The sequence below is a fragment of the Streptomyces sp. NPDC030296 genome, assembly GCF_055572815.1.
In genome coordinates, this window is sequence record NZ_JBVICQ010000001.1 from 206213 (window position 1) to 260245 (window position 54033).

The following is a 54033-nucleotide window of genomic DNA, read 5'->3' on the forward strand; positions in this document are numbered from 1 at the left end:
GGATGCCGAGCCGCACCGGCCTGCTTACGGCGGGCTCGGGCCGCCCACCCTTCCCCGCAACCGCAACCGCACCCCACCGCGAGCCGTTTCGGTCCTTGCGGGGGAAGTGGGTGCTCAGCGGTTCACCGAGGTGACCTGGAGGCAGGGCAGCAAAGGCGCGATGACCTCGCGGTTCGCGGTGCTGTCCGTGCGGCCCGCAGGCAAGCAGTCCCTGGCCGCAGTGCAGGAGGCGGGCGGCGGCCGCAACCGGTGGGACGGCGTCCTGCCCGCCCGGACGCTCCTGGTCGAATGGCCGGACGGCCAGGACACTCCGACCAACTACTGGATAACGAACCTGCCCGCCACGGCACCGGCCGCTGGCCTGGTGCGATGGGCCAGGATGCGCTGGCGGATCGAGCGCGCCGCCGCCCAGGCGTTCCTCACCCTGCGGCGGCTCGACCCAAAGTCCGCACACCGGCCTGACCCTCTATCAGGTCCTCGACGTTCTTCAGGACCTGCTGAGGTGCTGGACCGGTACCTGCACCACCTGCGGACGGCGCCTGCCCAGCCCTCCGACCAGCCACAGACGGGCCAGAACCTAACGAAGCACTACTACGGCCGCGCGTCGTGGCTCGCCGCCCGCTCGGGGGAGGCCGTCGCCGCGCGGGCCTCGATGCCGCGGAAGTGCTCCGACATCGCCCGCTGGGCGCCCTCGACGTCGCGGGCGCGCAGGGCGGCGACGATGTCGCGGTGGCGGCGGACGGTCAGCTCCGGGGTGGGGTCGTCGGTCCAGCCGCGGGCCCCGGCCACCCGCAGGAAGACCGTCCAGAAGGCGCCGAGCAGCTGGGGGACGAGCGCGTTGCCGAGGGAGGCGTAGAGCAGCTCGTGGAAGTCGCGGTCGAGTTCGGCGACGGGCTCGCCCGCCCGGCCGGCCGCCTCCATCCGGTCGACGACGGCCGCGAGGGCGTCCAGCTCCGCCTCGGTGAGCGTGCCCGCGACCCGGCGGACGAGCCCCTCCTCCAGCACCTCGCGGATCTGGAGGACCTCGGCGAGCGCGGCGGTGTCGCCGTCGGGCCGGGCGAGCGCACGGAAGGTCAGGCCGTCGACGAGGGGCGTCAGGGACGCCTCGCCGACATAGGTGCCGTAGCCGTGCCGGATGTCGACTATGTCGAGGGCCTGGAGCGCCTTGAGTGCCTCGCGCACGGAGTTGCGGCTGACCCCGAGGTCCTCCATCAGCTCCGTCTCGGTGGGCAGCGGTGCCCCCGCCCGCAGTTTGCGGTCGAGGATCAGCTGCGTCACCGCCCGCTGGACCTGGCCGCTCACCCGCCGCTCGGGCCGGCGCCGGCCGCCGCTCTGCTCTGACATGCGCCGCATCGTACGCTCGCCGGACATCCGACGACCCACCTCCGGACGGGAACCACGGGAAGGGACCGGGGGAACACCGGGTGAACACCGGGTGGCCACCCCGGCGAATTCTCTCCCAACGGGGCCTCAACCCTCCTTATTTCCTACCGGTGTTGCCCCGTCATTGGTCGAACCTCTGGCGGCTACGCCATTCGTGTGCGATCCCTTGACCGCCCCCACGGGCGCTCCTAAGGTCACGCTGCCCCCTGTGGGACGTAGGACGTCGTACCTCTGTCATCGAGCCCCCCACCGCTTCGCTCCCCCGCTGCCTCTTTGGAGGAACCGTGCGCGATGTGACCCATGACGCCCCGGCACCGGCCCGACGGTCGTTCCTGAAGCACTCCGGTGCGCTGGGCGCGGCCGCGGCCCTGTCGCCCGCGCTGGCCGCCTGTTCGGCCGGGCCGGAGTCCACGAACGACACCGGCGGTGGCGGCGGTAGGAACGGCACCCTGACCGCCGTCATCGGCTACGGCAACGACGGCAGCTGGGACCCGACGCAGACCGCGTCCGCGTTCTGCATGGCCGCCAACAACCACATCTACGAGGGCCTCCTCGACACCGACCCGCTCTCCCGCGAGCCGTACGCGGCCCTCGCGACGGCCGTGCCCGGCGACCTCGGCGGCACGTCGTGGCGGTTCGAGCTGCGGCCCGGCGCCACGTTCCACGACGGGAAACCGGTCACCGCCGACGACGTGGTCTTCGTCTACGAGCGGATCCTCGATCCCGGCACCCAGACCCTCGCCAAGGGGTTCTTCGCGAGCTGGCTGAAGGAGGTCCGGAAGGTCGACGCGCGCACCGTCGAGCTGGTCCTCAAGTTCCCCTTCCCCGACGGCGTCTCACGGCTGACCCTGGCGAAGATCATGCCCAAGCACGTCTTCTCCCGGCCGGGCGCCTGGGAGGAGGCCATCAAGGGCAAGGCGATCGGATCGGGGCCGTACCGGCAGACGGCCCACCACCCGAAGTCCAACACGACGTTCGAGGCGTACGCCGACTACAACGGGCCGCGTCCGGCCGCGTTCCGGAAGATGAACTGGCTGACCATCGTGGACGCGGCACCCCGGGTCGCGAAGATCTCCGGGGCGAGCGCGGGGGCGCAGATCGCCGACAACATCCCGTACGCCAACATCGGGCAGTTGGAGAAGGGCGGGATGACCGTCCAGGGCGGCTCCGGCATGAACAACCTCTTCCTGATGTTCAACACCAAGCACAAGCCCTTCGACGACGTCCGCGTCCGGCAGGCCCTGCACTACGCCGTCGACCGCGACAAGATGATCGAGGTCGCCCTCAAGGGGCACGGGAAACCGGCGAGTTCCTTCCTCAACGAGGAGAACCCCAGCTACCGGCCGGCCAAGACGGTGTACGGGTACGACCCGGAGAAGGCGAAGGCGCTGCTGGCCGAGGCGGGCGTGCGCGGGCTCAAGGTCGACATCCTCGCGGTGAACGTGAGCTGGATCGTCGACTGTCTGCCGACCCTCAAGGCGTCCTGGGACGCGATCGGCGTCGAGACGACGCTCTCGCCCCAGGAGACGACCGCCGTGTTCACGAAGATGGACCAGAAGCAGGACTACCAGGTCGTGGCCGCCGCCTCCAACCCCAACCAGTTCGGCCTCGACGCGGACCTGATCATGCGTTACAACTACGGCCCGCAGAACCTGTGGATGCGGTACGCGCGCTGGGCCGACGCCCCGGTGGCCAGGAAACTCTTCGGGGACATGGACCGGGCCACGAAGGAGCCGGACGCCGACCGGAAGAAGGCGATGGTCCAGGACTACATCGACGTCGTCGCCGAACAGGCCGTGCTCTACCCGGTGGTGCACAACGAGCTGATGACGGCCTGGGACCCGAAGCGGCTGTCGGGGATAAGGGCGCAGCCCTATCCGGGGATCAACCTGCTCCAGGCCAAGTGGGTCTAGCGTGATCGCTGTCCTGCGCGTCCTGCTGCGGCGGATCGCCCTGCTGGTCCCCCTGCTGCTCGGGATCGTGCTGTTCGTCTTCGTCGTCATGCGGTTCTCGGACGTCGACCCGGCGTCCGCGTTCTTCCAGGGCGCCAACCCGACCCCGGAGCAACTGCACGAGTTCCGGGAGGAGAACGGACTCCTCGACCCGCTGCCCGTGCGCTACGTCGGCTTCGTCGGGGATCTGCTCCACGGCGACATGGGCACCAGCGCGCTCACCCGGGCCCCGGTGGTCGAGCAGGTCACCACCGCCCTTCCGCTCACCCTCCAGCTGACCTTCCTGGGGCTGGGGATCGCGGTGGTGCTGGCCCTGCTCGGCGGGATCACCGCGGCGATCCACCGGGACCGGCTGCCGGACCAGATCATCCGGGTGGTGTCGCTGACCGGGGTCGCGGCGCCCGGCTTCTGGCTGGCGCTGCTGATGATCCAGTACCTGGCGGTGGACCTCGGGTGGTTCCCGACCGGCGGTTACGTCAATCCGGCCGACTCCTTCACCGGGTGGCTGAAGACGATGACCCTGCCCGCGTTCGCCCTGTCGCTGCCGGTGGCCGCGCAGCTCACCCGGATCGTGCGGACGGCCGTGGTGGAGGAGCTGGACAAGGACTACGTGCGCACGGCGATCGGGAGCGGACTGCCGCCGCGGGTCGTCGTGGGCCGCAACGTCCTGCGCAACGCGCTGATCAACCCGCTCACGGTGCTCGGGCTGCGCGTCGGCTATCTGCTGGGCGGCGCCGTCGTCATCGAGACGATCTTCTCGCTGCCCGGCATGGGCAAGTTGATGATCGACGCCGTGAAGAACGGCGACCCGGCGGTCGTCCAGGGTGTCGTCCTGACCACGGCCGCGGGGTTCGTCGTCGTCAACCTCGTCATCGACGTCCTCCACCTGCTGGTGAACCCGCGACTGAGGGATGCGAGCTGATGCGCTGATGTTCGGCCTGATGGTGACCACGCGCAAACGCCTGACGGACGCCCTGTCCCGGCCGGGCCTGCGGTTGCGCGCCTGGCGGGGGCTGCCGGTGCCGTCGCGGATCGCCGTGTGCTTCCTCGCGGTCGTGGTCCTCACCGCCCTGCTCGCCCCGGTGCTCGCCCCGCACGACCCGCTCGACCAGCAGAGCCTCGTCGGCGGCACGGGGGCGCCCTCCGCCGAGCACTGGATGGGCCAGGACAGCCTCGGCCGGGACATCCTCAGCCGGCTGATGCACGGGGCGCGCTGGTCGCTCGCGATCGGGCTGGGGGCCACCACGATGGCCCTCCTCGTGGGCGCGTTCGTGGGGGCCGTGGCCGCGACCTCGCGCAAGGCGGTCGACGAGACCCTGATGCGCTGTCTGGACGTCGTCATGGCGTTCCCCGGCATCGCGCTGGCCGCAGTGCTCGTCGCGGTCTTCGGCGGCGGCATCGAGGTGCTGATCTGCGCCATCGCGTTCCTGTTCACGCCGCCGGTCGCCCGGGTCGTGCGGGCCAACGTCCTCGACCAGTACGGCGAGGACTACGTGACCGCCGAGCGGGTCATCGGGGCCCGCACCCGGCACATCGTGGTCCGGCACGTGGCCGTCAACTGTGCCGCACCCGTCCTGGTGTTCTGCACGGTGCAGGTCGCCGAGGCCATCGTGTTCGAGGCGTCCCTGTCGTTCATCGGCGCGGGCGTACGGCCGCCGGACCCGTCATGGGGCAGCGTCATCGCGGACGGCAAGAACATGGTGCTGACGGGCGGCTGGTGGGCGACCGTGTTCCCCGGTCTGCTGATGCTGGTCACCGTACTGTCCCTGAACGTCCTCTCCGAGGGCGTCTCCGACGCCTGGGCGGCACCGGCGGACCGGGACGCGGAGCACCGGGCGGAGGACGGAACGCCGACCGGCGACGGGACTCCGGCCGCGGAGGGGCGTCCGACGGCGGAGGGGCGTCCGGCGGCCGTCGTGGCCGGCCTCCGGGAACCGGCAGCGGACCACCCGGAGGCCGTCGCCGACGAGGCCGCGCTGCCGGGGCTGGCGCAGGCGGCCCGGCGGCTGCGGGCACGGGCGCGGCCCCTGCCCACCGGGCGGCCGGTGCTGGCGGTTCAGGACCTGGCGATCGGCTTCGAGAAGCGGCACGGGGGCGTGGACATCGTCGACGGGATCAGCTTCGAGGTCCGGGCCGGTGAGGTCCTGGGCCTGGTCGGCGAGTCGGGGTGCGGCAAGTCGCTGACCGCGCTGACCGTGATGGGGCTGGAGCCGAAGGGGGCGCGGGTGCGCGGCCGGGTCGTGTTCGGGGAGCGGCAGCTGGTGGGTGTGCCGATGCGGGTGCGGCGCCGGCTGCTCGGCCACGACATGGCGATGGTCTACCAGGACGCCCTGTCGTCGCTGAACCCGGCGATGACGATCCGCGCCCAGCTGAGGCAGGTAGTCCGGCGGGGCGGCGGGCGCGCTCCGGCCGCGTTGCTGGAGATGGTCGGCCTCGACCCCGGCCGTACCCTCCGCAGCTATCCGCACGAACTCTCCGGCGGTCAGCGCCAGCGCGTGCTGATCGCGATGGCCCTGTCCCGCGACCCGCGGCTGATCGTGGCCGACGAGCCGACCACGGCCCTGGACGTGACGGTCCAGGCGCAGGTCATCGAGCTGCTGCTGCGGCTGCGCGCGGACCTGGGCTTCGCGCTCGTCCTCGTGTCGCACGACCTGGCGCTGGTCGCGGACGTCACCGACCGGGTGGCCGTGATGTACGGCGGGCGGATCGTCGAGACGGGGGTGACGGCGGACCTCGTGGAGTCACCGGCCCACCCCTACACGCGCGGTCTGCTGGGCAGTGTCCTGTCGCTGGAGTCGGCGGCCGAGCGGATGACGCAGATCCAGGGGGTCGTCCCCTCCCCCGCCGACTTCCCGGCGGGCTGCCGCTTCGCCGACCGCTGCCCCCGCGCGAGCGAGGTGTGCCGTACGACCGTCCCGGCGCTGCTGGGCTCCCCCACCCACACGGCGGCCTGCCACCACCCGGCGGTGGACCTGACCACGACGGAGCACGAGGTGACCCCGTGAGCAGCCCACTCGTGCAGGTCTCCGACGCCCATGTCGTCCACCGGGCACGCGGCGGCGGCCTCTTCACCCGCGACCGGGTGTACGCCCTGACCGGCGCCGATCTGACGATCGCGCCCGGCGAGACGGTGGGCGTGGTGGGCGAGTCGGGGTGCGGGAAGTCCACGCTGGCGAAGGTGCTGGTGGGCGTGGAGCGGCCGACGGCCGGGACGGTCTCCTTCCGGGGGCGGGACCTGTGGTCGATGACGCCTGCCGAGCGGCGGGCGACCGTGGGCGGCGGCACCGGCATGATCTTCCAGGACCCGTCGACGGCCCTGAACCGCCGGCTGACCGTCCGCCGGATCCTGCGCGACCCGCTCGATGTGCACCGGCGCGGCACGCCCGCCGAACGAGAGGAACGGGTGCGGGAGCTGATGGCGCTGGTCGGCCTGCCCGCCGTCCTGGCAGACGGGCTGCCGGGCCGGCTCTCGGGCGGGCAGCGGCAGCGGGTCGCGATCGCCCGGGCGCTCGCCCTGGACCCCGGCCTCGTCGTGGCGGACGAGCCGACGAGCGCGCTGGACGTGTCGGTGCGCGCGCAGATCCTGAACCTGCTGCTCGACCTGAAGGAGCGGCTCGGGCTGGCGCTGGTCTTCGTGTCGCACGACATCCAGACGGTGCGGCGGATGAGCGACCGGGTGATCACCATGTATCTGGGGCGGATCGTGGAGGAGGCGCCGGCCGACGCCGTCACCGGACGGTCGCGGCACCCGTACACGCGGGCGCTGTTCTCGGCGACGCCGGGGCTGCTGGACCCGATCGACCCGATCCCGCTGACGGGCCCGGTGCCGTCGGCCACGCGGCCGCCGAGCGGCTGCCCGTTCCGTACCCGCTGCTGGCGGGCGGACGAGGTGTGCGCGGAGGTGATGCCGGGCTTCGCGGCCGCGTCGGCCCCCGGACACCGTTTCCGCTGCCACCATCCTGTGCAGGAGACGGAGTGGACAGGGGCCCTGGTCGCCGAGGCCGCGTCCCGGTCGGCGTCTGTGTCCCCGGCCACCGCCATGGCCGTGCAGGAGCGTGCCGTACGAGATACCTAAGGGAGCAGCCATGACCGTCCCCGCCCCGCTGACCGGTGTCATCCCGCCCGTCTGCACCCCCCTGACACCGGACCGCGAGGTGGACGTCCCCTCACTGGTCCGTCTGGTCGACCATCTGGTGGCGGGCGGTGTGGACGCGCTGTTCGTGCTGGGGTCGTCGTCGGAGGGGGCGTTCCTCACGGACGGGCAGCGGCGGACGGTGGTGGAGACGGTGGTGGGGCATGTCGGCGGTCAGCTGCCGGTGCTCGCCGGGGCGATCGACATGACCACGCCCCGCGTCCTCGACCACGTCCGGGCCGTGACGGCGGCCGGGGCTCAGGCGGTCGTGGCGACCGCGCCCTTCTACACCGCCACCCACCCGGCGGAGATCTCCCGCCACTACCGTCTGCTCGGCTCCCGCTCCCCGGTCCCCGTCCTCGCGTACGACATCCCCTCGGCCGTGCACACCAAGCTGCCCGCCGAGGTGGTGCTGGAGCTGGCGGCGGACGGGGTGATCGCCGGGCTGAAGGACTCCAGCGGGGACCTGGCCGGGTTCCGTACGGTCGTCACGGGCGCCCGCGACGACGCCCGTGTCACCGGCTTCGCCGTCCTCACCGGTTCCGAGCTGCTCGTCGACGCGGCGCTCGCCATGGGCGCGGACGGCGCGGTCCCGGGCCTCGCCAACGTCGACCCCGCGGGTTACGTCCGGCTGCACCGCCTGTGCCGGACGGGCGACCGGGACCGGGCCCGCGCCGAGCAGGAACGGCTGTGCGCCCTCTTCGGCATGGTCCGCACCGGCGACCCGCGGCGCATGGGCACCGGCTCCGCCGCTCTCGGCGCCTTCAAGGCGGCCCTGCATCTGCGGGGCGTCATCGCGTGCCCGGCGACGGCGGAGCCGCAGGTGCCGCTCTCGGACGACGAGGTCGAGCGGGTGGGCAAGTTCCTGGCGGCGGCGGGTCTGCTGTAGAGCGCGGCGGGCGGGCGTCAGGACGGGGTGCGGGCCGCCGCCAGCAGCCGGGTCACCTCGTCCGCGCAGATGGTGAGCGCCGCGCCGACGGTGGACAGGACGTCGCGTTCGGCGGGGGTGTAGGGCCCGTCGGCCAGGGCGATCCGGGCGCCTTGGAGGAGGATCGCCTCGCGGCCCGCGGGGGCGAGGTGCGGGGCGAGCGGGTCGAGGGCCTCGTGCAGCTCTATGGACAGCCCGGCCGCCCCGCAGGGTTCCCCGAAGAGACGGCCCGTGTCGGCGGCGAGGGCCTCGACGAGGGCGTCGAGCTGGTCCTCGGTGCAGTCGTCGAAGCCGGCGGAGCGCACGGCGCCCGCGGCGACGCTCAGGGACGTGCGGGTGCGGGTGCCGCCGGCCGCGAGGACGGCCAGGGCGACGGTGTGGACGGCGTCGCGGAGCATCGCCGAGAGGCGGACGGTGGTGGGGTGGTCGAGGACCTCCGTGCCGTAGTGGTGGCGGCAGGCGGCGCACTCCACGACGGGGCCGGTCTCGCCGCGCGGCAGCACGGGGACACCGAGGAGGGTGAAGCGGCGGCGTCCGGTGAGGCGCTGGTAGTTGCGGTCGCCTCCGCAGCCGGGGCAGAAGAACTCGCCGTCGCCGACGCCGGTCCACGCGATCCGGGTGCCCATGAGACGCGTGAGCCGCGCGGCGCCTCCGGTCGGTCCGGCGCTCCCGGCCTCCCCGCCGCGCGCGAGCCCGGCGGCACGGCCGATTGGTCCCCGTCCTGGCAGCACGTCGCACCTCCGTTACTCCACGGCAACATCGCCGCGCTTGCGTGATGTTAGCCACATCGGTGAGGCGGAGTCAGTACTCCGGACGATGCCTTCCCGTGACCTCCACAGGGTTTGGCCGGTAAACGACGCGCCCCGCCCGCCGGAATTCGGCGAACGGGGCTTTCAAACCGCCGGTGAGGCTGGTCAGCGCGCCGCGCGGTTGACGGCGGAGACGACGGCCTTCAGGGAGGCGCGCGTCGTGTTCGCGTCGATTCCGATGCCCCACATGACCTTGCCGTCGATGGCGACCTCGATGTACGAGGCGGCCTGCGCGGAGGCGCCCTCGCTCATCGTGTGCTCCTGGTAGTCCAGCAGCCGGGCGTCGACGCCGATGCCCTGGAGGGCGTCGAAGAACGCGGAGATCGGGCCGTTGCCGGTGCCCACCAGCGTGGTCCGCGCGCCGTCGACCTCGGCCTCCACGGTCAGCGTGTCCACGCCGTCCTTGTCGGTGGTCGACTGGTTGTTGCGGACCTGGATGCGGCCCCACGGGTTGTCCGGGTTCGGCAGGTACTCGTCCTGGAAGACCGCCCAGATGTCGGAGCCGGTGACCTCGCCGCCCTCGGCGTCGGTCTTCGCCTGGATGATCTTCGAGAACTCGATCTGCATCCGGCGCGGCAGGTCCAGCTTGTGGTCGTTCTTCAGGACGTAGGCGATGCCGCCCTTGCCGGACTGCGAGTTGACGCGGATGACGGCCTCGTAGGAGCGACCGACGTCCTTGGGGTCGATCGGCAGGTACGGGACCGCCCACTCGATGTCGTCGACGGTGACGCCCTTGGCGGCCGCGTCGGCCTCCATGGCGTCGAAGCCCTTCTTGATGGCGTCCTGGTGGGAGCCGGAGAAGGACGTGTAGACCAGGTCGCCCACGTACGGGTGGCGCGGGTGGACCTCCATCTGGTTGCAGTACTCCCACACGCGGCGGATCTCGTCGATGTCGGAGAAGTCGATCTGCGGGTCGACGCCCTGGGAGAACAGGTTCATGCCCAGGGTGACCAGGTCGACGTTGCCGGTGCGCTCGCCCTGCCCGAACAGGCAGCCCTCGACGCGGTCGGCGCCCGCCATCAGCGCCAGCTCGGCGGCGGCGACGGCCGTGCCACGGTCGTTGTGGGGGTGGATCGACAGGCAGACGTGCTCGCGGCGGGACAGGTTGCGGCCCATCCACTCGAAGCGGTCGGCGTGCGTGGACGGCGTCGAACGCTCCACGGTGGCGGGCAGGTTGAGGATGATCTCGCGGCCGGGGCCGGGCTGCCAGACGTCCATGACCGCCTCGCAGACCTCCAGCGCGAAGTCCAGCTCGGTGTCGGTGAAGATCTCGGGGCTGTACTGGTAGCCGAACTCGGTCTCGGGGCCCAGCAGCTTCTCGGCGTACTCCATGACCAGCCGCGTACCGTCGACGGCGATCTGCTTGATGTCGTCCTTGGAGCCGCGGAACACCACGCGGCGGAAGACGGGGGCGGTGGCGTTGTACAGGTGCACGGTGGCCCGCTTGGCGCCCTTCAGCGACTCCACGGTCCGCTCGATCAGGTCCTCGCGGGCCTGGGTCAGTACGGAGATCGTGACGTCGTCCGGGACGGCGCCCGGCTCCTCGATGATCGACCGCACGAAGTCGAAGTCGGTCTGCCCCGACGCCGGGAAGCCGACCTCGATCTCCTTGTAGCCCATCTTGACCAGCTGGTCGAACATCCGGCGCTTGCGCTCGGGCGACATCGGGTCGATCAGGGACTGGTTGCCGTCACGCAGGTCGGTGGAGAGCCAGCGGGGGGCGACGGTGATCCGGTTGTCCGGCCAGGTGCGGTCGGGGATGTCGACCTGCTCGTACTGCCCGTACTTGTGGATCGGCATGGACGTGGGCTGCTGGCGGTTCGCCATGATGCGTGGGCTCCTCGATGGTCCGAAAGGACGGCCGACAACGCAACGCCAGAGCACCGCGGGGAGGGGGTCGGCCTCGACTACAGGCCCTCGCCGCGGCAGCTAAGGAGAAGCAGCCCGAAACGCATGATGCGAAGCAGCGTAGCCGAGTCTCTTCTGTCGCGCGGGGTCGTATCAGTATGCGGGACCAAGGAACCAACAGGGACAAAAAGGTGCGCAATGCCACACCGGGCGCGCGGGGCGCCACCCAAGGGACGCGGGGAACCGCGCGATCAGCCCCCACCCACCCACACCCCGAAAAAAAACCACCCTCAGTAACACGGCGATGACGATTCGCAACCCATACGGCGACATTTCACCAATCAAGGTCGCCCCTAGTGACACGCCCCTAACGGAGTGCAATCGTGCGACTCATGACGACAAACGGGGGCCAAGAGCCCGTCTTCTGCACAGTCGTACCGCCCCACGTCCTCGACAAGCTCGCCCAGGCCGAGGACTCCGCGCTCTCCGGCGCCGCCCGCCGCACCCTGGAGCGCGACGCACTCGAGCGCACCCGCCGCCGGCTGACCACCGTCATCGGCGCCCCGGCGATCACCGCGCCCGTCGGCGCCGAGCCCGGCACACCCCACCGCACCGTCTACGACGCCCGGCACGGCACCACCCTGCCCGGCCACCAGGTGCGCGGCGAGGGTGAGGACCCCGGCAAGGACGCCACGGTCAACCGTGCCTACGCGGGCCTGGGCGCGACGTTCGAGCTGCTGCTCAAGGCGTACGGGCACGACTCGATCGACGGCAGCGGGCTGCCGCTGGACGCGACCGTGCACTACGACCGCGACTACAACAACGCCTTCTGGAACGGCGAGCAGATGGTGTTCGGCGACGGTGACGGCGAGATCTTCCTCGACTTCACCATCCCGGTCGACGTGATCGGCCACGAGCTCAGCCACGGTCTCACCCAGTACTCGGCGAACCTCACCTACTTCGGTCAGCCGGGCGCGCTCAACGAGTCGATGTCGGACGTCTTCGGCGCCCTCATCAAGCAGTACACGCTGGGCCAGACCGCCGCCGAGGCGGACTGGCTGATCGGGGCGGGGCTGCTCGCGCCGCGTGTCACGGGGGTCGCCCTGCGCTCGATGAAGGCCCCGGGCACCGCGTACGACGACGACGTGCTCGGCAAGGACCCGCAGCCGGCGACGATGGACGACTATGTCCGCACGGGCCGCGACAACGGCGGCGTGCACATCAACTCCGGTATCCCCAACCACGCGTTCTACCTGGTGGCCACCGCGCTCGGCGGCTACGCCTGGGAGCGGGCCGGGCAGATCTGGTACGACGTGCTGACCGGCGGCGAACTCAAGCAGCAGGCGCTGTTCGTGGACTTCGCGACGCTCACGGTGAAGGCGACGAAGGAACGGTACGGGCAGGGCGACGAGCTGACGGCCGTGCTCAAGGCCTGGGAACAGGTGGGCGTGCGCACGCTGTAGTTCCGTACTAGACATGACCCATGCGGATTGAGGTGCGGCGCACGGGCGGTTTCGCGGGCATCGAGCGGCACGCGGCGGTGGACACCAGCGGGCGCCCCGATGCCCTGGAGTGGCGTGCTCTGGCCGAGCGGGTGCTGGCCGCCGGTCGGGGCACGCCGCCGCTGGGGGTGCCGGACGGGTTCTCGTACGAGATCACGGTCGACGGCAGGACGGTGTACTGCGCGGATCCCGGGCTTACGGAGGAGCAGCGGGAGCTGATCAGAAGGGTGCTCAAGGAAGGGGCGTGAGGTGCGGGCTCCTGCTGATACCCGGCGGTAACAGGGCAATCGTTCGCGGCCGTTGACTTCCGTTACCCGTGGTACGGATGATCCGCGCATGGCGACGAACCCGATACCCCAGTTCCCGGCCGGCTTCCTGTGGGGCGTCTCGACCTCCGCGCATCAGATCGAGGGGGCCGCGGACCAGCGCGAGCCCTCCGTGTGGGACGCCTTCACGGCCGAGGAGGGCCGCGTCAAGGACGGCTCGAACGCGGCCGTGGCGTGCGACCACTTCCACCGCTACCCCGAGGACGTGGCGCTCCTGCGTGAGCTGGGCGTGGACGCGTACCGCTTCTCGGTGTCCTGGCCCCGGGTGAACGCCCCCGGCGGACTGGACTTCTACGACCGGCTGGTGGACGAGCTGGCCGGGGCGGGCGTACGCCCCGTGCCCACCCTCTTCCACTGGGACCTGCCGCTGTCGCTCCAGGAGGCGGGCGGCTGGCTGAACCGGGACACCGCCGAGCGGTTCGCCGAGTACGTCGCCGTCGTCGCCGACCGCCTCGGTGACCGGGTCAGCAAGTGGATCACCCTCAACGAGCCCGCCGAGCACACCCTGCTGGGCCACGCGCTGGGCACCCACGCGCCGGGCAAGCAGCTGATGTTCGACGCCCTCCCGGCCGCCCACCACCAGCTGCTGGGCCACGGTCTGGCCGTACGGGCGCTGCGCGCGGCCGGGGCCTCGGACATCGGCATCGCCAACTCGCACGGCCCGACGTGGGCCGCGTCCGCGGAGCAGCCGGACGTGGAGGCGGCGGCCTTCTACGACCTGCTGTTGAACCGGCTGTTCGCCGAGCCCGTGCTGCTGGGCGAGTACCCGGACGGGATCGGCGAGCTGATGCCGGGCGACGACGTCTCGGCGGACCTGAAGGTGATCTCCGAGCCGATCGACTGGTACGGCGTCAACTACTACGCCCCGACCCGGGTGGGCGCCCCCGAGGGCACCGACATCGAGTTCGGCGGGGTGACGATCCCCGCCGAACTCCCCTTCACCGTGAAGGAGATCGAGGACGTCCCGACGACGGACTTCGGCTGGCCGGTGGTGCCGTCGGGCCTGACGGACCTCCTCACCGCCTTCCGGGACCGCTACGGCGACCGGCTGCCGCCCGTGGTCATCACCGAGAACGGCTGCTCGTACGAGGGCGTCGACGACCAGGAGCGCATCGCCTACCTGGACGGCCACGTCCGGGCGCTCCACCGGGCCGTGGAGGCGGGCGTCGACGTCCGCGGGTACTTCGTGTGGTCGCTGCTCGACAACTTCGAGTGGGCGGAGGGCTACGCCCGCCGCTTCGGGCTCGTGCACGTCGACTACGCGACGCTGGAGCGGACGCCCAAGGCGTCGTACGGGTGGTACCGGGACCTGCTCAGAGCGCAGCGCCGGGCATGACGACGACGCAGCCGGTCGACGCCCTCGCCGAACCCGTCGCCCGGGTCGGCGGGGGCTGGACCGCCACGCTGGCGCTGGCCAACGGGGCCATCTGGGTGGGCTGGTACGGCCCGCTGCAGATCCTGCTGGCCTCCCAGGCGGAGCACTTCGCGCCGGGTGCCGGGATGTCGAAGGAGACGATGCTGGCCTGGGTGACGGGCGCCGGCGCGGTCGTCTCCCTGGTCGCCACACCGCTGTTCGGCGCGCTGTCGGACCGTACGACGTCGCGCTGGGGGCGCCGTACGCCGTGGATCGTGGCGGGCGCGGCAAGCGGCGCGGTGGCCCTGCTGCTCCTCGCGGGCGCGAGCGGGCTGTGGACGACGGCGGCCGGCTGGTGTCTGGTCCAGCTGACCCTCAACGCGTCCTGGGCGGCGGTCACCGCGGCCGTGCCGGACCGGGTGCCGCGACTCCAACGGGGCGCCGTGGGCGGCTGGCTGGGCGCCGCGCAGATCCTGGGCGTGGTCGGCGGCACGGGGCTCGCGACACTCGGCGGGGGTGTGGGCACGGGGTACGCGGCGTGCGCGGTGTTCACGCTGGCGGGCGTGCTGCCGTACGTCCTGCGCAACCCCGATCCGCGGCTGCCGGTGGCGGACCGGCCGGTGTGGTCGTGGCGGGGCTTCCTCGCCGGGTTCTGGCTGAGCCCGCGCCGCCACCCGGACTTCGCGTGGGCGTGGCTGACGCGTTTCCTGGTGAATCTGAGCAACGGCATCGGCCTGCTCTACCTGCTCTTCTACCTGCGGGACCGCGTCCGGTACCACGACCCCGAACAGGGGGTGCTGATCCTCACGGCGGTGAACGCGGTGATGCTGCTGGCGACGGTGGTGGTCGCCGGGGTGTGGTCGGACCGGGTGGGGCGCCGCAAGCCGTTCGTGTACTGGTCGGGGCTGCTGATGGCGGTCGCGACGGCGCTGATCGCGCTCTGGCCGACCTGGCCCGGCGCGATCGTCGCCTCGGCGCTCCTCGGGCTCGGCTTCGGTGTGTTCTCCTCCGTCGACTTCGCCCTCATGACCGACGTGCTGCCCGAGGCGCGCGACCGGGGCAAGGACCTGGGCGTCGTCAACATCGCCAACTCCCTTCCCCAGGTGGTCGCCCCGGTGATCGCCGCGCCGATCGTGACGTACCTCGGCGGCTACCGGACGCTGTACCTCGTGGCCGCGGTGATCGGGCTGGCGGGGGCGGTGTTCGTGGGGCGGATCCGGGGAGTTGAGTAGATCACCGGACGCACAGTCGGCGTACAGGGAACGGATTTCCCGGTTCGGCCCTCTTCTGTGACGACCACCCACGTTGCCGAAGGGACGCCCTGTGCGCACGCGTTCACCGAGATCCGCCCTCACCCGCCCCGCACGCCGTGCGATAGCCGTGCTCGCCGTCTCCGGCACCCTGCTCGCCGTGCCGTCGCTCGCGGCGCCCGTCGCCTTCGCGGACGGGGCGCCGCCCACCGATCTGAGGGTGGACGCGAACCGGGACGGCCAGGTCGACGTCACCGGCACCACGGACAACGCCGGTGAGAACGGCTGGACGGTCGGTCGCGGCGCGCTGATGCTGCCCAACATCGACGACGACACCAAGCGCTGCCCCACCAAGGGCGCGGGCGGCAAGCCGCTGTCCGACGCGAAACTGGCCGCCTGCAACGACGCCTCCGACACCAAGGTGAACGGCACCGCCGACGCCGCCGACCTGGCGCGGGTCCGCTCCGTGCCGATGAGGAGCCTGCCGTCCGGCGCGCAGGGCACGGTGAAGGTGACCGCCGGCGCCGACAAGGCGCGCGTCTTCCTCAAGCGGGCCGACAAGTGGGTGCCCGTCACCGCCAAGACCCGGCTGACGCGTGCCGAGCTGCGGGCGGGCGTGGAGTTCGGCGTCGAGGCGCGGGACGTCATCCGGGACACCGCCAAGTGGGACGGCACCGCCCGGATCCGGCTGACCGTGAAGTCCTCCGCCGGCACGTCCTCCGACACGGTGACCCTGCGGGTGGCACCGCTCCTCACCCACCACCACCTGCAGAACACCCAGCAGCTGATGGTCACCAAGATCGCCGGCACCGAGGGCTACGCGAAGCGCAACCGCATCTTCCGCGAGGGCCTCGACAAGGAGGCGCGGGCCGCCGGCATCACCAAGCCGACCATCAACTTCACCAAGTACGAGGACATCTGGGCGCAGGACTTCGTGGAGCCCGGCTACGTCAGCATGACCGGCGCGGACGGGCGGCGGCAGGTCATGCGGGTGATGCTGCGCTCGGCGCAGATGGACCGCGAGGCGGGCCGGGAGCTGTTCGAGAAGCTGCGCGGCCCGAACGTCGGCGCCGTCCAGGTGACCGGTGCCCGCCCCTCCGAGGAGTGGACGCTCAACTCCATGGGCAACGTGGAGACCATCCCGCCCTACGCCCACGGCGACCGCTCCTTCCCGGCGGGCCGGATCATCATGGGGCACCGCCCGGACAGCGGCTCCAAGCCCGCCAAGGTGATGCGGACCTTCCTGAAGTCGCAGGGGTTGCAGGACCCGCTGTTCCTGGACACCTCCTGGCTGCACGTGGGCCACGTCGACGAGTTCGTGCAGTTCCTGCCCGCCGACACCCCGCGCGGCTGGAAGCTCGCCGTGGCGGACCCCGAGGCGGGCCTGAAGCTGCTGCGGGACGCCAAGGCCGCCGGGCACGGCTCGAAGCGGATGTTCTCGCTGCCGGTCGGCCCGACCGAGACGATCAACCAGGCCCTCGCCTCGAAGACGCTGGTCTCCGACAACAACCTCGCCACGCGCCGCATCGAGGCCAACCTCGCGATCCTCAAGCGCGAGACGGGCGTCACGGACGCCGAGGTCGTGCGCGTCCCGGCGCTGTTCACCCAGGGCCGTGAGCAGCGGGGCGAGTCGGGTGACGAGAAGCTCCGCCTGCCCCGGCTGAGCCGCCTCGGCGCGGGCGCCGAACTCCCCGACGTGGCCCGTGACCACGGCCAGCAGCGGATGCTCGACCGGGCCGTGCCGGGCAGCGCCGCCCCGTCCGCGAACGGCGCCGTCGGCAGCCCCGCCGCCCCCGCGCCCTCGGTCATGACCAGCGCGTACGTCCCCGGTGCCGTCAACGGCATCGTCCTCAGCCGCACCCACTACCTGGCGCCGCGCCAGTGGGGCCCCGTCATCGGCGGCAAGGACATCTTCACGGAGGCGGTGACGGCCGCGTACACCGCCGCCGGCATGAAGGTGTCGTACATCGACGACTGGGAGACGTACCACCAGGGCATGGGCGAGATCCACTGCGGTACGAACACCCTCCGCGACGCGTCGGCCGCCTGGTGGACGCGCTAGCGGACCCCGCGCACCCGGCCTGAACGTGCCGTCGCCCCCGACCGCCGGGGGTGACGGCACGTTCGGGTTCCGGCCTCGGGGAGGTGAAGTGGGTTGCCGCCGGGGGCTCCTGATGTGTGGTCACTAGGATGGGCGCGCAACGTGACGGGGTGACGGAGGGCGGGTCATGGCGAGCGGTGGTCGGGGCGAGGACTGGCTGGACCTGGCCGATGCCGTCGAGGTGCTGCGGACGCAGCTGGCGGAGGCGCAGCGGCGCGGGCAGGGATCCCCGCTGCGGTTCGTGGTGGGGGAGATCACCGCGGAGTTCGAGGTCGAGCTGGTGCGGACGCGCAACGGCGGCGGGGCGCTGCGGTTCGGTGTCGTGGAGGCCGACGCCCGCGGGGAGCGCTCGTCCCGGTCGGTGCAGCGGGTGACCCTGACGTTGAAGCCGGAGCAGCACGGCGGCGGCGACGTCGCCGTGGGCGACGTCGAGTAGGCCGGGGCACGCGGGGGCCGCACAGTGGAGGAGACGCAGGTCGTCCAGGTCCGCGCCGGCGCGGGCTTCGGCAGCGGCTATCTCGTCGCGCCCCGGCTGGTGCTGACCGCCGCGCATGTGGTGGCCCCGGAGGCGGACGGCGCGATCACGGTGTCCCTGCCGGGCGGGGCGGAGCGGTTCCCGGTGGTGGTGCGGTGGCGGCGGGACGACGGGGAGACCGTGGACGCCGCGCTGCTGGAGATCCCCGCCGACGACGGGCGGTGGTCTCCGCCGAGCACGCTGCGCGGGGCCTTCGGCCGCCGCCCGCAGCGCTGGGGCCGGTGCGTCACCGTCGGCACGGAGATCCCGGTCGCCGCCCTGGGCTTCCCCCGCCAGCAGCGGACCGCGGCCGGCCGCCGGGACCGGGAGGTGCTGATCGGCCGGGTGCGCCCGCACGCCGGCCCGCCCCACGAGATCCTCGACGACGCGGGCCCCCTCCGGGCGGACCTGTCGGGCCTGGACGGTACGACCGCCGCGCGCACCACCTCGTGGTCCGGGATGTCGGGCGCGGCCGTCTTCGCGGACGGCGGGGCCCTGCTGCTCGGGGTGGTGCGGTACGACCGCCGGCCCGGCCAGGGCACCCGGCTGACGTACACGCGCAGCGAGGACCTGCTGGCCTTCGACGGGTTCCGGGCGGTGGTGAGGCAGGCGACCTCCGTCGACCCGCAGGCCGAACCCACAGCGTCTGCCGACGTCGAGGAACCCGTTCGCCCTGGACTGACGGGCGGGTGGGTCAGAAGCCGAGGCGGCGCAGCTGCTTGGGGTCCCGCTGCCAGTCCTTGGCGACCTTCACATGGAGGTCGAGGAAGACCGGGGTGCCCAGCAGCGCCTCGATCTGCTTGCGGGACTTGATGCCGACGTCCTTCAGACGCTTGCCCTTGGGGCCGATGATGATGCCCTTCTGGCTGGGCCGCTCGATGTAGACGAAGGCGTGGATGTCGAGGAGGGGCTTGTCGGCGGGGCGGCCCTCGCGGGGCAGCATCTCCTCGACGACGACGGCGATGGAGTGCGGCAGCTCGTCGCGGACGCCCTCCAGCGCGGCCTCCCGGATGAGCTCGGCGATCATGACCTGCTCGGGCTCGTCGGTGAGGTCGCCCTCGGGGTAGAGGGCCGGGCCCTCCGGCAGGAGGGGGACGATCAGGTCGGCGAGCAGGTCCACCTGCTTGTCGCCGACGGCCGACACCGGGACGATCTCGGCCCACTCGAAGCCCAGCTCCTTGCCGAGCTGGTCGATCGCGATGAGCTGCTCGGCGAGCCGCGGCCCCTCCACGAGGTCGGTCTTGGTGACGATCGCGATCTTCGGCGTCTTCTTGATGGACGCCAGCTCCTTGGCGATGAACCGGTCACCGGGGCCGAGCTTCTCGTTCGCCGGGAGGCAGAAGCCGATCACGTCGACCTCGGCCCACGTGGTGCGCACGACGTCGTTGAGGCGCTCCCCCAGCAGCGTGCGCGGCTTGTGGAGGCCCGGGGTGTCGACCAGGATCAGCTGGGCGTCCGGCCGGTGCACGATGCCGCGGACCGTGTGCCGCGTCGTCTGCGGCTGGTTCGCCGTGATCGCCACCTTCTGGCCGACCAGAGCGTTCGTGAGGGTGGACTTGCCCGCGTTGGGGCGGCCCACGAAGCAGGCGAAACCGGCACGGTGGGCGGCCTCGGCCGGCTGCTCGGATGACTGGGTACGAACGCTCATGGCGCCCATTCTCCCTGATCCCCGGAGCCGCCCCGTACCGGACGTCTCCGGTGAGCTTTCGGAAACCCTCACGCAATGAAACGTCACGGAAACACACCCGTACGCGACCGGAAACGAGGGGCGGTGAATCTCTGACGAGCCCCGCACCCGTATCCGCTGGAGAAAGGCCGTGACGACCGTGACCCTGGCCGCGCCCCTCGCCGCGCCCCTGGCCGCGAAAGGCATCGACACCGGCGACACCGCCTGGCTGCTCGCCGCCACCGCGCTCGTACTGCTGATGACCCCGGGCCTGGCCCTCTTCTACGGCGGCATGGTCAGGACGAAGAGCGTCCTCAACATGCTGATGATGAGCTTCGTGTCGATCGCCCTGGTCACCGTGGTGTGGCTGGCGGCCGGGTACACGCTCGCGTTCGGCGACGACGCGTTCGGCGGCCTCATCGGGAACCTCGACCACCTCGGCATGGCCGGCCTCGGGCCGGACAGCGTCCAGGGCACCGTGCCCACCCTGCTGTTCGCCACCTTCCAGCTGACCTTCGCGATCATCACGGCCGCCCTCATCAGCGGCGCCGTCGCGGACCGGGCGAAGTTCGGGGCGTGGCTGGTCTTCGTCCCGGTGTGGGCGCTGCTCGTATACGTTCCGGTCACCCACTGGGTGTGGGGTCCGGGCGGCTGGATCGTGAGCGACCTCGGCGCCCTGGACTATGCGGGCGGTCTGCCGGTGGAGATCACCTCCGGCGCCTCGGGCCTCGCGCTGTGCCTGGTCCTCGGTCCCCGCCTGGGCTTCAAGAAAGACGCCATGCGCCCGCACAACCTGCCGATGGTCGTGCTGGGCGCGGGTCTGCTGTGGTTCGGCTGGTTCGGCTTCAACGCCGGCTCCGCCCTCGGCGCGAACGGTATGGCCGCCGCCGTGTTCCTCAACACCCTCGCCGCCGGCTGCACCGGTCTGCTGGGCTGGCTGTTCGTGGAGCAGCGGCGCGACGGCCACCCGACGACGCTGGGCGCGGCCTCCGGCGCCGTCGCGGGTCTCGTCGCGATCACCCCGTCCTGCGGCTCGGTGTCGCTGCTCGGCGCGCTGGTCGTCGGCCTCGCCGCCGGTGTCGTGTGCAGTTACGCGGTGAGCTGGAAGTTCAGGCTGAACTACGACGACTCCCTCGACGTCGTCGGGGTCCATCTGGTCGGCGGGATCATCGGCACGGTGCTCATCGGTGTCTTCGCCGTCGAGTCGATGACCGGCGGTCCCGAGGGCCTGCTCCACGGCGGTGGGCTCGGCCAGTTGGGCAGGCAGCTGGTGGCCGTGGTCGCCGTCGGGGTGTACGCGTTCCTCGTGACGTACGGCGTCGGCAAGCTGATCGACAGGCTGCTGGGCTTCCGCGCGGACGAGGAGCACGAACACACCGGCCTCGACCTTACGGTCCACGCCGAGACGGCATACGATCACGGCGTCCTGGGCCACGGTGCCCCGGTCACCGCGTCCGTCCCGTCCACTTCCTCCACGCAGAAGGCCAGGGCTTAAGGCATGAAGCTCATCACCGCGATCGTCAAGCCGTACCGCCTCGACGAGGTCAAGACCGCCCTCCAGGAGATGGGCGTGAACGGTCTGACCGTCAGCGAGGCCAGCGGGTACGGGCGGCAGCGCGGCCACACCGAGGTCTACCGCGGCGCCGAGTACCAGGTCGACCTGGTCCCCAAGGTGCGCATCGAGGTCGTCGTCGACGACGCGGACTCCGAGGCCGTGATCGAGGCGATCGTGAAGGCCGCGCAGACCGGCAAGATCGGCGACGGCAAGGTGTGGGCGCTGCCGGTGGAGACGGTCGTACGGGTGCGGACGGGTGAGCGGGGTCCCGACGCGCTCTGAGGCGACGGAACCGACATGAGGGGTGGTGCGGCCCGCGGGTCGCTCCACCCCTCACTCATGGGCGCTCGGCTCAGTCGAACACGAACGGGCCGGGCGACTGCGGCCCGCTCGCCGTGCAGTTCACGGGGAAGCCGAAGACGACCATCCGCAGGGAGCCGCCGTACGCCTCCAGGCTGTCGCCGGGGGCGACGGTGCCGGTGAGCGGACCGACGACCATGCCGTCGCCGGCGGCCAGCGCCGGGTTCTCGGTGCCGGTGAAGGAGGTGGTGCCGCCGCCCGCCTTCACGAAGGTGAGCGTGGACTGGATGGAGTCCTCGGCGAAGGCGATCGGTGCGGTGATCTCCGAGGAGGAGAGGGTCACGGTGGCGGACGTGCCGTCCTGGGTGGCCGTGAGCGTGGCGGCGCCGGAGCCGCCGATCGCACAGCTGGCGTTGATCGTCGCGGACTGCGGGGTGACGGCGGCGGCGCTGGGGGCGAGAGCGAGGCCGGTGACGGCGAGCGTCCCCGCGGCGAACGCCGCGCCGACTCCGAGTCGTATGCGTCTCATCGAGCGATTTCCCTTCCCTTGCACGGGAGTCGCACGGGGCTTGGGGACAGCCCCGTACGGCCCGGTACGGGCATTGCCATGTGGGGGCGGAACAACGCGCGGCCGCGCGGCGGAATCTGACGGTCCGCCATAGGAACGGCTCCATTGAGACGCGCGGCGCCTGAGATTGCAAGAGAAGCTCTGCCGATCGCACCCACGGTCGACAAAGTGGCCGAAGCCTTACGTCGGTTGCATGCTCAACCACCGCGGGAGGGGCGCACGCGCGGGCGTTTGGTCCCGTCCCGCGCGGGATGTCGACGGCCGGAAGCGGCTGTCCACTCGCCCGCGCGTGGAACTCGCGCCGGCCCGGACAACTGTTACCGGCCGTAACACTAGAGTGGGGACGGCCCCGGCGGGGCTCAGCCCGCCGTCACCGTCGCCCGTACCGTGCCGTCAGGACCGGCCAGCAGCACCGGGGTCCCCGCGCCGCCGAGGTCGCGCACGGCCGCGCGGTCCTCGTCGGAGACGGCGTCGGAGTCGCTCACCACGGCCGCCGCCTCCAGGGACTTCGCACCGGAGGCCACCGCCATCGCGACCGCGGTGCGCAGCGCGCTGAGCCGCAGCGAGTCCAGGGCGACGGTTCCGGCGACGTACGTCCGGCCCGTCTCGTCGCGTACGGCCGCGCCCTCGGGCACGCCGTTGCGGGCCCGCGCGGAACGGGCCAGGGTGACGATCTTGCGGTCCTCGGGGTCGAGCGCGCTGCTGTCGGTCATGATCCGAGCATACGTAGCCGCGCGGCCGGCACCCGCGCTCACCCCGCCACCGGGTACAGGGCCCCGCGCCTGCCCTTCGGCGAGACCAGCCGCTCCAGCTTGGCCGCGGTGTCCGCCTCGTCCAGCGGGGTGTGGAGCACGATGGTCAGATCGGGGCGGGCCGGCATCTTCATCACACTGGACTCCAGACAGAGCAGCCCGAGCACCGGATGGTCGAGCTCCTTGCGGATCTGCCCGGCGTCCTCGATGTCCCGCCGCTCCCACAGGGCCGCGAACTCGGGGCTCGCCGCCATGACCCGGGCCAGCAGCTCCCGCAGCCCCTCGTCGTCGGGCGTCGCCGAGCACGCCGCCCGGAACTGGGCGACGACCGAGCAGGCGTTCGCCTCCCAACTCCGGGACCGGGAGCGGTACATCGGGTCGGTGAAGAAGTCCATCAGGCAGTTCTGGGTGACACCCGGCCGCATCCCGAGGACGAGGGCGGCCGCGTCGTTGTGGAGGACGCTGTTGTAGTACCGGTCCATGATGTGCGCCGGGTACGGCATCCACGCGTCCAGCATGCGCCGCAGACCGTCGCACATGTCGCGGCGCTCGGGCTCCGGCTCGGGGACGGGCGGGTTGAGCCCGGCGAGGAGGTACAGGTGCCGCCGTTCGGCGCCGCTGAGCCGCAGCACCCGGGCGACGGCGTCCAGGACCTGCGGGGAGACGGAGATGTCCCGCCCCTGCTCCAGCCACTGGTACCAGGAGGCGCCCACGCCCGCGAGGACGGCGACCTCCTCACGGCGCAGACCGGGCGTACGGCGCCGGGGCCCGCCGTCGGGCAGCCCGGCGTCGGCCGGGGAGACCCGGGCCCGCCTGCTCATCAGGAACTCACGCAGTTCGGTGCGGCGGTGCGTCCTGCCCGCCGCGGTCCCCGCGACCGCTGCCACGTGTCGTACTCCCCCGGTTCGACGGCATGCCGGCACCCGCCCCGCCGCCGGCCGACGGGTGGTGGTGCCACCACCAGGACAACTGCCCGCTCCCCACGGCTATTCCGGCCACCGCACTGTCTTCCCATGGCAATCGACACCAAGTCCCCGGCCGCCGCCCCCGGCGGACGCACCACCCTGTCCCCACGCGACCGTCTCGTCCTGTTCGTCCTGTGCGCCGCCCAGTTCATGGTCGCGCTCGACTTCTCCGTCCTGAACGTGGCGCTGCCCCTCCTCGGCCCGGACCTCGGCATGAGCCCGTCGGCGCTCCAGTGGGCGGTGACGGCGTTCGCGCTGCCCTCGGGCGGCTTCCTGCTCCTCTTCGGCCGGGTCGGTGACCTGTACGGCCGCCGCCGGCTGTTCCTCGCCGGACTGGCCCTGTTCGGCGCGGCCTCGGTGCTGGCGACGTTCGCCTGGGACCCGGCGTCGTTCCTGGCGGGCCGCGCGCTCCAGGGTCTCGGCGCGGCGGCGATCGTGCCGACGGGCATGTCGCTGCTGACGACCACGTTCCCGGAGGGGCCGGCCCGTGACCGCGCCCTCGGTGTCTCGGGCACCGTGCTGTCGCTGGGCTTCACCTTCGGGATGGTGGCCGGCGGGGTGATGACCGACGCGCTCGGCTGGCGCTCCACGATGGGTCTGCTCGCCGTCTTCGCGCTGCTGGTGCTGCCGCTGGCCCCCGGTCTGCTGCCCGAGTCCCGCACCCCGGAGCGCCCGCGGCTGGACGTGCCCGGCGCGATCACGGTCACCGGTGGTCTGCTGGCCGTCATCTACGCCCTGTCCACGGCGGCGGAGCGCGGCTTCGGCGGCGCCGACGTGATCGGCACGCTCGTCGTGGGGCTCGCCCTGCTGGTGGCCTTCGTCCGCGTCGAGTCCCGTGCGAAGGAGCCGCTGGTGTCCCTGCCGATGCTGCGGCGCCGGACGGTGGCGTGGGGCAACCTGGGCGGTCTCGTCACCTTCTCGATGATGTCGACGGTGGTCTTCGTCCTGACGCTCTACCTCCAGGAGACCCTGCGGCTGTCGGCGTTCGAGACGGGCCTGGTCTTCGGCACCCAGGGGGTGCTGTCGGCGGTGGCCGGCACGTACGCCCCCCGGGTCATCGGCCGCTTCGGCGCCCGCCGCACCCTGGTCGTCTCCCTCGCAGGCCAGGGCCTGCTGACCGCCGCCCTGCTGGGGACCGGCGAGGCCGGCTGGTCGGTGTGGCTCGCGGTGACCGCGGTGTCCCTGGCGAGCATGTGCCACCTGGGCGCGATCATCTCCTACGGCCTGACCGTGACCTCCGGTGTCCCCGACCACGAACAGGGCCTCGCCACCGGCCTGGTCACCTCCACCCAGCAGGTCGGCATCACCGTCGGCATCCCGCTCCTCGGCGTCCTCGCCACCACCTCGGGCGACCTGCTCGCCGGGGTCCACCTGGTCCTCGCCCTGGACACGGCGATCGTCCTGGCGGCGGCGGTCCTGGTCGCGGTGGGCCTGCGCGTGCGGCGCGGCGCGTCAGGGGCGGTCGAGGCGCAGCCGCTCGGCTCGCGGTAGCCCGGCCACGACCAGGTCGTACGAGTCCTCGATGAGCTCCCGGACAACGGCGTCCGGGAGATCGCCGTCGACCGTCACCGTGTTCCAGTGGCGCTTGTTCATGTGGTAGCCGGGGGCGATCAGGCCGGGGTGTTCACCGCGCAGCCGGACCGCGTCCTCGGGGTCGCACTTGAGGTTGACCTTCAGGGGCCGCTGCTCCGTCCAGCTCAGCGCGAACATCTTGCCGAGGACCTTGAAGACGGAGATCTCCGGACGGAACGGGAAGTCCTCCACGGCCTCGTCGAACGACAGGCAGAAGGCGCGCAGTTCGTCGGGGGTCATTCCGTCTTCGTCTCCTCCAGTGGCGGCTCGACCGGGCCGATCGGCTCCACCAGCACCGTGACGATCTTGTTCCGCCGGCCGGCGGCGGCCTCCGCGGTGAGCCGCAGTTCCCGCCCGTCGGGCAGTTCCACGACCGAGGAGGCACCGGCGATGGGCACCCGGCCCAGCGCCTTGGCGAGGAGACCGCCGACGGTCTCCACGTCCTCGTCGTCGTAGGCGTCGAGGCCGTACAGCTCGCCGAGGTCGGTGATGTCGAGGCGGGCCGTGACCCGGTGGCGGTCGTCGCCGAGCTCCTCCACCGGGGGCAGCTCCCGGTCGTACTCGTCGGTGATCTCGCCGACGATCTCCTCCAGGATGTCCTCGATGGTGACGATGCCGGCGGTGCCGCCGTACTCGTCGATGACGACGGCGACGTGGTTGCGTTCCTGCTGCATCTCGCGGAGCAGGTCGCCGGCGTTCTTGGTGTCGGGGACGAAGACCGCGGGGCGCATGGCGGTGGAGACCAGTTCGTTCTCGGCGTCGCGGTTGATGTGCGTCCGGCGGGCCATGTCCTTGAGGTAGACCACGCCGACGATGTCGTCCTCGCTCTCCCCGGTGACGGGGATGCGGGAGAAGCCGGACCGCAGGGCGAGGGTGAGCGCCTGGCGGATCGTCTTGTACCGCTCGATGACGACGAGGTCGGTGCGCGGGACCATCACCTCGCGGACGAGGGTGTCGCCGAGTTCGAAGACCGAGTGCACCATGCGGCGCTCCTCGGCCTCGATCAGCGACTCCTGCTCGGCGAGGTCGACCAGTGCGCGCAGCTCCGCCTCGGAGGCGAACGGGCCGCGGCGGAAGCCCTTGCCGGGGGTGAGCGCGTTGCCGATGAGGATCAGCAGCGCCGGGACGGGGCCCATGATCCGGGCCAGCGGCAGCAGCACGTACGCCGCGGCCGTGGCCGTGTTCAGGGGGTGCTGGCGGCCGATGGTGCGCGGGGAGACGCCGACGGCGACATAGGAGACGAGGACCATGACGCCGATGGCGACGGCCAGCGCCTCCCAGGTCGCGTCGAACTCCCGCAGGCACGCGTACGTGACGAGGGCCGCGGCGGCCATCTCGCAGGCCACGCGCACCAGGAGCGCGACGTTCAGATAGCGGGTCGGGTCGGCCGTGACCTGGGCGAGCTTGGCGCTGCCGCGCCGCCCGGACCGTACGGCCTCCTCGGCCCGGAAGCTGGAGACGCGCGCGAGGCCCGCCTCCGCGCAGGCGGCGAGCCAGGCGACGACGACCAGGGCGACGGCACCGCTGACGAGGGATGCGCTCATGACACGGTCGGGGCCGGGGACGGGCCGGTGAGGCCCTTCTCCGCGCGCCAGCCGTCCACGATGGCCGCCTGCAGACCGAACATCTCGGCCTTCTCGTCGGGCTCCTCGTGGTCGTAACCGAGGAGGTGCAGCACTCCGTGGACGGTCAGGAGCTGGAGCTCCTCGTCCATGGAGTGCTGCGTGGCCGCTTCCTTGCCCTGCTTCTCGGCGACCTCGGGGCACAGCACGATGTCCCCGAGGAGGCCCTGCGGCGGCTCGTCGTCGTCCTTCGACGGCGGACGCAGCTCGTCCATGGGAAAGGACATGACATCCGTCGGGCCGGGCAGGTCCATCCACTGGATGTGCAGCTGCTCCATGGCGTCGGCGTCCACGACGATCACCGACAGTTCGGAGAGCGGGTGGATGCGCATCCGCGCGAGTGCGTAGCGGGCGATGTCGAGGATCGCCTGCTCGTCGACCTCGGTTCCGGACTCGTTGTTGACGTCGATCGACATGGCGCTGTGCTTGTCTACTTCCCCTTGTGCCCGGCCCTGCCGCGGCTCTTGTGAGAGCCGTTCTGGGTGCCGTGCTGGCTGTCGTACTGCTCGTACGCGTCGACGATACGGCCGACGAGCTTGTGCCGGACGACATCCTGCGACGACAGCCGGGAGAAGTGCACGTCCTCGACGCCGTCCAGGATGTCCTGGACCTGGCGCAAACCGGACTTCGTGCCGTCCGGCAGGTCGACCTGCGTCACGTCACCCGTGATCACGATCTTCGAGTCGAAGCCGAGGCGGGTGAGGAACATCTTCATCTGCTCGGGCGAGGTGTTCTGTGCCTCGTCGAGGATGATGAAGGCGTCGTTGAGCGTGCGGCCGCGCATGTACGCCAGGGGCGCGACCTCGATGGTCCCGGCGGCCATGAGCCGCGGGATCGAGTCGGGGTCGAGCATGTCGTGCAGCGCGTCGTACAGCGGGCGCAGATAGGGGTCGATCTTCTCGTAGAGGGTGCCCGGCAGGAAGCCGAGCCGCTCGCCGGCCTCGACGGCGGGGCGGGTCAGGATGATGCGGTTGACCTGCTTGGACTGCAGGGCCTGTACGGCCTTGGCCATCGCCAGGTAGGTCTTGCCGGTGCCGGCGGGGCCGATGCCGAAGACGACGGTGTGCTTGTCGATGGCGTCGACGTACCGCTTCTGGTTGAGCGTCTTGGGGCGGATGGTGCGGCCGCGCGAGGACAGGATGTTCTGCGTGAGCACCTCGGCCGGGGTCTCCTGGCCGTCGCCCTTGCCGTTCTCACTCGCTCTCAGCATGGCGATCGAGCGTTCCACTGCGTCCTCCGTCATCGGCTGTCCGGTGCGGAGCACCAGCATCATCTCGTCGAACAGGCGCTGGACGAGAGCGACTTCCGGGGCGTCGCCGACCGCGCTGATCTCATTGCCCCGGACGTGGATGTCGACCGCCGGGAAGGCCTTCTCGATCACGCGCAGGAGGGAGTCGCCGGAACCCAGCACGGTCACCATGGGGTGCGCCGCGGGGACGGTGAACTGCGCTCTCGCCTTGCCCTGCGCGGGGGTGTGAGCTGTGGGTGTCTGAGTCATGGGCCGGCTCTGGGGCCGCACGTCCTCCTTGTAACGGCTCGCAGGCCCTGTGCGGGGGCTGCGCTTGCGATTCAAGGGTACGCCGGGGCACCGACAACGCCGTAGGAGTTTTCGATGGTGCGGATGAGCGCTCGGGGGCCCGGTGGCTCAGCGCCAGAGCGGGGCGCCCGCCGTGCTCCCGGTCGCGGCCTCGATCCGGGCTCTGATCTCCGTCATCACCCGCACGATGCGTTCCTCGTGGACCGGGGTCAGACGGGTGGTCGGCACCGAACAGCTGATGGCGTCCCGCGCCGGGGTGTCGTAGCGCAGGGCGAAGCCGAAGCCGACGATGCCGGGGACGCCCTCCTCCCGGTCGACGGAGTGGCCGCGGGCGCGGGTGGCGGCGAGGTCGGCGACGAGGGCGGCGCGGGTGGTGCGGGTGCGGGGGGTGAGCGCCTCGTACGGGCCCTCGGGCAGCGTCTCGTCGGGGCGCTCGGCGAGGAGGGCCTTGCCGAGGGCGCCGGCGTGGGCGGGGAGGCGGCGGCCGACGCGGCTGATCGTGCGGAGGTACTCGTGGGACTCGCGGGTGGCCAGGTAGGCCACGTCCATGCCGTCGAGGCGGGCGAGGTGGATGGTCTCGCCGAGCGCCTCGGACGCCTCGTCGAGGTACGGCCGTACGGCGCGGACGCGCGGGTCGGAGTCGAGGTAGCCGGTGCCGGTGAGCAGCGCGCGGATGCCGATGCCGTAGAGGGAGCCGGTGGTGTCCGTCCGGACCCAGCCCCGGCCGATCAGCGTCTGGAGCAGCGCGTACATCGAGCTGCGCGGGACCCCCAGCGCGTCCGCCAGTTCCTGGAGCCGGGCCGGCCGGTCGCCGCGCGCGGCCAGCAGCTCCAGCAGGTCGAGGGTACGCGCGGCCGATTTCACCTCACGGACGCCCGCCGCGCCCTCTGTCTCCGCCATGCGCCGATCGTAAGCGGCCCGTTCCCGCCCATTGACGCCTGTCATTCACCTATCTAACCTCCATCCTCATACGTGGAGGACGTCTACATAGGGAGATGACGTTCAGGTGGGCCTCGACTCGGACCTCCGCACGGCCACGGTCCGGCGGCTGCGCGACGGCATGGCGAACGGCGTGCTGTCGTTCCCGCTCACCAGCTTCCGCGCCGACGGCCCCCTCGACCTCGACGGCTTCGCCGCGTACCTCGACGGGCAGGTCGCGACCGGCCCCGGCGCGGTCTTCCCCGCCTGCGGCACGGGCGAGTTCTTCTCCCTGGACGAGGACGAGTACCGGCAGGTCGTGACCGCCGCCGTGGAGGTGACGGCCGGGCGGGTGCCGGTGGTGGCCGGGATCGGCTACGGGTGGGCGCAGGCCGTGCGGTTCGCGCGGATCGCCGAGGAGGCCGGCGCCGACGCGCTGCTGGTGCTGCCGCACTACCTGGTGGCCGCACCGCAGGACGGGCTGGTCGGGCAGGTGGAGCAGATCGCCGCGCGGACCCGGCTGCCGCTCGTCGTCTACCAGCGCGACCAGGTCTCCTTCACCGCCGGCTCGCTCCGCCGGATCGCCCGCGTCCCGAACGTCGTCGGCCTGAAGGACGGGCACAGCGACCTCGACCGGCTCCAGCGCCTCACCCTCGCCGCCCCCGAGGGCTTCCTCTTCTTCAACGGCGCCGCGACCGCCGAGGTGCAGGCCCGCGCGTACGCCACGGTCGGTGTCCCGGCGTACTCCTCCGCCGTCCACGCCTTCGCGCCCGAGATCGCCGGGGCGTTCTTCGGCGCGTTGCGGCGCGGCGACGACCCGGCGGTGGAGAGGCTGCTGCGTGCGTTCTACGTCCCCCTCGTCGAGCTGCGGGACCGGCGGCCCGGGTACGCGGTGTCGCTGGTGAAGGCGGCCGCCCGGCTGCGCGGCCGCCCCGTCGGCCCGGTCCGCGCCCCGCTGACCGACCCCTCGGCCGCCGACCTCGCCGACCTGGAGCGGCTGCTGGCCGCCGGCCTCGCCCTCGCCGCGGACCTCGCCGCCACGACACCCGCCGCCCCCACCGATGCGGCGCCCGACGGCACCGCACCCGCCGCCCCCGCCGTAGGAGCCGCCCTGTGACCGCCGTCCGTGATCTGACCGTCGCCGAGGTCCGGCTGACCCCGATCCTGGTCGCCGACCCGCCGCTGCTGAACACCCAGGGCGTGCACCAGCCGTACACGCCCCGGCTGATCGTGGAGGTCGTGACCGCCGACGGGACCACGGGCGTCGGCGAGACGTACGGCGACACGAAGTACCTGGAGCTGGCGCGGCCGTTCGCGACGCGGCTGGTGGGCCGCTCGGTCGACGACCTGAACGGGCTGTTCGGCGTCGCCGACGAGGTCGCCGTCGACGCCTCACGGACCTCCGGCCAGGTGGACGTGGGCGGCCTGCGCGGCGTGCAGACCGCCGACAAGCTGCGGCTCTCGGTCGTCTCCGCGTTCGAGGTGGCCTGCCTGGACGCCCTCGGCAAGGCGCTGGACCTGCCCGTGCACACGCTGCTCGGCGGCAAGGTGCGGGACAGGGTCGAGTACAGCGCGTACCTGTTCTACAAGTGGGCCGACCATCCGGAGGGCGTCACCTGCGAGAAGGACGACTGGGGCGCGGCCCTCGACCCGGCCGGGGTGGTGGAGCAGGCCCGGAGGTTCACCGAGCGCTACGGCTTCACGTCCTTCAAGCTCAAGGGCGGTGTCTTCCCGCCGGACGAGGAGATCGCCGCGGTCCGCGCCCTCGCGGAGGCGTTCCCCGGCCGTCCGCTGCGGCTCGACCCCAACGGGGCCTGGTCCGTGGAGACCTCCGTGCGGGTCGCGGACGCCCTGGCCGACGTCCTCGAATACCTGGAGGACCCGGCGCTGGGCACGCCCGCGATGGCCGAGGTCGCGGCGCGCACGCCGGTGCCGCTCGCCACCAACATGTGCGTGACGACCTTCGCCGAGATCAAGGAGGCGTTCACGAAGGACGCCGTCCAGGTCGTCCTGTCGGACCACCACTACTGGGGCGGCCTGCGCAACACCCGTGAGCTGGCCGCGATCTGCCGTGCCTTCGGCGTCGGCGTCTCCATGCACTCCAACACCCACCTCGGCATCAGTCTCGCCGCGATGACCCATGTGGCGTCCACGGTGCCGAACCTCCACCACGCGTGCGACTCGCACTACCCCTGGCAGTCCGAGGACGTCCTCACCGAGCGCGTCACCTTCGAGAACGGCTCCGTACGGGTGTCCGACGCGCCGGGCCTGGGCGTCGAGCTGGACCGCGCCCGGCTGGCCCTCCTCCACGAGCGGTGGCTGGCCGACGACGGCTCCCTCCACGACCGTGACGACGAGGCGGCGATGCGGGTGGCGGACCCGGCCTGGAGCACCCCGTCGGTGCCCCGCTGGTGAACGGCCCGACCGCCTGCTGACGGGCGCCGGAGGACCGCGTGTCCGCGGTCGTCGCGGGCCTGGCGGAGCCATCGTGGGGGCCATGGACGACAAGCGTGGCGACGTGTGGGCGGCCGGTGACGCCTACGAGCGGTACATGGGCCGGTGGAGCCGTCCGGTCGCGGAGCGGTTCACGGCGTGGCTCGGCCTCCCGGACGGTGCGCGGTGGCTGGACGTGGGGTGCGGTACCGGCGCGCTGACCGCGACGGTGGCGGCCCACCGCCGGCCGCGCATCGTGGTGGGGCTGGACCGGTCCGCCGGGTTCGTGGCCTCGGCCCGTGCCGCCGCGCCCGCGCCCGCGCGCTTCGTGGTGGCCGACGCGGTGGCGCCGCCGGTGCGCGAGGGGGCGTTCGACGCGGTGGTCAGCGGGCTGGCGCTCAACTTCCTCCCCGCGCCCGGCGCGGCGGTGGCCGCGTGGGCCCGGCTGGTGCGGCCCGGCGGCCTGGTCGCGGCGTACGTGTGGGACTACGCGGAGGGCATGGAGTTCCTGCGGCGGTTCTGGGACGCCGCCGTCGCGCTGGACCCGTCGGCCGCCCCGCTGGACGAGGGCCACCGCTTCCCGGTCTGCCGCCCGGCCCCCCTGCGCGCGCTGTGGACGGAGGCGGGGCTGACCGAGGTGACGGTCACCCCGATCGAGGTGCCCACGGTCTTCACCGGCTTCGCGGACTTCTGGCAGCCGTTCCTCACCGGCCAGGGTCCCGCCCCCGGCTACGTCACGACGCTCACCCCACCCACCCGTGACCGCCTGCGCGACGCGCTCACCAGCACCGTCCCCACCCGACCGAACGGCTCGATCACCCTGACCGCCCGGGCCTGGGCGATCAAAGGACGACGATGAACCCCCCGCCCACGAAGGGGCGCGAGGAACTGCGCGAGCAACCACACACCACCCGCACCCACCCACAAAGCGCGCGCCCCCACCCGCTCACACGCCCCACCCCACCCAGCGGAGCGTTTTGGTGCAGACTGGCCAGATCCACGCACCACCGCCAGGGAGCACACCGTGACCGCGTTCAAAGGGGAGCGTCCACACCACCGGCCCCAGACCGACCCGCTGTCGGCCCTGAGGACCCCGGACGACCCGCCCTGGGACGTGTATCTGACCGGCACCGTCTTCCTGGACATCATCTTCACCGGCCTCGACTCCGCGCCGGTCCGCGGCACCGAGTCCTGGGCCCGCGGCATGGGGTCAAGCCCGGGCGGCGTGGCGAACATGGCCACGGCGCTGGCCCGGCTCGGCCTGCGGACCTCCCTCGCCGCGGCCTTCGGCGACGACCACTACGGCGAGTACTGCTGGGACGCCCTGGAGCAGGGCGAGGGCATCGACCTGTCCACCTCCCGCACCGTCCCCGGCTGGCACTCCCCGGTCACCGTCTCCATGGCGTACGAGGGCGAACGCACGATGGTCTCGCACGGCCACGCCGCCCCCGCGGAGGAGTCCGCGCCGGAGTGCCCGCCGTATGCGCGCGCCGCCGTCGCCTCCCTCGCGCCCGGCGTGCGCGCCCCCTGGATCGCGCAGGCCGCGCGCAAGGGCACCCGGATCTTCGCGGATGTCGGCTGGGACGAGACCGGCGCCTGGGATCTGGCGGGGCTGCCCGACCTCGCCCACTGCGAGGCGTTCCTGCCGAACGCGGAGGAGGCGATGCGGTACACCCGCGCCGACTGCCCCCGCGCCGCCGCCCGCGCCCTCACGGAGCACGTCCCGGTGGCGGTGGTGACGCTCGGCGCGAAGGGCGCGTACGCGGTGGACGGCCGTACCGGCGAGACGGCGGAGGTGCCGGCGATCGCGGTGGAGGCCCTCGACCCCACGGGCGCCGGTGATGTGTTCGTGGCCGGTTTCGTCACCGGCACCCTCGCGGACTGGCCCCTGGCGGACCGGCTGGCCTTCGCGGGACTGACCGCCGCCCTCTCGGTCCAGGAGTTCGGCGGTTCGCTGTCGGCGCCCGGCTGGTCCGAGATCGCCGCGTGGTGGCGCCGGGTGCGGTCCCTCGACGTCCAGGACCCCGCCGCCCTCCGCCGCTACGCCTTCCTGGAGGACTTCCTCCCCGAGGGGCCCGTGGCCCCCTGGCCGCTGCGCCGCGCGGTCCCCACCATCGGCTTCCGCCGCTCGGCGTGACGTGAACTGCCCTGCGGCCTGAAGTGAACCCCCCAGCGCGACAGGGCAGTTGACATCCTCTCCGCGCGACCGCGGTGCGTGCGACTACCCCGCCGCACACGCCCCAAACGCAACGTGACTCACATCACGCGCTTTGCGTTTCTTCCGTGCTCCGCGGCCTTGATACAAATTCTCCGCGCGTCCCTGTCCGTCGACAGCCGCTCAATTCCCTTGCCGGGCCGCGGTCGTCGGGGTCCGGAGCCGCACCCTCGCACGTCCAGGAACGCCCGTGTCCCCCCGCACCCCCACCCTGCCCTGGCCCCTCGTCGCCCTTTTCACGGCCGGGTACCTCGCCGCGTACCTCCTGCCGACCACCGTCGGCCGACTCGACGCGGCCCTCCCCCTCACCGCCACCGAGGCCGGCGCCGTCGGCAGCGCCCTGCTGCTCGGCTCGGCCACAGCCGGCTTCACACTCGCCGCGCAGGTGGAGCGGTTCGGCCCCCGCCGCCTCGCCCGCACCGGCCTGCTGCTCGCGGCCGTCGGCTACGGCTCCGCCGCCCTCACCACCAGCCTCCCCGCGGTCGTCGCGGGAGCGGTCCTCGGCGGCTTCGGCTCGGGCACGGCGACCGCCGTGGCCGCCGCCGGCATCGCCGCGCAGCGCGACCCCCACCGGGTGTCCACGACGGGCCTGCTGGGCGTCTCGGCGCTGGCAGGCGCGCTCTATCTGACGATCCCCCACCTGGGCCCCGGCCACGGCGTGCCGCTCGCCGCCCTCGCCGTCACGGCCCTGCTCACCCTGCCGGCGACCGGTCGCCTCACCACCGCCGTGGCCACCGCCCCCACCGGCGGGGAACGCGGCCCGCTCCCCCACCGCCGCTCGGGGATGGTCCTCGCCGCGACCCTCCTGCTGTGGTCCCTCGCGCAGAACTCCCTGTGGGGCGTGAGCGGCCGCATCGGCACCACCCAGGCCGGGCTCACCGAGGTCACCGTCGGCGCGGTCTTCGCGGCGGCCCTCGGCGCGGGCCTGCTCGGGGTGATCGGCGCGGGCGCGCTGGGCGCGCGGCTGGGCCGGGCGCTGCCCATCGGCGGCGGCACCGCGCTCATCGCGGGCTGTATCGCGCTGAGCGCCTCGGCGACCGACCTCACCACCTTCGCCACGGGCGAGATCGCCTGGAACGTGCTCTACCCGGTCGTGCTGTCGTACCTGATCGGACTCGCCGCCTCGCTCGACCCGCGCGGCCGCTGGGCCGTCCTCGTCGGCTCCGCGTCCTCGCTCGGCACGGCCGCCGGCCCCCTCACCGGCAGTCTGCTCTCCGCGCACGCCGGTTTCCCGGCGATGGGCGCGATCCTGGCCGTGGGCCTGCTCCTGATCGCCGCCCCCATGACGGCCGTGGCCCTGCGCACCACGACCGCCACGACCGAGCACGCCCGCTACCGGGACCGGGCGGCCACGGAGCGGCCGGAGTACCGCCCGGCGGCCTGAGCACGGGCCGCGGGTGAACGGTGCCCGTGTCAGAACTCGTACGCGTCGACCTCGGCGAGATACCGGGCCCGCCGCTCCTCGTCGTCCTCCAGGAAGGAGGCGGTGAAGGAGTTGCGGGCCAGCTCGCGCAGCCGCTCCTCGCTCAGACCGAGGGTGCGGTGCACGGCGTCGAAGTTGTCGCCGACGTAGCCGCCGAAGTAGGAGGGGTCGTCGGAGTTGACCGTGCAGAGCAGTCCCGCGTCGAGCATGGCGGGCAGCGGGTGGTCCGCGAGGGTGTCGACGGCCCGCAGCCGGACGTTGGACAGCGGACACAGCGTGAGCGGGATCCGCTCGCGCACGAGCCGCTCGACGAGGGCCGGGTCCTCCATGCAGCGCAGCCCGTGGTCGACCCGCTCGACACCGAGCACGTCGAGGGCCTCGGTGATGTACTCCGGCGGCCCCTCCTCGCCCGCGTGCGCGACCCGCCGCAGCCCGAGCTGGGCAGCGGCCTCGTACACCTCGCGGAACTTGACCGGCGGGTGTCCGACCTCGGCCGAGTCGAGCCCGATGCCGGTGATCCGGTCGAGGTACGGCCGGGCGGCCCGAAGGGTCTCCATGGCGGAGGCGGCGGACTCGTCGCGCAGGAAGCACATGATGAGCCGGGTGGAGATCCCGTGGGTCTCCTCGCTCTTCTCCAGCGCCCGCCACAGCCCCTCGACGACGGTGCCCATGGCCACCCCACGGGCGGTGTGGGCCTGCGGGTCGAAGAACATCTCCACGTGCCGCACGCCCTGCGCCGCCGCCCGGGTGAGATAGGCGTCGGCGAGGTCCGCGAAGTCCCGCTCGGTGCGGAGCACGGCCATCAGCTCGTAGTACAGGTTCAGGAACGACTGGAGGTCCTCGAACCGGTACGCCTCGCGGAGCGCGTCCGTGTCGGCGTACGGCAGGGTCATCCCGTTCCGCGCGGCCAGCTCGAACGCCAGCTCCGGCTCCAGGGTTCCTTCGATGTGCAGGTGCAGTTCAGCTTTGGGGAGGGACATCGAAGCATGGTACGTCCGGCATGCCGCGATTTCGGATCCACACGGCCGTCACCGCCGTTTCGGCAGCGCCACCCTCATCAGGTCGTGCGCCACGCTCAGCTCCCCCTCGAACCCGGCGGCCCGCGCCTGCCGTTCGAACTCGTCCGGCTCCGTGTAGCGCTGGCTGAAGTGGGTCAGCACGAGGTGCCGTACGCCGCAGTCGCGGGCCACGGAGGCCGCCTGACCGGCGGTCAGATGGCCGTGTTCCACGGCGAGTTCGATGTCCTCGTTGAGGAAGGTGGACTCGATGACGAGCATGTCGACGCCGTCCGCGAGGGCGTACACCCCGTCGCACAGCCGGGTGTCCATGATGAACGCGAACCGCTGTCCGCGCCGCAGCTCGCTCACGTCGTCCAGCGACACACCACCGAGGGTGCCCTCCCGCTGGATCCGCCCGATGTCCGGCCCCTTGACGCCGTGCTCGGCGAGCCGCTCGGGCAGCATGCGGCGCCCGTCGGGTTCGACGAGCCGGTAGCCGTAGGACTCCACGGGGTGGGAGAGCTTGCGCGCGTCGAGGGTGTACGCGGGGGTGGTGGCCAGCACGGCGCCCTCCCCCTCGACGGGGACCTCCGAGATCGGCACGGTCTCCCGGTACGCCGTCGCGTACCGCAGCCGGTCGAAGAACCGTTTGCCGGAGCGCGGGTAGTGCGCGGTGATCTCGTGCGGGACGCGGTCGAGGTTGATGCGCTGGATGACTCCGGCGAGCCCGAGCGAGTGGTCACCGTGGAAGTGGGTGACGCACAGGCGGTTCAGGTCGTGCGCGGCGACACCGGCGCGCAGCATCTGGCGCTGGGTGCCCTCGCCGGGGTCGAACAGCAGGCCCTGGCCGTCCCACCGCAGGAGGTAGCCGTTGTGGTTGCGGTGCCGGGTCGGGACCTGGCTGGCGGTGCCGAGGACCACCAGTTCACGTGAGGACACGGCTCGTCACCCGGGGGGCCACTGGAGGCCGCGGCCGCCGATGACGTGCGCGTGGGCGTGCCAGACGGTCTGACCGGCGCCGCTGCCGGTGTTGAAGACGATGCGGTAGCTCTCCAGCTTGTCCTCGTCCGCGACGGCCTGGGTCTCGCGCAGGACGTCCGCGGCGAGCGCGGGGGCCGCGGTGGCGAGCGAGGCGGCGTCCGGATAGTGCAGCTTCGGGATGACCAGGACGTGGGTCGGCGCCTGGGGGTTGATGTCCCGGAACGCGACGGTCGTCTCCGTCTCCCTCACGATCGTCGCCGGTACGTGCCCCGCCGCGATCTTGCAGAACAGACAGTCGTCCTGCGGCTCCCCTGCCATACGTCGCCTCCGCTCCGCCACTGTGATCACTACGCGCGCCATCGTATCGACCGAGGTGCGCCCCCGCCGCGTATGGGGGAGGCCGGTTGCGCGGCTGCGGGTGGGTGGGGGTTTCTCGCGCGGTTCCCCGCACCCCTGAAAAGCGACCGGGGCTGCGCCCCGTGCTTTTCAGCTGAAGGGCGGGCCGCAGGCCCGATCCCTTCAGGGGCGCGGGGAACTGCGCGAACGGCCCCCACCGACCCGCACCCGCCCAACGAACAGCGCGCCCCCGAGCTACTAGGCGCTCTCGCCCGGCAGCCCCGGTGCCGTCTTCGCCGGTGTCTCCTCCAGCCCCGCCAACGCGATCCGAATCGCCTCGTCCAGCTGCGGATCACGCCCGGCCGCATGGTCCTGCGGCGTCTGCACGACCTCGACGTCCGGGTCGACGCCGTGGTTCTCGACGCCCCACCCGTACCCCTCCAGCCAGAACGCGTACTTCGGCTGGGTCACCAGCGTCCCGTCGACGAGCCGGTACCGGCTGTCGATCCCGACGACCCCGCCCCACGTCCGCGTCCCGACGACCGGCCCGATCCCGAGCGCCTTGATCGCCGCGTTCACGATGTCCCCGTCGGACCCGGAGAACTCGTTGGCGACGGCGACGACGGGCCCCCGGGGCGCGTCGTCGGGGTAGCTGCTCGCCCGCATCCCGCGCGGCAGGTCCCAGCCGACGATCCGCCGCGCCAGTTTCTCCACGACGAGCTGCGAGGTGTGTCCGCCCCGGTTCTCCCGGACGTCCACGACGAGGCCCTCCCGCGCCACCTCGACCCGTAGGTCCCGGTGGAGCTGTGCCCAGCCGGAGCCGACCATGTCGGGCACGTGCAGATAGCCGAGACGGCCGCCGGACTTCTCGTGGACGTAGGCCCGCCGGTCCGCCACCCACGCGTGGTACCGCAGCGGCTCCTCGTCCGCGATGGGCACCACGACGGCGTGGCGCGGGTCGCCGCCCCCGGAGGGCAGGACGGTCAGTTCGACCGCCTTGCCCGCGGTGCCGACGAGCAGCGGGCCTGGCCCGGCCACGGGGTCGACCGGCTGTCCGCCGACGGCGAGGATCGCGTCCCCGGCCCGGACGGCCACGCCGGGCGCGGCGAGCGGCGCGTGCGCGTCGGGGTCGGAGGTCTCGGAGGGCAGGACGCGGTCGATGCGCCAGGTCCCGTCCTCGTGCCGGGAGATGTCCGCGCCGAGGAGCCCCTGCCGCCGGTCGCCGAAGCCTCCGCCGCCGCGCGGGGTGACGTAGGCGTGGGAGGTGCCCAGTTCGCCCTGCACCTCCCACAGCAGGTCGACGAGGTCGTCGTGGGTGGCGACCCGGTCGAGGACGGGCCGGTAGCGGTCGAGGACGGCCTGCCAGTCGACGCCGCCGAGGTCGGGGCGCCAGAAGTTGTCCCGCATGAGGCGCCCGGTCTCGTCGAACATCTGCCGCCACTCGGCGGCCGGGTCGACGGTCTGCCGGACGCGGCTGAGGTCGACGGTGATGTTGCTGTCGCTGTCGTCGTCGCCCGAGGCCCGCCGGTCGCTGGGGACGACCTTGAGTTTGCCGTCGGTCCACAGCAGCACCCGTTTGCCGTCGCCGCTGACGGCGTAGTGCTCGGCGTCGGAGGCGAGGTACTCAAGGCGCCGCTGGGCGAGGTCGTACCGCTCCAGGGACGTCTTCGGGTCGGGGTCGTCGGGGGTGGCCCGGGAGTGGCCGAGGACGCCGGTGACGGGGTGGCGCAGCCACAGCACGCCGTCCTTGGCGGCGCGGAGCGTGGAGTAGCGGGCGGCCTCGACGGGGAAGGGCACGATCCGGTCGGCGAGCCCTTCGAGGTCGATACGGGTGACGGGGGCGCCCTCGCTGTCCGGGGTCTCCTCCTTGTCGGGCGCCTCGAACGGCCGGCCGTGGCGCTGCGGCCCGAAGGGTGACGGGGTGGTCGCGGCGAGCGTGATGAGGTGCGGGCGGGCGCCGCTGACGAAGTGCAGGTCGAAGACGTGTTCGTCGTAGACGGGGTCGAAGGCGCGCGCGGAGAGGAAGGCCAGGTGCTTGCCGTCGAGGGTGAACGCCGGGGAGAAGTCCTGGAAGCGGAGCGGGGTGGCCTCGGTGACGGACAGGTCGGCGGTGTTGGCGAGCTTGAGCTGGCGCAGGGGGCGGGCGCCGGGGTGCGACCAGGCGAGCCAGCCGGAGTCGGGCGAGAAGACGAGCCCGGTCACCTCGCCGTCCTCGCTGCGGTCGACCTCCCGGACCTCGCCCGTCTCCCGCTCGACGAGGAGGACCCGCCCGTCGTGCGCGGCGACGGCGACCCGGCTGCCGTCGGGGGCGACGGCGAGCCCGAGGACCCGGCCCAGTTGTCCGGCGGCGAGCCGGCGCGGTGTGGTGCCGGGTCCGGCTCCCGTCGCGGGGGCGAACTCCAGCGCGTCGTCGCCCTCCGCGTCGGTCACCCAGACCACCCATTCCTCGCCCTCCACCCGGAAGGCGCGCGGCAGCCGGGCCCGCACACCGTGCTCGGCGGCGAGCGCGCGGGCCGGTCCGGAGCGGTGGGTGACCCAGTGGACGGCGCCGCGGACGGCGACCGCGCTGCCGCGGGCGGTGTGGTCGGGTGAGGCGGAGCCGAACCAGCGGGAGGCGTTCACCGGGTACGGCTGGAGGTCGACGCGCTGCCCGCCCAGCCGGACGTCGATCTTGCGCGGCTCGGCCCCGTCGAGGTCGTCGAGCAGCCACAGTTCACCGGCGGAGGAGTACACGACCCGGGTGCCGTCGGTGGCCGCGTGCCGGGCGTAGAAGCCGTCGGTGGGCGTATGGCGCCGCAGGTCGGAGCCGTCCGCGAGTGACGAGTACAGCGCGCCGACGCCCTCGTGGTCGGAGAGGAACGCGAGCCGGTCGCCCACCCACAGCGGGTACTCCAGGTTCCCGTCGAGGTCGGCGTGGAGCCGGACGAACTCCCCGTCACCGTCGCGGTCGATCCACAGTTTGCCGGCGGTGCCGCCCCGGTACCGCTTCCACCAGGCGGCCTCACGGCCCATCGGCGCGGACAGCAGCACGGTGGCCGGGCCGTACGCGACATGGCCGACCGGCCCGTACGGCAGGGTCGTGGCGGGTCCGCCGTCCAGCGGGACGGCCCGCGCCCAGCTCTGCCGCAGGCTGGGCTGTCCCTGGGTGCTGAGAGCGAGGACCTGCCCGTCGGGGGTCCAGCCGCGCACCTGGGTGCGCCAACCGCCCCAGTGGGTGAGACGCTTGGCGGGGCCGCCGTCGACGGGCGCGACATGTACCTCGGGGGCGCCGTCCCGGGTGGAGGTCCACGCGACGAGCGTGCCGTCCGGGGAGATGCGCGGATGGTTGACCGGCATGTTGTCCGCGCTGACGCGCCACGCACGCCCGCCGTCGAGAGGGGCGACCCAGACGTCGTCCTCGGCGGTGAAAGCGAGCAAGTCTCCGTGCAGATGTGGGAATCGGAGATACGCGGACTGAACGGGCTGGACGGACCGGACAGACTGGACGGCCTGCACGGACGGTGTGGACGGTGCGGTCTGAGTCACCCGGTCACTGTAAGCAGCGCACGGGCGTCTGTGGAGACGTTTGGATCATGTCGCCCCCCACGAACCACACTTGCCCCTTTCATGCCCTTTGCCCGTCGGTTACTTCCCCTCCGGCCAGCACTGCGGGTCCTTCTGGCACCAGATGGTCTGGGTGACGGTCACCGTCGCGGTGGGGCCGGGCCGCCCCGGCTGGTCCGGCGTCCCGGGGGTGGGGTCGGGGGCGTTGCAGTTGCCGAGCACGTCGACGCGGAACCGTTGCTTCCCGTCGACCTTGGCGGTCAGGTCACCGCGGACGCACTTGCCGTTGACCTCCTTGGTCACCTTCCCGGTGATCGTGATGTCCCGGCCCTTCTTGTCCTCGCCCTCGCAGTCGACGTTCGCCACGGTGGCGACGGAAGCGGAGGCCGAAGCGGACTTCTTCTTGTCACCACCGTCGCCGCCGTTGTCGCCGTACGAGGCCGTGCAGGTGAGCCACTGGACGTCGACACCGTGCCGCTCCAGTTCCCTGGTCCCCGTCTGGTCCGTGGTGAAGGCGACGGCGCCGGTGTTGAGCCCACCTCCCTCGCAGGCGACGAGCGTGACGACAGCCACGACGCCGAGTCCGGCGCGCGCCATCGTCCGGCGCCCGGCGGGCCGATTCACCCTTACTCGTCCCAAAACCCCCATGGACGGCAGCCTCCCACCACTGGGCCCCACGACGAAAGACCACATGCAGCCACGCTTCCCCAGCCGGGGTGTTCCCCGCGCGACCGTGGATATGCGCCCAATAGCTCGGGCCGGGGGGTTCGTGGGCGGGTGCGGGTGAGTGGGGGTTGTTCGCGCACTTCCCCGCGCCCCTGAAGGGTCGGGCCTGCGGCCCGCCCTTCATCCTGAAAAGCACGGGGCGCAGCCCCGGTCGCTTTTCAGGGGCGCGGGGAACTGCGCGAGAAACCACGAACCACCCGCACCCGCCAAACCGACGCACACCCCCGAGTTACTAGGCGCCGTCAGCCCCAACGCCCCGTACGCGTCAGCAACAGCGCCCCCGCCGCCGTACCCGCCGTGGACGTCCGCAGAACACTCGGCCCCAGCCGGTACGCCCGGGCCCCGGCCTCCGCGAACAGCGCCAACTCCTCCGGGGAGACACCCCCTTCGGGCCCCACGACCAGCACGATCTCCCCGGCGGAGGGAAGTTCGGCCGAGGCCAGCGCAGCGTCACCGCTCTCGTGCAGGACCCCCGCGAAGTCCGCCCCCGCGAGCAACTCGGCGACCTGCTTGCCCGTCGCCAGTTCGCCGACCTCGGGGAACCGTACGCGCCGTGACTGCTTGCCCGCCTCCCGTGCGGTCGCCCGCCACTTCGCGAGGGCCTTGAGCCCGCGCTCGCCCTTCCACTGGGTGATGCACCGCGACGCCGCCCACGGCACGATCGCGTCGATGCCGACCTCGGTCATGGTCTCGACGGCCAGCTCGCCCCGGTCCCCCTTCGGCAGCGCCTGCACGACGGTGATCCGGGGCCGCGCGACCGGCTCCTCGTGGACGGACTCCAGGTCCATCACCACGAGCCGGTCCTTGCCCTCGGCCGCCTTGACGATCCCTTCGGCCCAGCGCCCCCGGCCGTCGGTGAGGACGACGTCCTCGCCGGGCCGCAGCCGCTTCACGGAGACGGCGTGCCGCCCCTCGGGCCCGTCGAGGACGAACTCGCCGCCGCTGCGGGGCGGCAGCTCCAGCGACTCGACGACGAAGACGGGAGCGGTCATCGGCCCTCACCGCCCGCCGCGGCCCCGGAGCCGGCCTCGTCGGAACCGGAAGCGGAACCGGGCGCCGAGGACGACGCGGCGGTCGGCGCGGAGACCGAGCCCGGCCCGGCCGTGCCGATCCCGGCGGAGACGACCGCGGCCCGCGCCTCGGCGATCTCGGCGGCCAGGAGCGCGACCAGTTCCCCGGCGGGCAGCTCCCGCGCCATCCGGTGCCCCTGTCCGGCCCACAGGGCCATGCCCTGCGCGTCCCCGGCCTTGGCGGCGGCCTTGCGCAGCGGCGACGTCAGATGGTGGACCTCGGGGTAGGCGACGGGCGCGTAGGGCCCGTGCTCGCGCATGAAGCGGTTGACCAGTCCCCGTGCCGGGCGTCCGGAGAAGGCGCGGGTCAGCTCCGTCCGCACGAACAGCGGGTCGGTCAGAGCCCGCTTGTGCACGGCGGCGGCCCCGGACTCGGGCGTGGCGAGGAACGCCGTACCGAGCTGGGCGGCGCTCGCGCCCGCCGTGAGGAGGGCGGCGATCTGGCCGCCGCGCATGATCCCGCCGGCCGCGACGATCGGCAGGGCCACGGCCTCCCGGACCTGGGCGACGAGGGCGAGCAGTCCGATGCCGGCGCAGTCCCGCTCGGGGTCGTCCCGGTGGGTGCCCTGGTGGCCGCCGGCCTCGACGCCCTGCACGATCACCGCGTGGGCGCCCGACCGCTCCACGGCCTGCGCCTCCTCCGCGGAGGTCGCGGTGACGAGGGTCAGGGTGCCCTTGCGGGCGAGGGACTCGACGACCTCGGGGGTCGGGCAGCCGAAGTGGAAGGAGACCACCGGGACGGGGTTGTCGAGGAGGACGGCGAGCTTGGCCTCGTAGCCGTCGTCCCGCCCGCTGTCGGGGTCGCCCAGTTCCGTGCCGTACCAGGAGGCCTCACCGGCCAGCTGTTCCGCGTACACCTCGACGGCGGCGGGCTCCGAGTACTCGGGCTGCGGCATGAACAGGTTCACGCCGAACGGGCGTGAGGTGAGCGCCCGGAGCGCGTTGATCTCCTGGTACATCCCGTCGGCCGTCTTGTACCCGGCGGCCAGGAACCCCAGGCCTCCGGCCTCGGACACGGCGGCGGCCAGCGGCGGGACGGAGACACCGCCCGCCATCGGGGCCTGCACGATCGGGAGGGGAAAGAGATCGGTCAGTGCGGAGGAGGACATGGCCGCATGTTGTCACGTCCCCGAACCGCCGCCGAATTGGGTGCGCGGGTGGTTCGGCCGCGGGTGGGTGGGGGCTGGTCGCGCAGTTCCCCGCGCCCCTGAAGAGAACGGGCCTGCGGCCCGCCCCTTCATGAAAAGCACGGGGCGCAGCCCCGGCCGCTTTTCAGGGGCGAGGGGAGTTGCGCGAACAACCACGACGAGCCCGCAGCCGAACAACCAACGGTCAGCGACCGTTGAACGCGTCCTTCAGCCGTGAGAACAACCCCTGCTGCCCCGGCTGGAACTGCCCCGTCGGCCGCTCCTCCCCCCGCAGCGCCGCCAGTTGCCTCAGCAGCTGCTCCTGCTCGGGGTCGAGCTTGGTCGGGGTCTGCACCTCGACGTGGACGATGAGGTCGCCACGGCCCCCGCCGCGCAGGTGCGTGACACCGCGCCCGTGCAGCGGGATCGACTGGCCGGACTGGGTGCCGGGCCGGATGTCGACCTCCTCCAGACCGTCCAGCGTCTCCAGCGGCACCTTCGTGCCGAGCGCCGCCGCCGTCATGGGGATCGTCACCGTGCAGTGGAGGTCGTCGCCGCGCCGCTGGAACGTCGGGTGCGGCAGCTCGTGGATCTCGACGTACAGGTCACCGGCGGGACCGCCGCCGGGCCCGACCTCGCCCTCACCGGCGAGCTGGATGCGCGTGCCGTTGTCGACGCCGGCCGGGATCTTCACGGTCAGCGTCCGCCGCGACCGCACGCGTCCGTCGCCCGCGCACTCGGGGCACGGGTTCGGGACGACCGTGCCGAAGCCCTGGCACTGCGGGCAGGGCCGCGAGGTCATGACCTGGCCCAGGAAGGACCGCGTGACCTGCGAGACCTCACCGCGGCCGCGGCACATGTCACAGGTCTGCGCGCTCGTACCGGGGGCCGCGCCCTCGCCGCTGCAGGTGCCGCACACCACGGCCGTGTCGACCTGGATGTCCTTCGTCGTGCCGAAGGCGGCCTCGTCGAGGTCGACCTCCAGCCGGATCATCGCGTCCTGGCCGCGGCGCGTGCGCGAGCGGGGCCCGCGCTGGGACGCCGTGCCGAAGAAGGCGTCCATGATGTCCGAGAAGTTCCCGAAGCCACCGGCGCCGAAGCCGCCCGCGCCTCCGCCGCCCGACTGGGACAGCGGGTCGCCGCCCAGGTCGTAGACCTGCTTCTTCTGCGGGTCCGAGAGAACCTCGTACGCCGCGTTGATCTCCTTGAACCGCTCCTGCGTCTTCGGATCGGGGTTGACGTCCGGGTGCAGCTCGCGAGCGAGCCTGCGGAACGCCTTCTTGATCTCGTCCTGGGACGCGTCGCGGCGCACGCCGAGTACGGCGTAGTAGTCCGTGGCCACTTAAGACTCCGCCAGGATCTGTCCGACGTACCGTGCCACCGCTCGTACCGCTCCCATCGTTCCCGGATAGTCCATGCGCGTAGGTCCGACCACGCCCAGTTTGGCGACTGCCTCGCCGCCCGAACCGTAGCCGACCGAGACGACGGACGTGGAGTTGAGTCCCTCATACGCGTTCTCGTGACCGATGCGGACGGTCATGCCCGAATCCCCCGCCTCCCCCAGCAACTTGAGGAGGACGACCTGTTCCTCGAGGGCCTCGAGGACGGGCCGGATGGTGAGGGGGAAGTCATGTCCGAAGCGGGTCAGATTGGCGGTGCCGCCGATCATCAGCCGCTCCTCGTTCTCCTCGACAAGGGTCTCCAGCAGCGTGGAGAGCACCGTCGAGACCGTACCCCGGTCCTCGACGTCGAACGCCTCCGGCAGGTCCTCGACCAGCCGGGGCACATCGGTGAACCGGCGGCCCGCGACCCGGCTGTTCAGCCGGGCGCGCAGATCCGCGAGAGACGTTTCTCCGAACGGTGCCGGGCAGTCGACCATCCGCTGCTCCACCCGGCCGGTGTCCGTGATCAGCACGAGCATCAGCCTGGCGGGGGCCAGCGACAGCAGCTCGACGTGCCGCACCGTCGAGCGGGTCAGCGACGGGTACTGCACGACGGCGACCTGCCTGGTCAGCTGGGCGAGGAGCCGTACGGTCCGCGCGACCACGTCGTCCAGGTCGACCGCGCCGTCCAGGAAGTTCTGGATGGCGCGCCGCTCGGGCGCGGTCATCGGCTTGACGCCGGCCAGCTTGTCGACGAAGAGCCGGTACCCCTTGTCGGTGGGGATACGGCCCGCGCTGGTGTGGGGCTGCGCGATGAAGCCCTCGTCCTCCAGCGCCGCCATGTCGTTGCGGACCGTCGCCGGGGAAACGCCGAGGTTGTGCCGCTCGGTGAGGGCCTTCGACCCCACCGGCTCCTCGGTGCCCACATAGTCCTGGACGATGGCGCGCAGCACCTGGAGTCTGCGTTCACTGAGCATCCGCGCACACCTCCAGCTCGTCTCCCGCGCGATATCCCCCTTGGCACTCACCGCGGGCGAGTGCCAACACTCCCCGCCCAGTGTACGGCGGTGGGGTACGCCCCCGGCAAGGCCGGTCCAGCCATGTCGTGCCGACGTGTACCGACCTGTCCGACGATGTCGCACTGCTTCCTACCGGCGGGTACGGGCGGGGCGCGGGGCGTCGCGGCCCGGCGGGGGTGATGTGGGACACGGGTGCGTCGGCGGGTGGCCGTAGCCCCGGACGCCACGGGCACCGCACCGGCCCCTCCCCCGTCCGCTGGCGCTAGCGTCGGGCCATGACGGTGACTTGGGAAGAGTGCGGGTGGGAGGGGCTGGCGCCGCGGGTCGGACGGTGCCGCCTGCCGGGCTGGGACTGCACGGTCGGGCTGGTGGCCGGGGACGGCGCGGCCCTGATGATCGACGCGGGGTCGAGCCTGCGGGAGGGCGCGCGGTTGCGGGGTCAGGCGCGCGAGCTGCTCGACGGCTCCCGTGTGACACATCTCGCGCTCACCCACTCTCACTTCGACCATGTCTTCGGGGCGTCCGCCTTCGCCGGGGTGGAGGTCTTCGGCGCCGTGGGCCTGGACGCCGTCCTGACCGCCGAGCGGGACGCGCTGCGCGCCGACGCCGTACGCCACGGCCTCCCCGTCGAGGACGCCGCCGAGGCCGCTGACCTGCTCGTACGCCCCCGGCACCAGGTCTCCGGCGAGTGGACCCTGGATCTGGGCGGCGGCCTCCAGGTGCTGCTGGCGAACGTGGGCCCCGGTCACACACCGCACGATCTGGTGGTCCTTGTGCCCGGCTCGTCCGCCGCCCCCGAGATCGTCTTCTGCGGGGACCTGGTGGAGGAATCCGGCGAACCCCAGGCCGGCCCGGACGCCGTGCCCTCCCACTGGCCGGCCGCCCTGGACCGGCTCCTGGAACTCGGCGGCGAGGACGCGCTGTACGTGCCGGGGCACGGGGCGGTGGTCGACGCGGCGTTCGTCCGCGCCCAGCGCGAGGCGCTCGCACGCCGCTTCGGCGTGTCGGGCTGAGCGGGGGCGACTCCGGGCGCGGGTTCTCCTATCGTCATCCGAATGCGCCAGTACTCTCCGGATCTGACCCCGCCGTGGAAGAAGCCCAAGCCGGTTCCCGAGGTCCCGGCCGATCCGGGCCTGGTGGTCGAGGAGGCCGACACCGGTTTCTGCGGTGCGGTGATCCGCTGCGAGGCGGGCACGGTCACCCTGGAGGACCGCTTCGGCAAGCACCGGGTGTTCCCGCTTGAGCCGCGGGGGTTCCTGCTGGAGGGGCGGGTGGTGACGCTGGTGCGCCCCTCGTCCGCCGCCCCGCCTCGGCCGACCCGCACGGCGTCCGGCTCGGTCGCCGTCCCCGGCGCCCGCGCCCGGGTGGCCCGCGCCGGCCGCATCTACGTGGAGGGCCGCCACGACGCCGAGCTGGTCGAGAAGGTGTGGGGCGACGACCTGCGGATCGAGGGGGTGGTGGTGGAGTACCTGGAGGGCGTCGACGACCTCCCGGCGATCGTCGAGGACTTCGCCCCGGGCCCCGACGCGCGACTGGGCGTCCTGGTCGACCACCTGGTCCCCGGCAGCAAGGAGTCCCGCATCGCCGCGTCCGTGACGGGCGAACACGCGCTCGTCGTGGGCCACCCGTACATCGACATCTGGGAGGCGGTGAAGCCGTCGTCCCTGGGCATCGCGGCGTGGCCGAGGGTGCCGCGCGGCCAGGACTGGAAGACCGGGGTGTGCCGGGCACTGGGATGGCCGGAAAACACCGGTGCGGCGTGGCAGCGGATCCTGGGGAGCGTCCGGTCCTACAAGGACCTGGAGCCGGCACTGCTGGGCAGAGTGGAAGAACTGATCGACTTCGTCACGGCCGGCGACGGATAAGCCGGTCGCCTCACGAGGTCTCGGAGGCCGACGGAGGGCGGCCGACGAGGGCGGCCCGATCGGCGACGGCCAGCCGGTCGGCCGGCGAGGGCCCGCAGCGCGGCACGCGCCCTGGAGCACGCCCGGCGCCCCCCATGCCGTAAAGGAGCGCGGTGAACTGCGCGAGCGGCCACAAACCGACCCGCGGCCGCAAGATCACAGTCACCCGGCAGACGCGTAGGGTGGCCGGGGCGGCCCGCTCGGGGTCGGTCGGCGGCAGGTGGTCGGTCAGTCCACGAGGTCTCGGACGACCGCGTCGGCGAGGAGGCGGCCCCGGAGGGTCAGTACCGCGTGCCCCTCGTCGTACGGCTCCTTCGCCAGCAGCCCGTCCGTGAGCGCCCGGTGCGCGGCCGCGCGCCCGGCCTCCCGCAACAGGTCCAGCGGCACGCCCTCCCGCAGCCTCAGCTCCAGCAGGATCCGCTCCACCCGGCGGTCCTCGTCCGACAGCAGCTCCCGGCCCGCTCCCGGCGACCTCCCCGCCGCCAGCGCGCCCGCGTACGCGCCGGGGTGCTTGACGTTCCACCAGCGCACGCCGCCGACATGACTGTGCGCGCCGGGGCCCGCGCCCCACCAGTCCGCGCCGCGCCAGTACAGCTCGTTGTGCAGACACCGGCCGGCGTCGGAGGTCGCCCAGTTGGAGACCTCGTACCAGTCGAAGCCGGCGGCCGAGAGCATCTCCTCGGCGATCAGATAGCGGTCGGCGTGCACGTCGTCGTCCGTCATCGGCACCTCGCCCCGCCGGATCCGCCGCGCGAGCTGGGTGCCCTCCTCGACGATCAGCGCGTACGCGGACACGTGGTCCGGCCCGGCGCCGAGCGCCGCGTCCAGGGAGGCCCGCCAGTCGTCGTCGGACTCGCCGGGCGTGCCGTAGATCAGGTCGAGGTTGACGTGCTCGAACCCGGCCGCGCGCGCCTCCGCGACACACGCCTCGGGGCGCCCCGGCGTGTGCGTCCGGTCGAGGATCTTCAGCACGTGCTGCCGCGCGCTCTGCATACCGAACGAGACCCGGTTGAAGCCACCGGCCCGCAGGGTCGCCAGGTACGCGGGGTCCACGGACTCCGGGTTCGCCTCCGTCGTCACCTCGGCGTCGTCCGCGAGCCCGAACTCGTCCCGGATCGCCCCGAGCATCCGTACGAGATCGTCGGCGGCCAGCAGCGTGGGGGTGCCGCCGCCCACGAAGACCGTGCGGACGGGCCGCGGGTCGTCGCCGAGGACCTTGCGGGCGAGGCGGATCTCGTCGGCGACGGTGTCCGCGTAGTTGTCGCGGGACGCGAGCACACCGCCGGTGCCGCGCAGCTCGGTCGCGGTGTAGGTGTTGAAGTCGCAGTACCCGCAGCGGGTCGCGCAGTACGGGACGTGCAGATAGAACCCGAGGGGCCGCTCGGCCGCCCCGGCCAGGGCGTGCGCGGGCAGCGCCCCGTCGTCGGGAACGGGCTCACCGTCGGGAAGTGCGGAAGGCATGCGTTCCATTGTCCAGCACCGGCGCGACGTCTACTCCGCCTGAAGCACCAGCAGCGCCAGGTCGTCCTCCGGGGCGCCCTGGCCGAACTCGTGCACGAGTCGACGGATGCGCTCGGCGATCAGCTGGGCGTTGAGCCCGGCGCAGCCGGCCAGCGCGCTCGCGAGGCCGTCGCCGTCGTCGAACATGACGGGACCGCTGCGCCGCTCGGTCACCCCGTCGGTCACGCTGAGCAGCGTGTCGCCGGGGCGCAGCTCGAACGTCTCGGAGACGTACTCCGCGTCCTCGATCACCCCGAGCAGGGTCTGCGGCTCGGCCACGGTCCGTACGTCGCCGCCGGGCCCGAGGAGCAGCGGCAGCGGATGCCCGGCGGAGGCGAGGGTGCAGCGGACCCCGCCGTCGAAGGGGACGAGTTCGCCGTAGAGGAGGGAGAGGAAGCGGGTCTGGGAGGCCTCGGGGTCGACGAGGCCGGGAGCGCCCGCCGTGACCAGGGCCCGCGCGGCGGCGTCGGCCGTCTCGGTCGCGTCGTCGAGGAGGAGTTGGTTGAGGCGGTCGAGCACGTCGGCGACGCCGTAGCCCTCGCGGGCGAGCAGCCGGAGCCAGGGGCGGGCGAGGCCGATGACGACGGCGGCCTCCGGGCCCTTGCCCTGGACGTCGCCGAGTGCGAAGCACCAGCGCCCCTGGCCCGCCGGGAACAGGTCGTAGAAGTCGCCGCTGGGCCCGCCCTTGTCGCGCGGCTCGTACACGAGGGCGCTGGTGACGCCGGGGATCTCGGCGACCGCGCCCGGGAGCAGCCCGCGCTGCAGGACACGGCTGATGGTGGCCTGGCGGGCGTACTGTCGGGCCGCCCCGATCGCCAGCGCGATCCGGCGGCTGAGGTCCTCGACGAGCCCGGTCAGCTCGTCCGGGAAGCGGAGCAGCCCGGCGCGGCCGATCACGAGCGTCCCGAGCGGTCGCCCACCGGCGATCAGCCGGTACGCGAGCGCCGCCCCGCCCTCGACGCCGCCTCCGGGTCCCCCCTCACCCCGGCCTCCGGACGACGACCCCGGCCCGCCTGCCCGCCGCGACGCGGGAGCCGGCTCGGCGGCGGCCGCGCTTTCGGGCGCGCCCGAGCTTCGCGCAGTGGCTGCACTTCCCGGCGCACCCGTCGCAGCCGCCGCAGCCACCGCTCCCGCCTCGGCGGCCGGAGACGCCGGGGTTGCCGAAGCCGCCGAGGTGGCCGAACCTGCCGCCGCACCCGAGTCCGCCACGACCTCCGTGTCGCCCATCCGGGGCCACGGCACCGGCACCGCACGCGACCGCACCGACTCGGGGAGCCTGGGCGGGTGCTTCTCCAGGGCCCTGCGAAGGTCCTCGATGCGGTTCTCGCTGCCGTGCCAGACCCGGGCGAGCCGGGGCGCGGGGCCGAGCGAGCCGTCGGAGCCGCGCCAGCCGAGGGTCTCGTCCTCCAGCCACACCGCGCACCAGTCGGCGAGGCGGGGCACCAGGAGCTGTCCGGCGAGTGCGGCGACCAGGTCCTCGTCGAGCTGCCCGGCGAGCAGATCGGACGCCTCGGCGAGGAACGAGAGGGCGCCCCGGTTCAGCCACTCCCGGTCCCCCTCCACCCCACGCCGCGGAACCGGCGCGACGAGGTCGGCCGGCCCCCGGTCGACGGGGCCGGGAAGCCCGGTGGAGTCATCGGGGTCATGGAAGCCGTCGGAGCCGACCGGGCTCAGGGAGTGGACTACGTTCACGGGGTTGACCGGACCGCCCGCACCGGCCACGCCAACAGAACCGACCGAGCCGACCGAGCCGACCGGCGCGACCGGCGCGACCGGCGCGACCGGCGCAGCGTCAAGCGAACCGACGGCGTCCACCAAGCCCTCCGGACCACCAGGCCCGACCGGGTCAAGGCCTTCACCCGCCCCCTCACCCCCACGCCCGCGCTCGACCCCGAGCCCAGCCCCAGCCCCAGCCCCAGCCCCACCGGCGTACGCCCGCGCATCACCGCCCCCAGCCCCGGCGTACACCCCGACGCCCGCATCCTCCCGCCCCTCGACCCCGGCGTACGCCGCCGCGCCCCCGCCCTCGGGCCCGACGTACGCCCCCACCCCCAACTCCCCGTCCACCGTCAGTTGCCCTCCGCGCACCGGCAGTTCGCCGTCCACGGTCAGCGCCCCGTCCACCGGCAGCCGGGCCCAGACCGTCTTCGTGCCGGTCCGATACGTGATGCCCCACGCCTCGGAGAGCGCCGCGACGAGGCGCAGGCCGCGGCCGTACTCGGCGGCACCGTAAGGACGTTCGACGAGGTACGGGCGTGCGGCGCCCTCGTCGCGTACCGCACGGGAGGGATGGTGGTCGGAGACCTCGACGACGAGCCAGCCGGTGGCGGTGCGGTCGTCGCGGTCGTAGCGGCACAGCAGTTCGACGTCGGTACCGGCGTGGACGACCGCGTTGGTGACCAGTTCGCTGACCACGACGAGCACGTCCTCGACAAGCCGGCCACTGAACGTGTCCACGCCCGGAAGTTCGACATCCGCCCACTCCTGGAGCGCGCTGCCGACGAAGCGCCGGGCGGCTCCGGGCGCGAGCGGCCCTCCCGGCAGCGACAGCCGCGCCACCGCGCGCCGGTCGGCTCCGGCGCGTACGGAGCCGACGTAGGCCCCGCCGGCGTGGCCCTCGGGGGCGCTCGCGTCCTCCGGATGCGCGGGCGCATCAGGAGAACGCGGCACGGTCTCCCGTTGCGTCGGAATGGCCCCCACTGAGCGGCTCCCTGAGAAGTTCGGACGAATAGGCCTCAGGCGGCACGGACAGAGTGACAGACTGGCCACGCTCATAAGCGCCGAGTTACCGAAGTGGGCAACCATGAGTGAGAACAGTGCTACGCGAGCGCTCGAAGACGGTCAGAAAGACAGCGGAACGGACGGACTGATCCGGGCGTCCGACCTCCGTGCGCTCACCGCGGCCATGACGGCGGCGCGCGACGGCACCTTCATCAAGGCTCCGGAGACGGGTCCCGCTCCGGTCGCCGAGTTGTGCGCCCTCTTCAACCAGATCATCGACCGGAGCACGCACTTCGGCGGGGAAGTACAGCGCGTCAAGCGGGAGTTGGTGCGGCACGGCCGACTGGACGAGCGGCTCTCGGCCAGCCCCGGCCAGGGTGCCTGGGCGACCCGCGTCGACGATGTGAACCAGACGCTCGACGCGCTGGTCGCCCCCGCGGCGAACGCCACGCGGGTGCTGGACGCGGTGGCCGGCGGCGATCTGACCCAGCGTGTCGACCTGCACGACGGAAACCGCCAACTGCGCGGCGACTTACGCCGGTTGGGCCGCGCGGTCAACAAGATGGTGGACCAGCTGTCACTGTTCACCGGTGAGGTGACCCGGGTGGCCCGCGAGGTCGGCACCGAGGGGCGGCTCGGCGGCCGGGCCAAGGTGCGGGGCCTGTCAGGGAGTTGGCGGGACGTGACCGAGGCGGTCAACACGATGGCCTCCCGGCTGACCGCGCAGGTGCGGGACATCGCCCTGGTGACCACCGCCGTCGCGCGCGGCGATCTCACCCGTACGGTGACGGTCGAGGCGACCGGCGAGTTGCTCGAACTGAAGCTCACCGTGAACACGATGGTGGACCAGCTGTCCGCGTTCGCCGACGAGGTCACCCGCGTCGCCCGCGAAGTCGGCACCGAGGGCCAGCTGGGCGGCCGGGCGCAGGTCAGAGGCGTCTCGGGGGTGTGGAAGGACCTCACCGACAACGTCAACTTCATGGCGTCGAACCTCACCTCGCAGGTCCGCAACATCGCCCAGGTCACCACGGCCGTCGCCAACGGCGACCTGAGCCAGAAGATCACGGTCGACGCCCAGGGCGAGATCCTGGAGCTGAAGTC

The 54033-nt window shown here is 72.6% G+C and carries 46 protein-coding genes and 1 pseudogene (1 of these 47 running past the window's edge); 24 read left to right on the plus strand and 23 right to left on the minus strand.

Annotated elements, in window-relative coordinates:
* A pseudogene (locus tag ACZ4Z3_RS00865) lies at positions 1–460 on the plus strand (IS701 family transposase); its annotated part reaches 541 nt to the left of the window's first position; the annotation flags it as partial.
* A gap of 131 nt (positions 461–591) precedes the next feature.
* Here the strand turns inward: ACZ4Z3_RS00865 and ACZ4Z3_RS00870 are convergent.
* The gene (locus tag ACZ4Z3_RS00870; RefSeq protein ID WP_468499032.1) at positions 592–1344 is read right to left on the minus strand and encodes a FadR/GntR family transcriptional regulator; all 753 of its coding nucleotides are present in this window, start codon (positions 1342–1344) and stop codon (positions 592–594) included.
* Positions 1345–1667: 323 nt separating this feature from the next.
* Between ACZ4Z3_RS00870 and ACZ4Z3_RS00875 the strand changes: the two genes are divergently transcribed.
* From ACZ4Z3_RS00875 to ACZ4Z3_RS00895, 5 genes are read left to right on the plus strand one after another with little or no spacing between them, the layout of a single operon-like run.
* Positions 1668–3296 (plus strand): ABC transporter substrate-binding protein, encoded by a 1629-nt coding sequence (locus ACZ4Z3_RS00875; protein ID WP_468499033.1) that lies wholly within the window; start codon positions 1668–1670, stop codon positions 3294–3296.
* Between the two features lies 1 nt (position 3297).
* Complete coding sequence (locus ACZ4Z3_RS00880; protein WP_359693449.1) at positions 3298–4257, plus strand: ABC transporter permease; 960 nt, start codon at positions 3298–3300, stop codon at positions 4255–4257.
* Between the two features lie 19 nt (positions 4258–4276).
* Positions 4277–6340 (plus strand): dipeptide/oligopeptide/nickel ABC transporter permease/ATP-binding protein, encoded by a 2064-nt coding sequence (locus tag ACZ4Z3_RS00885; RefSeq protein ID WP_468499034.1) that lies wholly within the window; start codon positions 4277–4279, stop codon positions 6338–6340.
* A complete protein-coding gene (locus ACZ4Z3_RS00890) occupies positions 6337–7410 on the plus strand; it encodes an oligopeptide/dipeptide ABC transporter ATP-binding protein (protein WP_468499035.1) in 1074 nt (357 codons plus the stop codon). The genes ACZ4Z3_RS00885 and ACZ4Z3_RS00890 overlap by 4 nt, the downstream gene beginning before the upstream one ends.
* A gap of 10 nt (positions 7411–7420) precedes the next feature.
* The gene (locus ACZ4Z3_RS00895; protein ID WP_468499036.1) at positions 7421–8356 is read left to right on the plus strand and encodes a dihydrodipicolinate synthase family protein; all 936 of its coding nucleotides are present in this window, start codon (positions 7421–7423) and stop codon (positions 8354–8356) included.
* A 17-nt stretch (positions 8357–8373) separates the two neighbouring features.
* On the opposite strand, the gene ACZ4Z3_RS00900 is transcribed toward ACZ4Z3_RS00895, so the two are convergent.
* Together ACZ4Z3_RS00900 and leuA are read right to left on the minus strand one after the other, a co-directional pair.
* Complete coding sequence (locus tag ACZ4Z3_RS00900; protein WP_372503937.1) at positions 8374–9126, minus strand: tellurite resistance TerB family protein; 753 nt, start codon at positions 9124–9126, stop codon at positions 8374–8376.
* A 183-nt stretch (positions 9127–9309) separates the two neighbouring features.
* A complete protein-coding gene (leuA, locus tag ACZ4Z3_RS00905; RefSeq protein WP_468499037.1) occupies positions 9310–11031 on the minus strand; it encodes a 2-isopropylmalate synthase in 1722 nt (573 codons plus the stop codon).
* A 413-nt stretch (positions 11032–11444) separates the two neighbouring features.
* Between leuA and ACZ4Z3_RS00910 the strand changes: the two genes are divergently transcribed.
* The 7 genes from ACZ4Z3_RS00910 to ACZ4Z3_RS00940 all read left to right on the plus strand — a co-directional run bounded on the left by ACZ4Z3_RS00910 (position 11445) and on the right by ACZ4Z3_RS00940 (position 18912).
* Positions 11445–12515, plus strand: a complete 1071-nt coding sequence (locus tag ACZ4Z3_RS00910; RefSeq protein WP_468499038.1) for a M4 family metallopeptidase — start codon at positions 11445–11447, stop codon at positions 12513–12515.
* A 20-nt stretch (positions 12516–12535) separates the two neighbouring features.
* Positions 12536–12802 carry a protealysin inhibitor emfourin gene (locus tag ACZ4Z3_RS00915; protein ID WP_468499039.1) on the plus strand — a complete coding sequence of 89 codons (267 nt, stop codon included), beginning with the start codon at positions 12536–12538 and terminating at the stop codon, positions 12800–12802.
* 88 nt (positions 12803–12890) lie between these two features.
* Positions 12891–14216, plus strand: a complete 1326-nt coding sequence (locus ACZ4Z3_RS00920; RefSeq protein WP_468499040.1) for a GH1 family beta-glucosidase — start codon at positions 12891–12893, stop codon at positions 14214–14216.
* Positions 14213–15466, plus strand: a complete 1254-nt coding sequence (locus ACZ4Z3_RS00925) for an MFS transporter (RefSeq protein ID WP_468499041.1) — start codon at positions 14213–14215, stop codon at positions 15464–15466. The genes ACZ4Z3_RS00920 and ACZ4Z3_RS00925 overlap by 4 nt, the downstream gene beginning before the upstream one ends.
* Positions 15467–15557: 91 nt before the next feature.
* Positions 15558–17546 carry a protein-arginine deiminase domain-containing protein gene (locus tag ACZ4Z3_RS00930; RefSeq protein ID WP_468499042.1) on the plus strand — a complete coding sequence of 663 codons (1989 nt, stop codon included), beginning with the start codon at positions 15558–15560 and terminating at the stop codon, positions 17544–17546.
* A gap of 166 nt (positions 17547–17712) precedes the next feature.
* Positions 17713–18021, plus strand: coding sequence for a trypco2 family protein (locus ACZ4Z3_RS00935; RefSeq protein ID WP_468499043.1), 309 nt, complete (start codon positions 17713–17715; stop codon positions 18019–18021).
* 24 nt (positions 18022–18045) lie between these two features.
* Positions 18046–18912 (plus strand): S1 family peptidase, encoded by an 867-nt coding sequence (locus tag ACZ4Z3_RS00940; protein WP_468499044.1) that lies wholly within the window; start codon positions 18046–18048, stop codon positions 18910–18912.
* On the opposite strand, the gene era is transcribed toward ACZ4Z3_RS00940, so the two are convergent.
* Positions 18794–19756, minus strand: coding sequence for a GTPase Era (gene era, locus ACZ4Z3_RS00945; RefSeq protein ID WP_468499045.1), 963 nt, complete (start codon positions 19754–19756; stop codon positions 18794–18796). The two genes, ACZ4Z3_RS00940 and era, sit on opposite strands and share 119 nt — an antisense overlap.
* Positions 19757–19925: 169 nt before the next feature.
* Between era and ACZ4Z3_RS00950 the strand changes: the two genes are divergently transcribed.
* Together ACZ4Z3_RS00950 and ACZ4Z3_RS00955 are read left to right on the plus strand one after the other, a co-directional pair.
* Positions 19926–21260: an ammonium transporter gene (locus ACZ4Z3_RS00950; protein ID WP_468499507.1), complete on the plus strand. Its 1335-nt coding sequence runs from the start codon at positions 19926–19928 to the stop codon at positions 21258–21260.
* A 3-nt stretch (positions 21261–21263) separates the two neighbouring features.
* Positions 21264–21602 (plus strand): P-II family nitrogen regulator, encoded by a 339-nt coding sequence (locus tag ACZ4Z3_RS00955; protein ID WP_055539461.1) that lies wholly within the window; start codon positions 21264–21266, stop codon positions 21600–21602.
* A 70-nt stretch (positions 21603–21672) separates the two neighbouring features.
* Here ACZ4Z3_RS00955 and ACZ4Z3_RS00960 read toward each other — a convergent pair whose 3' ends face one another.
* From ACZ4Z3_RS00960 to ACZ4Z3_RS00970, 3 genes are all read right to left on the minus strand, one after another.
* Positions 21673–22149: a hypothetical protein gene (locus ACZ4Z3_RS00960; protein ID WP_468499046.1), complete on the minus strand. Its 477-nt coding sequence runs from the start codon at positions 22147–22149 to the stop codon at positions 21673–21675.
* A gap of 398 nt (positions 22150–22547) precedes the next feature.
* A complete protein-coding gene (locus tag ACZ4Z3_RS00965) occupies positions 22548–22901 on the minus strand; it encodes a cytidine/deoxycytidylate deaminase family protein (RefSeq protein ID WP_055539463.1) in 354 nt (117 codons plus the stop codon).
* Between the two features lie 38 nt (positions 22902–22939).
* Positions 22940–23761 (minus strand): helix-turn-helix transcriptional regulator, encoded by an 822-nt coding sequence (locus tag ACZ4Z3_RS00970; protein WP_468499508.1) that lies wholly within the window; start codon positions 23759–23761, stop codon positions 22940–22942.
* Between the two features lie 192 nt (positions 23762–23953).
* Here ACZ4Z3_RS00970 and ACZ4Z3_RS00975 point away from each other — a divergent pair, with 192 nt between their 5' ends.
* Positions 23954–25396 carry an MFS transporter gene (locus tag ACZ4Z3_RS00975; protein ID WP_468499047.1) on the plus strand — a complete coding sequence of 481 codons (1443 nt, stop codon included), beginning with the start codon at positions 23954–23956 and terminating at the stop codon, positions 25394–25396.
* On the opposite strand, the gene ACZ4Z3_RS00980 is transcribed toward ACZ4Z3_RS00975, so the two are convergent.
* The 5 genes from ACZ4Z3_RS00980 to ACZ4Z3_RS01000 all read right to left on the minus strand — a co-directional run bounded on the left by ACZ4Z3_RS00980 (position 25358) and on the right by ACZ4Z3_RS01000 (position 29536).
* Positions 25358–25717: an MmcQ/YjbR family DNA-binding protein gene (locus ACZ4Z3_RS00980; protein WP_055539465.1), complete on the minus strand. Its 360-nt coding sequence runs from the start codon at positions 25715–25717 to the stop codon at positions 25358–25360. The two genes, ACZ4Z3_RS00975 and ACZ4Z3_RS00980, sit on opposite strands and share 39 nt — an antisense overlap.
* Complete coding sequence (locus ACZ4Z3_RS00985) at positions 25714–27021, minus strand: hemolysin family protein (RefSeq protein ID WP_468499048.1); 1308 nt, start codon at positions 27019–27021, stop codon at positions 25714–25716. The genes ACZ4Z3_RS00980 and ACZ4Z3_RS00985 overlap by 4 nt, the downstream gene beginning before the upstream one ends.
* Positions 27018–27515: an rRNA maturation RNase YbeY gene (ybeY, locus tag ACZ4Z3_RS00990; RefSeq protein ID WP_055516287.1), complete on the minus strand. Its 498-nt coding sequence runs from the start codon at positions 27513–27515 to the stop codon at positions 27018–27020. The genes ACZ4Z3_RS00985 and ybeY overlap by 4 nt, the downstream gene beginning before the upstream one ends.
* A gap of 14 nt (positions 27516–27529) precedes the next feature.
* A complete protein-coding gene (locus ACZ4Z3_RS00995; protein ID WP_468499049.1) occupies positions 27530–28597 on the minus strand; it encodes a PhoH family protein in 1068 nt (355 codons plus the stop codon).
* 147 nt (positions 28598–28744) lie between these two features.
* Positions 28745–29536, minus strand: coding sequence for an IclR family transcriptional regulator (locus ACZ4Z3_RS01000; protein WP_468499050.1), 792 nt, complete (start codon positions 29534–29536; stop codon positions 28745–28747).
* Positions 29537–29642: 106 nt separating this feature from the next.
* Here ACZ4Z3_RS01000 and ACZ4Z3_RS01005 point away from each other — a divergent pair, with 106 nt between their 5' ends.
* The 5 genes from ACZ4Z3_RS01005 (at position 29643) to ACZ4Z3_RS01025 (ending at position 35586) form a co-directional block, all read left to right on the plus strand.
* On the plus strand, positions 29643–30671 hold the full coding sequence (locus ACZ4Z3_RS01005; RefSeq protein ID WP_468499051.1) for a 5-dehydro-4-deoxyglucarate dehydratase: 1029 nt from the start codon (positions 29643–29645) through the stop codon (positions 30669–30671).
* The gene (locus ACZ4Z3_RS01010) at positions 30668–31969 is read left to right on the plus strand and encodes a glucarate dehydratase family protein (RefSeq protein WP_468499052.1); all 1302 of its coding nucleotides are present in this window, start codon (positions 30668–30670) and stop codon (positions 31967–31969) included. Before ACZ4Z3_RS01005 ends, ACZ4Z3_RS01010 begins: the two co-directional genes overlap by 4 nt.
* Positions 31970–32051: 82 nt before the next feature.
* On the plus strand, positions 32052–32846 hold the full coding sequence (locus ACZ4Z3_RS01015) for a class I SAM-dependent methyltransferase (protein WP_468499053.1): 795 nt from the start codon (positions 32052–32054) through the stop codon (positions 32844–32846).
* A 165-nt stretch (positions 32847–33011) separates the two neighbouring features.
* Positions 33012–34124 carry a carbohydrate kinase family protein gene (locus tag ACZ4Z3_RS01020; protein ID WP_468499054.1) on the plus strand — a complete coding sequence of 371 codons (1113 nt, stop codon included), beginning with the start codon at positions 33012–33014 and terminating at the stop codon, positions 34122–34124.
* 268 nt (positions 34125–34392) lie between these two features.
* The gene (locus ACZ4Z3_RS01025; protein ID WP_468499055.1) at positions 34393–35586 is read left to right on the plus strand and encodes an MFS transporter; all 1194 of its coding nucleotides are present in this window, start codon (positions 34393–34395) and stop codon (positions 35584–35586) included.
* A gap of 29 nt (positions 35587–35615) precedes the next feature.
* Here ACZ4Z3_RS01025 and ACZ4Z3_RS01030 read toward each other — a convergent pair whose 3' ends face one another.
* The 9 genes from ACZ4Z3_RS01030 to hrcA form a co-directional block, all read right to left on the minus strand.
* Positions 35616–36605 carry an adenosine deaminase gene (locus ACZ4Z3_RS01030; protein ID WP_468499056.1) on the minus strand — a complete coding sequence of 330 codons (990 nt, stop codon included), beginning with the start codon at positions 36603–36605 and terminating at the stop codon, positions 35616–35618.
* 48 nt (positions 36606–36653) lie between these two features.
* Positions 36654–37562, minus strand: coding sequence for a ribonuclease Z (locus ACZ4Z3_RS01035; RefSeq protein WP_468499057.1), 909 nt, complete (start codon positions 37560–37562; stop codon positions 36654–36656).
* Between the two features lie 6 nt (positions 37563–37568).
* Complete coding sequence (locus ACZ4Z3_RS01040; RefSeq protein ID WP_468499058.1) at positions 37569–37922, minus strand: histidine triad nucleotide-binding protein; 354 nt, start codon at positions 37920–37922, stop codon at positions 37569–37571.
* A 276-nt stretch (positions 37923–38198) separates the two neighbouring features.
* A complete protein-coding gene (locus ACZ4Z3_RS01045; protein ID WP_468499509.1) occupies positions 38199–41435 on the minus strand; it encodes a S41 family peptidase in 3237 nt (1078 codons plus the stop codon).
* Positions 41436–41564: 129 nt separating this feature from the next.
* Positions 41565–42080: a hypothetical protein gene (locus ACZ4Z3_RS01050; protein ID WP_468499059.1), complete on the minus strand. Its 516-nt coding sequence runs from the start codon at positions 42078–42080 to the stop codon at positions 41565–41567.
* Positions 42081–42451: 371 nt separating this feature from the next.
* Positions 42452–43201: a 16S rRNA (uracil(1498)-N(3))-methyltransferase gene (locus tag ACZ4Z3_RS01055; RefSeq protein ID WP_468499060.1), complete on the minus strand. Its 750-nt coding sequence runs from the start codon at positions 43199–43201 to the stop codon at positions 42452–42454.
* Complete coding sequence (locus tag ACZ4Z3_RS01060; protein WP_468499061.1) at positions 43198–44388, minus strand: nitronate monooxygenase; 1191 nt, start codon at positions 44386–44388, stop codon at positions 43198–43200. The genes ACZ4Z3_RS01055 and ACZ4Z3_RS01060 overlap by 4 nt, the downstream gene beginning before the upstream one ends.
* A gap of 223 nt (positions 44389–44611) precedes the next feature.
* Positions 44612–45748 carry a molecular chaperone DnaJ gene (gene dnaJ, locus ACZ4Z3_RS01065; protein ID WP_468499062.1) on the minus strand — a complete coding sequence of 379 codons (1137 nt, stop codon included), beginning with the start codon at positions 45746–45748 and terminating at the stop codon, positions 44612–44614.
* Positions 45749–46765, minus strand: a complete 1017-nt coding sequence (gene hrcA / locus ACZ4Z3_RS01070) for a heat-inducible transcriptional repressor HrcA (protein ID WP_099964481.1) — start codon at positions 46763–46765, stop codon at positions 45749–45751.
* 317 nt (positions 46766–47082) lie between these two features.
* Between hrcA and ACZ4Z3_RS01075 the strand changes: the two genes are divergently transcribed.
* Entirely contained in the window at positions 47083–47820 is a 738-nt protein-coding gene (locus ACZ4Z3_RS01075; RefSeq protein ID WP_468499063.1) for an MBL fold metallo-hydrolase, read from the plus strand.
* A 42-nt stretch (positions 47821–47862) separates the two neighbouring features.
* On the plus strand, positions 47863–48672 hold the full coding sequence (locus tag ACZ4Z3_RS01080; protein WP_468499064.1) for a DUF3097 domain-containing protein: 810 nt from the start codon (positions 47863–47865) through the stop codon (positions 48670–48672).
* Between the two features lie 267 nt (positions 48673–48939).
* Here the strand turns inward: ACZ4Z3_RS01080 and hemW are convergent, their stop codons facing one another.
* Both hemW and ACZ4Z3_RS01090 read right to left on the minus strand, forming a co-directional pair.
* Positions 48940–50172, minus strand: a complete 1233-nt coding sequence (gene hemW / locus ACZ4Z3_RS01085; protein ID WP_468499065.1) for a radical SAM family heme chaperone HemW — start codon at positions 50170–50172, stop codon at positions 48940–48942.
* Between the two features lie 30 nt (positions 50173–50202).
* Positions 50203–52911, minus strand: coding sequence for a SpoIIE family protein phosphatase (locus ACZ4Z3_RS01090; protein ID WP_468499066.1), 2709 nt, complete (start codon positions 52909–52911; stop codon positions 50203–50205).
* Positions 52912–53014: 103 nt separating this feature from the next.
* Between ACZ4Z3_RS01090 and ACZ4Z3_RS01095 the strand changes: the two genes are divergently transcribed.
* On the plus strand, positions 53015–54033 hold a 1019-nt coding region (locus ACZ4Z3_RS01095; protein ID WP_468499067.1), incomplete at its 3' end, for a HAMP domain-containing protein.

Excerpts from the sequence above, each read along its gene's own strand:
- ACZ4Z3_RS01060 (WP_468499061.1), bottom strand. The coding sequence starts at position 44,388 with ATGTCCTCCTCCGCACTGACCGATCTCTTTCCCCTCCCGATCGTGCAG.
- leuA (WP_468499037.1), bottom strand. The coding sequence starts at position 11,031 with ATGGCGAACCGCCAGCAGCCCACGTCCATGCCGATCCACAAGTACGGG.
- ACZ4Z3_RS01075 (WP_468499063.1), top strand. The coding sequence starts at position 47,083 with ATGACGGTGACTTGGGAAGAGTGCGGGTGGGAGGGGCTGGCGCCGCGG.
- ACZ4Z3_RS01050 (WP_468499059.1), bottom strand. The coding sequence starts at position 42,080 with ATGGCGCGCGCCGGACTCGGCGTCGTGGCTGTCGTCACGCTCGTCGCC.
- ACZ4Z3_RS00955 (WP_055539461.1), top strand. The coding sequence starts at position 21,264 with ATGAAGCTCATCACCGCGATCGTCAAGCCGTACCGCCTCGACGAGGTC.
- hemW (WP_468499065.1), bottom strand. The coding sequence starts at position 50,172 with ATGCCTTCCGCACTTCCCGACGGTGAGCCCGTTCCCGACGACGGGGCG.
- ACZ4Z3_RS01080 (WP_468499064.1), top strand. The coding sequence starts at position 47,863 with ATGCGCCAGTACTCTCCGGATCTGACCCCGCCGTGGAAGAAGCCCAAG.
- ACZ4Z3_RS00960 (WP_468499046.1), bottom strand. The coding sequence starts at position 22,149 with ATGAGACGCATACGACTCGGAGTCGGCGCGGCGTTCGCCGCGGGGACG.
- ACZ4Z3_RS00920 (WP_468499040.1), top strand. The coding sequence starts at position 12,891 with ATGGCGACGAACCCGATACCCCAGTTCCCGGCCGGCTTCCTGTGGGGC.
- ACZ4Z3_RS00870 (WP_468499032.1), bottom strand. The coding sequence starts at position 1,344 with ATGTCAGAGCAGAGCGGCGGCCGGCGCCGGCCCGAGCGGCGGGTGAGC.
- ACZ4Z3_RS00965 (WP_055539463.1), bottom strand. The coding sequence starts at position 22,901 with ATGACCGACAGCAGCGCGCTCGACCCCGAGGACCGCAAGATCGTCACC.
- ACZ4Z3_RS00980 (WP_055539465.1), bottom strand. The coding sequence starts at position 25,717 with ATGACCCCCGACGAACTGCGCGCCTTCTGCCTGTCGTTCGACGAGGCC.
- ACZ4Z3_RS00895 (WP_468499036.1), top strand. The coding sequence starts at position 7,421 with ATGACCGTCCCCGCCCCGCTGACCGGTGTCATCCCGCCCGTCTGCACC.
- ACZ4Z3_RS01015 (WP_468499053.1), top strand. The coding sequence starts at position 32,052 with ATGGACGACAAGCGTGGCGACGTGTGGGCGGCCGGTGACGCCTACGAG.
- ACZ4Z3_RS01040 (WP_468499058.1), bottom strand. The coding sequence starts at position 37,922 with ATGGCAGGGGAGCCGCAGGACGACTGTCTGTTCTGCAAGATCGCGGCG.
- ACZ4Z3_RS01000 (WP_468499050.1), bottom strand. The coding sequence starts at position 29,536 with ATGGCGGAGACAGAGGGCGCGGCGGGCGTCCGTGAGGTGAAATCGGCC.
- ACZ4Z3_RS00985 (WP_468499048.1), bottom strand. The coding sequence starts at position 27,021 with ATGAGCGCATCCCTCGTCAGCGGTGCCGTCGCCCTGGTCGTCGTCGCC.
- ACZ4Z3_RS00935 (WP_468499043.1), top strand. The coding sequence starts at position 17,713 with ATGGCGAGCGGTGGTCGGGGCGAGGACTGGCTGGACCTGGCCGATGCC.
- hrcA (WP_099964481.1), bottom strand. The coding sequence starts at position 46,765 with ATGCTCAGTGAACGCAGACTCCAGGTGCTGCGCGCCATCGTCCAGGAC.
- ACZ4Z3_RS00910 (WP_468499038.1), top strand. The coding sequence starts at position 11,445 with ATGACGACAAACGGGGGCCAAGAGCCCGTCTTCTGCACAGTCGTACCG.
- ACZ4Z3_RS01030 (WP_468499056.1), bottom strand. The coding sequence starts at position 36,605 with ATGTCCCTCCCCAAAGCTGAACTGCACCTGCACATCGAAGGAACCCTG.
- ACZ4Z3_RS01055 (WP_468499060.1), bottom strand. The coding sequence starts at position 43,201 with ATGACCGCTCCCGTCTTCGTCGTCGAGTCGCTGGAGCTGCCGCCCCGC.
- ACZ4Z3_RS00915 (WP_468499039.1), top strand. The coding sequence starts at position 12,536 with ATGCGGATTGAGGTGCGGCGCACGGGCGGTTTCGCGGGCATCGAGCGG.
- ACZ4Z3_RS00885 (WP_468499034.1), top strand. The coding sequence starts at position 4,277 with ATGGTGACCACGCGCAAACGCCTGACGGACGCCCTGTCCCGGCCGGGC.
- ACZ4Z3_RS00970 (WP_468499508.1), bottom strand. The coding sequence starts at position 23,761 with ATGAGCAGGCGGGCCCGGGTCTCCCCGGCCGACGCCGGGCTGCCCGAC.
- ACZ4Z3_RS00925 (WP_468499041.1), top strand. The coding sequence starts at position 14,213 with ATGACGACGACGCAGCCGGTCGACGCCCTCGCCGAACCCGTCGCCCGG.
- ACZ4Z3_RS00975 (WP_468499047.1), top strand. The coding sequence starts at position 23,954 with ATGGCAATCGACACCAAGTCCCCGGCCGCCGCCCCCGGCGGACGCACC.
- ybeY (WP_055516287.1), bottom strand. The coding sequence starts at position 27,515 with ATGTCGATCGACGTCAACAACGAGTCCGGAACCGAGGTCGACGAGCAG.
- era (WP_468499045.1), bottom strand. The coding sequence starts at position 19,756 with ATGGGCGCCATGAGCGTTCGTACCCAGTCATCCGAGCAGCCGGCCGAG.
- ACZ4Z3_RS00995 (WP_468499049.1), bottom strand. The coding sequence starts at position 28,597 with ATGACTCAGACACCCACAGCTCACACCCCCGCGCAGGGCAAGGCGAGA.